The organism is Candidatus Accumulibacter cognatus (assembly GCF_000584975.1).
GTDB lineage: Bacteria > Pseudomonadota > Gammaproteobacteria > Burkholderiales > Rhodocyclaceae > Accumulibacter > Accumulibacter cognatus.
On sequence record NZ_JDST02000074.1, the window covers coordinates 1 to 49,558 of the forward strand.

Annotated in this window: 46 protein-coding genes, 1 tRNA gene and 5 pseudogenes; 30 read left to right on the plus strand and 22 right to left on the minus strand. The window is 61.8% G+C overall.

Features of this window, described 5'->3' with window-relative positions; translation table 11 throughout:
* Positions 1 to 8: 8 nt before the first annotated feature.
* Together AW06_RS20720 and AW06_RS20725 are read right to left on the minus strand one after the other, a co-directional pair.
* A complete protein-coding gene (locus AW06_RS20720; RefSeq protein WP_273704721.1) occupies positions 9 to 377 on the minus strand; it encodes a recombinase family protein in 369 nt (122 codons plus the stop codon).
* Positions 356 to 917 (minus strand): annotated as a pseudogene (locus AW06_RS20725) (recombinase family protein); the annotation flags it as partial. The gene AW06_RS20720 and the pseudogene AW06_RS20725, both read right to left, overlap by 22 nt.
* A 426-nt stretch (positions 918 to 1,343) precedes the next feature.
* Between AW06_RS20725 and AW06_RS20730 the strand changes: the two are divergent.
* The 5 genes from AW06_RS20730 to AW06_RS13980 all read left to right on the plus strand — a co-directional run bounded on the left by AW06_RS20730 (position 1,344) and on the right by AW06_RS13980 (position 4,535).
* Complete coding sequence (locus AW06_RS20730) at positions 1,344 to 2,639, plus strand: M23 family metallopeptidase (RefSeq protein WP_273704706.1); 1,296 nt, start codon at positions 1,344 to 1,346, stop codon at positions 2,637 to 2,639.
* Positions 2,640 to 2,840: 201 nt separating this feature from the next.
* Entirely contained in the window at positions 2,841 to 3,002 is a 162-nt protein-coding gene (locus tag AW06_RS20735; protein ID WP_273704707.1) for a hypothetical protein, read from the plus strand.
* Positions 3,003 to 3,100: 98 nt separating this feature from the next.
* The gene (locus tag AW06_RS13970; protein WP_273704708.1) at positions 3,101 to 3,502 is read left to right on the plus strand and encodes a hypothetical protein; all 402 of its coding nucleotides are present in this window, start codon (positions 3,101 to 3,103) and stop codon (positions 3,500 to 3,502) included.
* Between the two features lie 84 nt (positions 3,503 to 3,586).
* Positions 3,587 to 4,036, plus strand: a complete 450-nt coding sequence (locus AW06_RS13975; RefSeq protein ID WP_273704709.1) for a PilZ domain-containing protein — start codon at positions 3,587 to 3,589, stop codon at positions 4,034 to 4,036.
* A 16-nt stretch (positions 4,037 to 4,052) separates the two neighbouring features.
* A complete protein-coding gene (locus AW06_RS13980) occupies positions 4,053 to 4,535 on the plus strand; it encodes an aminoacyl-tRNA deacylase (RefSeq protein ID WP_034951258.1) in 483 nt (160 codons plus the stop codon).
* Positions 4,536 to 4,577: 42 nt separating this feature from the next.
* On the opposite strand, the gene AW06_RS20740 is transcribed toward AW06_RS13980, so the two are convergent.
* Positions 4,578 to 6,830: a mechanosensitive ion channel domain-containing protein gene (locus tag AW06_RS20740; protein ID WP_273704710.1), complete on the minus strand. Its 2,253-nt coding sequence runs from the start codon at positions 6,828 to 6,830 to the stop codon at positions 4,578 to 4,580.
* Positions 6,831 to 7,105: 275 nt separating this feature from the next.
* Here AW06_RS20740 and AW06_RS13990 point away from each other — a divergent pair, with 275 nt between their 5' ends.
* The 4 genes and pseudogenes from AW06_RS13990 to AW06_RS20755 all read left to right on the plus strand — a co-directional run bounded on the left by AW06_RS13990 (position 7,106) and on the right by AW06_RS20755 (position 9,988).
* Entirely contained in the window at positions 7,106 to 7,366 is a 261-nt protein-coding gene (locus AW06_RS13990; protein WP_034951261.1) for a transposase, read from the plus strand.
* Between the two features lie 965 nt (positions 7,367 to 8,331).
* Positions 8,332 to 8,403, plus strand: a pseudogene (locus tag AW06_RS20745) (hypothetical protein); the annotation flags it as partial.
* Between the two features lie 22 nt (positions 8,404 to 8,425).
* A complete protein-coding gene (locus tag AW06_RS20750) occupies positions 8,426 to 8,581 on the plus strand; it encodes an SEC-C metal-binding domain-containing protein (protein ID WP_273704722.1) in 156 nt (51 codons plus the stop codon).
* A gap of 339 nt (positions 8,582 to 8,920) precedes the next feature.
* Positions 8,921 to 9,988, plus strand: coding sequence for a GGDEF domain-containing protein (locus AW06_RS20755; RefSeq protein WP_138678280.1), 1,068 nt, complete (start codon positions 8,921 to 8,923; stop codon positions 9,986 to 9,988).
* 66 nt (positions 9,989 to 10,054) lie between these two features.
* Here AW06_RS20755 and AW06_RS14005 read toward each other — a convergent pair whose 3' ends face one another.
* A complete protein-coding gene (locus AW06_RS14005; RefSeq protein ID WP_273704711.1) occupies positions 10,055 to 12,343 on the minus strand; it encodes a heavy metal translocating P-type ATPase in 2,289 nt (762 codons plus the stop codon).
* 78 nt (positions 12,344 to 12,421) lie between these two features.
* On the opposite strand from AW06_RS14005, the gene cadR reads away from it, so the two are divergent.
* Positions 12,422 to 12,853, plus strand: a complete 432-nt coding sequence (cadR, locus tag AW06_RS14010; protein ID WP_034951266.1) for a Cd(II)/Pb(II)-responsive transcriptional regulator — start codon at positions 12,422 to 12,424, stop codon at positions 12,851 to 12,853.
* Between the two features lie 74 nt (positions 12,854 to 12,927).
* On the opposite strand, the gene AW06_RS14015 is transcribed toward cadR, so the two are convergent.
* Entirely contained in the window at positions 12,928 to 13,791 is an 864-nt protein-coding gene (locus AW06_RS14015; protein ID WP_273704712.1) for a Mut7-C RNAse domain-containing protein, read from the minus strand.
* Between the two features lie 224 nt (positions 13,792 to 14,015).
* Between AW06_RS14015 and AW06_RS20760 the strand changes: the two are divergent.
* The 9 genes and pseudogenes from AW06_RS20760 to AW06_RS14055 form a co-directional block, all read left to right on the plus strand.
* Positions 14,016 to 14,276, plus strand: a pseudogene (locus AW06_RS20760) (hypothetical protein); the annotation flags it as partial.
* 12 nt (positions 14,277 to 14,288) lie between these two features.
* Positions 14,289 to 14,684, plus strand: a complete 396-nt coding sequence (locus AW06_RS14020; protein WP_046536444.1) for a cupin domain-containing protein — start codon at positions 14,289 to 14,291, stop codon at positions 14,682 to 14,684.
* A gap of 324 nt (positions 14,685 to 15,008) precedes the next feature.
* A complete protein-coding gene (locus tag AW06_RS14025; protein ID WP_034951269.1) occupies positions 15,009 to 15,632 on the plus strand; it encodes a hypothetical protein in 624 nt (207 codons plus the stop codon).
* Positions 15,633 to 15,783: 151 nt separating this feature from the next.
* Positions 15,784 to 16,359, plus strand: coding sequence for a DNA-3-methyladenine glycosylase I (locus AW06_RS14030; RefSeq protein WP_034951272.1), 576 nt, complete (start codon positions 15,784 to 15,786; stop codon positions 16,357 to 16,359).
* A 40-nt stretch (positions 16,360 to 16,399) separates the two neighbouring features.
* Positions 16,400 to 16,585: a hypothetical protein gene (locus AW06_RS14035; RefSeq protein ID WP_034951274.1), complete on the plus strand. Its 186-nt coding sequence runs from the start codon at positions 16,400 to 16,402 to the stop codon at positions 16,583 to 16,585.
* 132 nt (positions 16,586 to 16,717) lie between these two features.
* On the plus strand, positions 16,718 to 17,176 hold the full coding sequence (gene umuD / locus AW06_RS14040; RefSeq protein WP_034951275.1) for a translesion error-prone DNA polymerase V autoproteolytic subunit: 459 nt from the start codon (positions 16,718 to 16,720) through the stop codon (positions 17,174 to 17,176).
* Between the two features lie 2 nt (positions 17,177 to 17,178).
* Positions 17,179 to 18,468 (plus strand): Y-family DNA polymerase, encoded by a 1,290-nt coding sequence (locus AW06_RS14045; protein WP_034951277.1) that lies wholly within the window; start codon positions 17,179 to 17,181, stop codon positions 18,466 to 18,468.
* Between the two features lie 201 nt (positions 18,469 to 18,669).
* On the plus strand, positions 18,670 to 18,972 hold the full coding sequence (locus tag AW06_RS14050; protein WP_034951279.1) for an FAD-binding protein: 303 nt from the start codon (positions 18,670 to 18,672) through the stop codon (positions 18,970 to 18,972).
* A 19-nt stretch (positions 18,973 to 18,991) separates the two neighbouring features.
* Positions 18,992 to 19,180 (plus strand): annotated as a pseudogene (locus tag AW06_RS14055) (IS3 family transposase); the annotation flags it as partial.
* Positions 19,181 to 19,244: 64 nt separating this feature from the next.
* Here AW06_RS14055 and AW06_RS14060 read toward each other — a convergent pair.
* On the minus strand, positions 19,245 to 20,387 hold the full coding sequence (locus AW06_RS14060) for a Fic family protein (protein WP_034951280.1): 1,143 nt from the start codon (positions 20,385 to 20,387) through the stop codon (positions 19,245 to 19,247).
* Between the two features lie 57 nt (positions 20,388 to 20,444).
* Here AW06_RS14060 and AW06_RS20765 point away from each other — a divergent pair, with 57 nt between their 5' ends.
* A complete protein-coding gene (locus AW06_RS20765) occupies positions 20,445 to 20,768 on the plus strand; it encodes a hypothetical protein (RefSeq protein ID WP_273704713.1) in 324 nt (107 codons plus the stop codon).
* A gap of 217 nt (positions 20,769 to 20,985) precedes the next feature.
* Here the strand turns inward: AW06_RS20765 and AW06_RS14070 are convergent, their stop codons facing one another.
* From AW06_RS14070 to AW06_RS14080, 3 genes are read right to left on the minus strand one after another with little or no spacing between them, the layout of a single operon-like run.
* Positions 20,986 to 22,401, minus strand: coding sequence for an efflux transporter outer membrane subunit (locus tag AW06_RS14070; protein ID WP_273704714.1), 1,416 nt, complete (start codon positions 22,399 to 22,401; stop codon positions 20,986 to 20,988).
* Positions 22,394 to 25,618, minus strand: a complete 3,225-nt coding sequence (locus tag AW06_RS14075) for a multidrug efflux RND transporter permease subunit (protein WP_138678272.1) — start codon at positions 25,616 to 25,618, stop codon at positions 22,394 to 22,396. The genes AW06_RS14070 and AW06_RS14075 overlap by 8 nt, the downstream gene beginning before the upstream one ends.
* Before the next feature lie 17 nt (positions 25,619 to 25,635).
* The gene (locus AW06_RS14080) at positions 25,636 to 26,871 is read right to left on the minus strand and encodes an efflux RND transporter periplasmic adaptor subunit (protein WP_046535623.1); all 1,236 of its coding nucleotides are present in this window, start codon (positions 26,869 to 26,871) and stop codon (positions 25,636 to 25,638) included.
* 313 nt (positions 26,872 to 27,184) lie between these two features.
* Here AW06_RS14080 and AW06_RS14085 point away from each other — a divergent pair, with 313 nt between their 5' ends.
* Positions 27,185 to 27,859, plus strand: a complete 675-nt coding sequence (locus AW06_RS14085; RefSeq protein WP_034951285.1) for a TetR family transcriptional regulator — start codon at positions 27,185 to 27,187, stop codon at positions 27,857 to 27,859.
* A 106-nt stretch (positions 27,860 to 27,965) separates the two neighbouring features.
* Here AW06_RS14085 and AW06_RS14090 read toward each other — a convergent pair whose 3' ends face one another.
* From AW06_RS14090 to AW06_RS14105, 4 genes are all read right to left on the minus strand, one after another.
* Entirely contained in the window at positions 27,966 to 28,370 is a 405-nt protein-coding gene (locus AW06_RS14090; protein ID WP_046535621.1) for a DUF2784 domain-containing protein, read from the minus strand.
* Positions 28,367 to 28,741: an RNA-binding S4 domain-containing protein gene (locus tag AW06_RS14095; RefSeq protein WP_246148707.1), complete on the minus strand. Its 375-nt coding sequence runs from the start codon at positions 28,739 to 28,741 to the stop codon at positions 28,367 to 28,369. The genes AW06_RS14090 and AW06_RS14095 overlap by 4 nt, the downstream gene beginning before the upstream one ends.
* Before the next feature lie 87 nt (positions 28,742 to 28,828).
* Positions 28,829 to 29,398: a response regulator transcription factor gene (locus tag AW06_RS14100; protein ID WP_034951290.1), complete on the minus strand. Its 570-nt coding sequence runs from the start codon at positions 29,396 to 29,398 to the stop codon at positions 28,829 to 28,831.
* 4 nt (positions 29,399 to 29,402) lie between these two features.
* Positions 29,403 to 30,776 (minus strand): ATP-binding protein, encoded by a 1,374-nt coding sequence (locus AW06_RS14105; protein WP_273704715.1) that lies wholly within the window; start codon positions 30,774 to 30,776, stop codon positions 29,403 to 29,405.
* 151 nt (positions 30,777 to 30,927) lie between these two features.
* On the opposite strand from AW06_RS14105, the gene AW06_RS14110 reads away from it, so the two are divergent.
* Positions 30,928 to 31,017, plus strand: a tRNA-Ser gene (locus AW06_RS14110).
* A gap of 137 nt (positions 31,018 to 31,154) precedes the next feature.
* A complete protein-coding gene (locus AW06_RS20770; protein WP_273704716.1) occupies positions 31,155 to 31,295 on the plus strand; it encodes a hypothetical protein in 141 nt (46 codons plus the stop codon).
* 73 nt (positions 31,296 to 31,368) lie between these two features.
* Here AW06_RS20770 and AW06_RS14115 read toward each other — a convergent pair whose 3' ends face one another.
* The 6 genes from AW06_RS14115 to AW06_RS14140 all read right to left on the minus strand — a co-directional run bounded on the left by AW06_RS14115 (position 31,369) and on the right by AW06_RS14140 (position 38,000).
* Complete coding sequence (locus AW06_RS14115) at positions 31,369 to 32,037, minus strand: hypothetical protein (protein ID WP_273704717.1); 669 nt, start codon at positions 32,035 to 32,037, stop codon at positions 31,369 to 31,371.
* An 87-nt stretch (positions 32,038 to 32,124) separates the two neighbouring features.
* Positions 32,125 to 32,922 carry a hypothetical protein gene (locus AW06_RS14120; RefSeq protein WP_273704718.1) on the minus strand — a complete coding sequence of 266 codons (798 nt, stop codon included), beginning with the start codon at positions 32,920 to 32,922 and terminating at the stop codon, positions 32,125 to 32,127.
* Between the two features lie 3 nt (positions 32,923 to 32,925).
* Positions 32,926 to 34,680 carry a hypothetical protein gene (locus AW06_RS14125; RefSeq protein WP_273704719.1) on the minus strand — a complete coding sequence of 585 codons (1,755 nt, stop codon included), beginning with the start codon at positions 34,678 to 34,680 and terminating at the stop codon, positions 32,926 to 32,928.
* Positions 34,681 to 35,510: 830 nt separating this feature from the next.
* On the minus strand, positions 35,511 to 35,753 hold the full coding sequence (locus AW06_RS14130; protein ID WP_034951296.1) for an AlpA family phage regulatory protein: 243 nt from the start codon (positions 35,751 to 35,753) through the stop codon (positions 35,511 to 35,513).
* Positions 35,754 to 35,994: 241 nt separating this feature from the next.
* Positions 35,995 to 36,783, minus strand: coding sequence for a hypothetical protein (locus AW06_RS14135; RefSeq protein ID WP_034951298.1), 789 nt, complete (start codon positions 36,781 to 36,783; stop codon positions 35,995 to 35,997).
* Positions 36,780 to 38,000 carry a hypothetical protein gene (locus AW06_RS14140; protein WP_034951301.1) on the minus strand — a complete coding sequence of 407 codons (1,221 nt, stop codon included), beginning with the start codon at positions 37,998 to 38,000 and terminating at the stop codon, positions 36,780 to 36,782. The genes AW06_RS14135 and AW06_RS14140 overlap by 4 nt, the downstream gene beginning before the upstream one ends.
* 201 nt (positions 38,001 to 38,201) lie before the next feature.
* Between AW06_RS14140 and AW06_RS14145 the strand changes: the two genes are divergently transcribed.
* The 6 genes from AW06_RS14145 to AW06_RS14170 all read left to right on the plus strand — a co-directional run bounded on the left by AW06_RS14145 (position 38,202) and on the right by AW06_RS14170 (position 46,678).
* Positions 38,202 to 40,895: an N-6 DNA methylase gene (locus AW06_RS14145; RefSeq protein WP_034951304.1), complete on the plus strand. Its 2,694-nt coding sequence runs from the start codon at positions 38,202 to 38,204 to the stop codon at positions 40,893 to 40,895.
* A gap of 5 nt (positions 40,896 to 40,900) precedes the next feature.
* Positions 40,901 to 42,175 carry a restriction endonuclease subunit S gene (locus AW06_RS14150; protein ID WP_273704723.1) on the plus strand — a complete coding sequence of 425 codons (1,275 nt, stop codon included), beginning with the start codon at positions 40,901 to 40,903 and terminating at the stop codon, positions 42,173 to 42,175.
* A 111-nt stretch (positions 42,176 to 42,286) separates the two neighbouring features.
* Positions 42,287 to 42,598: a DUF4258 domain-containing protein gene (locus AW06_RS14155; protein ID WP_034951355.1), complete on the plus strand. Its 312-nt coding sequence runs from the start codon at positions 42,287 to 42,289 to the stop codon at positions 42,596 to 42,598.
* Positions 42,595 to 42,858 (plus strand): YgiT-type zinc finger protein, encoded by a 264-nt coding sequence (locus tag AW06_RS14160; RefSeq protein ID WP_034951306.1) that lies wholly within the window; start codon positions 42,595 to 42,597, stop codon positions 42,856 to 42,858. The genes AW06_RS14155 and AW06_RS14160 overlap by 4 nt, the downstream gene beginning before the upstream one ends.
* Before the next feature lie 21 nt (positions 42,859 to 42,879).
* Positions 42,880 to 46,002, plus strand: a complete 3,123-nt coding sequence (locus AW06_RS14165; protein WP_034951357.1) for an HsdR family type I site-specific deoxyribonuclease — start codon at positions 42,880 to 42,882, stop codon at positions 46,000 to 46,002.
* A 1-nt stretch (position 46,003) separates the two neighbouring features.
* Positions 46,004 to 46,678: a SprT family zinc-dependent metalloprotease gene (locus tag AW06_RS14170; RefSeq protein ID WP_034951308.1), complete on the plus strand. Its 675-nt coding sequence runs from the start codon at positions 46,004 to 46,006 to the stop codon at positions 46,676 to 46,678.
* A 150-nt stretch (positions 46,679 to 46,828) separates the two neighbouring features.
* Here AW06_RS14170 and AW06_RS14175 read toward each other — a convergent pair.
* Together AW06_RS14175 and AW06_RS14180 are read right to left on the minus strand one after the other, a co-directional pair.
* Positions 46,829 to 47,002 (minus strand): annotated as a pseudogene (locus AW06_RS14175) (integrase); the annotation flags it as partial.
* An 89-nt stretch (positions 47,003 to 47,091) separates the two neighbouring features.
* Positions 47,092 to 48,348 carry a site-specific integrase gene (locus AW06_RS14180; protein WP_034951313.1) on the minus strand — a complete coding sequence of 419 codons (1,257 nt, stop codon included), beginning with the start codon at positions 48,346 to 48,348 and terminating at the stop codon, positions 47,092 to 47,094.
* Between the two features lie 331 nt (positions 48,349 to 48,679).
* On the opposite strand from AW06_RS14180, the gene AW06_RS14185 reads away from it, so the two are divergent.
* Positions 48,680 to 48,922 (plus strand): hypothetical protein, encoded by a 243-nt coding sequence (locus tag AW06_RS14185; RefSeq protein ID WP_034951316.1) that lies wholly within the window; start codon positions 48,680 to 48,682, stop codon positions 48,920 to 48,922.
* 336 nt (positions 48,923 to 49,258) lie between these two features.
* On the opposite strand, the gene AW06_RS20775 is transcribed toward AW06_RS14185, so the two are convergent.
* Positions 49,259 to 49,558: hypothetical protein (locus AW06_RS20775; protein ID WP_273704720.1), on the minus strand; the 300-nt coding region annotated here is incomplete at its 5' end.

Below are 49,558 nucleotides of genomic sequence, written 5' to 3' on the forward strand. Positions count from 1 at the left end.
GGTGGGGGCTAAACGCATACGTAGCGATACACCTTGTCGCCCTTGTGCGTCGCGCCCGGCGTCATCGCCCAGCCATCGTCAGCGAAGATCAAGCCTTTCAGCAGGGCAGGGGCACGCGATGGCCGATTCTGCCGAGCCCGTTCTTCCGGCTCCCAACGCTCCAGTATCGCCTGCACCTCGTCCCACACCGCCCGGTCCAGAATCGCCTCGTGCTCGCCGGCGAAATGCTGACCCTTGTACGCAGCAACGCCGATGAAGACCGGATTCTTGAAGAGCCTGTACAGATGCCCTTGTCGATCGGTGTTCCAGCAAGGGTCTTGTCCTTGAGCGTCGTCCAGGACTTCGTCGTCACGCCCTCGGCGCGCAGTTCCCGGCACAGTGCGGTCATCGAGCCGAGCGCGATGTAGTACCCAACAACCGCCTGACCAGCGCCGCCTCGTTCGGATTGGGCACCAGTTTTCGATCGACGACATCGTAGCCCAACGGCGGCATGCCACCCATCCAGATCCCCTTCGCCCGACTGGCGGCGATCTTGTCTCGCACGCGTTCCCCGCCAAGCTCCCGCTCGAACTGCGCTAACGACAAGAGGATGTTCAAGGTCAGCCGTCCCATCGACGTGGTGGTGTTGAATTGCTGCGTGACCGAGAAACGAAGGTCACTTTCTGGGCGTCGAAGAGTTCGACGAGTTTCGCGAAATCCGCCAGCGATCGCGACAGGCGGTCGATCTTGTAGACCACGATCACATCGACCAGCCCCTCGCGCACATCGTCCAGCAGGCGCTGCTCGCCCGGCCGGTTGAGCGTGCCCCCGGAGAATCCGCCATCGTTGTAAGCATCCGGCAGCGCCACCCAGCCTTCCGATTTTTGCGAAGCGATGTACGCTTCGCAGGCATCACGCTGCGCATCGAGCGAATTGTAGTTCTGCTCCGCCAGGAAACCGGCTGCAAACGCTCTGCCGCCAATACGAACACCCCGCTTAACACCTTGTTTTACGTGTATTTCGTTTATGGCTCCTGACTTCACTCACCTCACAAATGTCATATCCGCGCTCTTAAAGGCCAAATCTCTCGCAACCTCCTGACTTCGGGATTCTGGTACGGATTTTTCAAGTGATTGTTTTCGCTTTGGAATTATTGGTGATAGGTGGATTTCGCGTTGGCGTGTGCTTTGGTTTCGTGGGGTACGCCAACATAATCAATGTGGTTATTGGCAAGAGGCAGATAGCCAATCTGGACGCCGACAACCAGAGAAGGTCTGCTGAGGCTGACGGGGCAGAAAGAGCAACAGAGCACCGTTACTGGCAGTGAGGTATCATCGCCGCATACAGGAACTTCAGGGTATGCCGTGTTGAGGTGTCTCCTCCTTGCCCTTGCCGTCTTGGTTGGCAACCAGAATTCCCTGGCCGATCCGAGCCAGAATTATCCGTTTTCGATCGAAACCGAGAAAGAAGGCGATGGCCACCGTATCGTGGCTCGCAACAATGGGCCTGCCCCAATCTCCGTGAAGGTCTCGATTGCTGACTCCCAGTACATCACAACAGATCGACCATTCCCCGTCTTTGCCGTAGTCCCTCCAGGAGGAGGAACCCTGTATCTGGCGCACATACGGCCAGCGATGACAGGTGTTGGCTATTCCTTCCGTACCCATAGTTCCTGGGTGCTCGGGGACTTCAACGCTCAGCAAAGCCCTGACGCGCTGTACCGCTTGCCCTACCGAGATGGTGCGGCATACCGCATTGGACAGGCTCCAGGCGGCCCAGTGACCACCCACACCACGCCTGACAGCCTGTACGCAGTAGACATCGGCTTGCCGGAGGGAGCTCCGATTGTCGCTGCCCGCGATGGCGTGGTGATCTACACCGAGGCAAACCAGGTCTATGGTGGGCAGAGTCCAGATATGGTGAGCAAAGCCAACGAAGTGCGGATACTGCATGTTGATGGCACGATCGCCTTGTATGCACACCTGGCTCATGGCGGCGTGTACGTCTATCCGGGCCAAAGGGTGACAGCAGGGACACAAATCGGACTGGCTGGCTCTACCGGGTATTCTTCGGGGCCACATCTGCATTTCGCAGTAGAGACTGTGGTGCGATCAGGAGATGGCTTGGCAATGGTCTCCGTGCCGATCCAGTTTTATGTGGGCAACCCGCCCATAGCGTTCGCACCACGGTTTGGAATGCTGGTCGCCGCTGATTATTCGTCTCCTGGTCGGATGCCTGATGTCGAAGCGCCACAGATGGCAGGCAAGGCATCAGTCACCACTCAAACTGCCACAGGCAACCGTGAGATGGTCATATCTTTTGAAGTGCCTGCTCCACTTCGAGCGTGGCTCCTTCTTGTTCCTGCCTGGCAATGGGCAATCGGTACGGTTTCCTTGATTTTCCTGCTGACTTTCCTGGACAGTAAAAGGAAGGACTGGCGGCGAGCAACCAAGATGCAGGAACCGACCCTACGCTCCAGGCCAGCAGAAGAACCACTCAGGCATGGACTTTCGGCACGCGACAAACTGGTAATTGCCTGTGGCGGTGATAGGCAACGGGCTGATCGACTGCAAGAGTACGAGTATCACCGATCACCCGGCATCAGCAACGAGGAAGCTGCCCAGAGGGCGTGCGAGAGGCTCCAGCGAGATCGGCATTGATGGCATAGTTGAAGGCCCCATGCCACGCAACGGGTACGCCAACGCGAAATGTGCGCTTGGTGGCAAGGTGGATAACGTCAGTTCGGGATAACGAAGCCAAAAAATTAGCGTTAACACATTGATGTGAAACGGATAAGAGCCAATGTTGTCTTGGCCGTTCGAGTGCATGACCTGATCAACCACGTACACGGAGGCTTCATCATGGACGATCTGACCGAGACTGACTGCCGGATGGACGACTTCTACAAAGCGGTCGAACCCCAACTCAAGGCCCGGTTGGTGACTGATGGCCAATGGCATCGGTCGAGGAAAGGCAGCCTGTCCGTGCCGGAGTTGATGACGCTGGTCGTACTGTTTCATTAGATTCGCTACCGACAGTTCACATCCTTCTATCTGAACCCTGTTGGCCGATACCTGTGCAGCGAGTTTCCCCGGCTACCGATCTATAAGCGGTGTGTCGAGTGGCTGCCACGCTGCACGATAGCCTTGGCCGCCCTGTTCGAGGAACTCACGGACAAGTGCTCCGGGGGGTCGATTGCCGATTCCACCCCCATCGCCGTCTGAAAGAATTTGCGGATTCCGCGCCGCCGGGTGTAGCGCCCACCGAAGTAGAGCGTCGTGATTTTGCACGGCGTCCCGGCTCGGGTCTTGGCTCCGCAAGGCAGGTCCCACAGGTTGGCAGGCATCGGCGGCGGCCGGACTGGCCCTACAACCTTATCGCGATGGTGCATGGTGGCTCGCGCGACGAGGTGTTGCAGAAGGTCTCGGAAATCGTCCGGCTGCTCGGCCAAGCCTGTCGCGCGCACGACGTCCTGTTCTCGACCGAGATCCTGAAGAAGGCCGAAGGGCGCCTCGGCGATTGACCGCGGCGCACCTCGGCGTTAGAGTTCGCCGCAGGCAACAGGGCAGGCGTCGTCGCCGGCCGCGCGCGGCAGGAGGAGTGAAACATGGCTTCGATACAGATGCAGCGGCGCAACTTCATGCGCCATCCGGCGGACATTCCGCTCGACATCGCCATCCGTGGCACGCATCGCGACGTCGTGCAGCGGTTGAAGGACGTCAGCGAAGGCGGCCTGGCGTACCTGAGCCGACGGCCACTGGGCACCGGTTCGACGGTCGTGCTCTCGATTCCGCTCGTACAGCCGCCGTTCAGCGCCGCCGGGGTGGTGGTCTGGTGTCACCGCCAGGGAAGCGTTTACGAGGTTGGCGTCCGTTTTGCCGACGCCGACGACCTCTTCGCCGCCCGCATGGTCGAGCAGGTATGCCAGATCGAGCACTATCGGCAGCAGGTGCAGCGCGCCGAGGGGAGAGTGCTCGACGCCGAGACGGCGGCGCGCGAATGGATCAAGCGCTACGCGGCAAGCTTCCCGGCGCTCGGCAAGGGCAGCACCCACTGACGGGCGGACGCGGCAAATGGCGAACGAGCGGCTGCCGGTGACGCCGGCGATCCGCGTCCTGCGCGCCGCCGGCGTCGCTTTCTCGGATCATCCCTACACTTGGCAGGAACGCGGCGGGACGGCGGCCAGCAGCCGCGAACTCGGCGTCGACGAACACGCGGTGATCAAGACGCTGATCATGGAGGACGAGCGCCGGCAGCCGCTGATCGTCCTCATGCATGGCGACAGTGAAGTGTCGACCCGGAAGCTCGCGCGCCGGCTGGCGGTCAAGTCGATCGTCCCTTGCCGGCCCGAGGTCGCCAACCGCCACTCCGGCTACCTGGTCGGCGGCACCAGCCCGTTCGGCACGCGCAAGCCGATGCCGGTGTACCTCGAGCGCAGCATTCTCGACCTCGAGCGGATCTTCATCAACGCCGGCCGGCGGGGTTACCTCGTCGCCATCGCACCGTCGGTGCTCGTCGACCTGCTGCACCCCGAATTGGTCGACGTCGCGGCCTGAAGGCGTCCGGTTGCGGCCGGCGCACAGGCGGCGCGACGTCGTTCAGGCCGCACCGCGGTCGCCGGCCTCCTGCTTCTGCTGCGCGATACTGACGGCCAGCGGTCGCGAGGTATCGAGGTGCAGGTCCCGCTGCGGAAACGGAATGGCGATGCCGGCCGCCGCCAACCCCTTCTCGATCGCGAAACGCAGGTCACTATCCACGCGGCGCCCCGACAGCCGCAGCGGTCCGAGTTCGACCCAGAAGACCAGCACCAGCAGCAGCGCGCTGTCGGCGAAGTCTTCGAAGAAGACATCCGGTGGCGGGTCCTTGAGCACCTCGCCATGATCCGCGGCGCAGCCAAGAATGATCTCGGCTGCGCGCTGGGTCGGTGAGCCATAGGCGATGCCGACGCGGATCTCGCGCCGGATGCGCGGGTTGGAGTAGGTCCAGTTCACCACCTGGTTCTCGAGGAAGCTCGAGTTCGGAACCAGCGCCTCGACACCGTCGAAGCCGCGCACGGTGGATGCGCGCAGGTCGACCGCGACGACGTGGCCCGTCGTCCCACCGAGCTGAATGATGTCGCCGACGCGGATCTTGCGCTCGAAGAGGACGATGATGCCGCTGATGACGTTCTTGATGATCGTCTGCGTGCCGAAACCCACGCCGATCGCCAGCGCACCGCCGAGAAACGCGAACGCGGTCAGCGGGATGCGCGCCAGATTGAGAATGAAGATCACCAGCAGCACGCCGAGAGCGATCATTGCCCAGCGACGGACGACGCTGGCAAGCTGCTGGTCGACGCCGAAGCGTTGCACCATCACCCGCTGCAGCCGGCGCGCCAGCGCTGCGAACAGCCAGTAGCCGACGACGAACAGGAACAGCGCGCCGATGCTCTTGCCGACGGTGACGCCATAGCTGACGGTGACGCTCTTGCCGTCGACGATCGTCGATTCGTCGACGGCGAACATCTCGAAATTCCAGATCCGCTTGAAGGCCTCGCCGATCTCCAGGGCAGCGACCCGCCAGTCCTTCGCCCGGGCGCCGCTGCCAGCTCCACCGAGATCGCCGAGCCAGCGGTCGATCTGCCGCAGCAGTTCCGTTACGATCCGCTCGACCCGCTCGAAGGCCTGGCTCTGCTCGCGCTGGGCCGCCAGCAGCTCGGTCGATTGCGCCGACGATGCGGCACCGGCCGCACTCACCTGCGTTCGCGCCTCCTGCTCGCGCACTGCGGCCCGTGCCTCGTGTGCCATCTGCTGCACGAGCTGGCGGCGGCCCTCCAACTCTTCCCGTGTGCGCGTCAGCCAGGCGATGACGGTCTGCCTCGTCGCGGCATCCTGCGCACGATAGCCGACATAGCGCTGTCCCCATGCGTCGATACTCGCCTGCAGCAGCGTCTGTGCCCAGCTCAGCGCCAGCAGACGGATGCGGTCGCTCTCGAGCTGGGCATCCAGCACATGCAAACGCTGCGCCGCCTGCGCACCGTCGCGTCCGGCATCGGCGACAAGCCGCTCGCGTTCGGCCGCGCGCCGGCCGTTCTCGGCAAGCAGTCTTTCAGCTTCCGCGTTGAGTTGCTTCAGCTCCTTGCGCAACAGCGCCTGCTGCTGCTCGAGTTCGTCCTTGCTGAGTTCCTGCTCAGGCAGAACCCGCGTCAGAAGCCGCTCCATCTCCGTGTCGCGCGCCTGCAGCGTTTTCGATTCGGTGGCGATCTTGTCCTTCGCGAGGCCGATATTGACCAGTTCGGTCTCGGCGAGCTGCCGCCGCAGCAGGCTCGTGTCGCGGTTGTCCCGCTCGCGGTCGGTCTCCTGCTGGCCGCGGGCGCGGCTCAGCCGGTCCTCGGCCAGGCGAACCGCCTCAGCGGCCTTGCGTTGTTCCTCGATCTGCCCGACTTTAAGGGTGTCGAGCGCGCGATCGGCCGCCGCCAGTCGCTGCATGAGGATGCGCACGGCGCGCTGCGCGTCGCGCAGGGCATCGACGCGCAAGGCCGGGTACGGTCCCGGACCGCCGAAGCCGGCGAGCAGTTCCTGCTGCTGCGGGTCCGGCGGTTTCGGCCGCTTGAGATTCTCGATGTCGTCGAGCAGCTTGATCTTCTCGCCATACGCGACGACGAGGCGGTCGAGCAAGCGACGTCGCTCGCTGACCGACGGGTTCTCGGTTGGCCACGGTACTCCCTGCTCGACCCGGAACGCCTCCTGTTGCCGGCTCGCCTCGGCCAGGTTGCGGGCGGCCTTGTCGCGCGGCTTCTCCTCCGGTTCGCTGCTAGTCGCCGGCAGTGCGCCCGTCGTCTTCGACCAGGGGATCTGCGCCTGTGCCGGCACTGCCGGCAGCAGCAGGAGCAGGATCAGCAGCGGCCAGCAGTCGGGCCACCGGAACCGTCTGCCGACGGCGGCGGCTGGCAGAAGGTGGCATCGACTGCGCCACCAGGCGCGCGAACGGTCCTGCCGACAGACGGTGGCAGGCGACGTGTCACGGCTGGCGCGACCGATGGTGACGGCAACGGTCGGCTGGGCAGGGCAGCTTCGGGCGGGTGTCTTCATCATGAGGTTGCCGATGGTAGCGCAAAGCGGTCGGTCGATGCTGGCCAGGCGAGACCTTGACGGGAGATCCGGTTGCAGGTGGCGGCAAGAACCAGAAAAAGAGACTGGAGCGGCCGCTACGTGACTGCGCGCGTCCTCCCTTCGCCCTTGAGCACTTGCAGCAACGCGACGCCGGGCATCGGGCCTATCACTATCCCAAGCCACGGCCCGACGGCCCACGCGATCTGGTGCTGACGCCGCGGGAACTGATCGACCGGATCGCCGCCCCGGTGCCACGACCGCGGCGCATCACCTTCGGTAGGTCCGGGCAGGTGTGAAATCAAGACAAGCTGATATTCGTCGTGGGATGACTCGCACCTGTCACCCGGAAAGTCGCCGCCAGCGGCTCCTGTCCGGGCGGCAGGCGGTGCTGAGCGTGCGCTGTGGGAAGTCTTCTGGCAGATTCCGACGCTCCCCGTACGAAATCGGTGATTGACAGGAACGGCCAGAGTCCAAGATGCCCCCCACTCATCGCATTGAATTTTCTATCCTTTATCCTTTCTGGTTCGCGAATGGTGCTGCTGGAAACCGAGTGAGTATTGCGCAGTCGATATCAGAAAATCCGCGCCGAACTGAACGCGTTTTTCACCGCGCTGTTGGAAACCGACGACACCCTGATAGAGGATGTCGAAGCCGTCAGCTTTGCCCTGACTGGTCCTCCGAGTCCGGGAAGGAGCATTACATCGGTCTGGAGCTGATGTCATCGACCATGGACTCATAACCTGGCCTGTATGCGAACGAAAAGCAAACATCCTTGATCCCGCCACTTACAATTCTCCAGAATCACCTTCCTGCTGCCCCTGTCCGTCGATGTCGATCCCCACACAAGACGCCAGGGATGGCCTTAGAGTTCTCTGGGCGGCAGATAATCTTCATTCCTTCAGGGCATTACATGACGAAAATGCACCAGACTCCAAACCTGTCCTCACTAGCGCAAACAATCACAAGGGATGGAAAGACTGTTCGAGTCGATATTTACGGAGATGGCGAAGGTGGCTGGCTCCTGGAAGTGGTCGATGAACATGGGAACTCCACCGTTTGGGATGACCCGTTTGCAAGCGACCGTGAGGCTCTTGCCGAAGCGCTGAGCACGATCGATGAGGATGGAATTGACTCGTTGATTGGCTTGCCAGCTGGCGCGCAGAAAGCGAAGGATCTGAATCAGCCCCTGTCCAGAGCCGAACTCAACGAACTCAACGAGCTTAACGAGTTTCTGGCCGACGAGTCCATTGAGGAGATGTCAATGGATGTCTCGACGCTGGAAGGCTTCCTGACCGCGATTGTCATCGGTCCACGCGCCGTACACCTGCCAGCGTGTCAGCCAGCCTGGTGGAGTCGTGCAGCACGAATTTCGTCTGGGCGGGCAGAAAGCGGTTGCGTCGGTAGTCCGTGGCGGGCCAAAAGTCGGCCGCAACGATCCCTGTCCTTGTGGCAGTGGCAAGAAGTTCAAGAAATGCTGCGGAGCGGGCGACGCTGCGGCCCCTTTGCACTGAGGTGTGAAGTGAAGACGCCACGCCGGTTGTCTGTTTCTTCCCTCCGATCACCTGCTCGGACTTCTACCTCATTGCCGCCGACGAACCAGAGGTGATCGCGCAAACTGTCGTTGATCTGGTGCAGATAAGTCTGCCCTGAAAGTTTAACGTCGATCCGGTTCGGGGCAGCCAGAAGAAGGAGCTGGCCATGGCGGTCAAGGGAAAAGCAGGTCGAGCAGCGCTGGTCGAAACTGAAGGAGCATCTGTCAGTGGCCGGCAGGGAATCCACTGTACGCCCTATACTCTGCGCAACCGGCGCCGCCGTGGCAGCCGGAGCCTGCGACTACACGCGAGGGGTGAATGATGAGCAAGGGCAAGGGACGGACAACGGCGACCGATTTGGCCGGGCCGGGCAGCAAGATTCTTGCGGGCGGGTTTTCGCCTCGGCTATGCCACCGGCTGGCGGCGTGTATCGCCGCCATGGCAACCCTGGAGACGATTTCCTCGCCGATCATCCCCTATATCGCCGCCTGGCGCGAACATGAGAAAGTCATCTGGTATGAATATGTCGGGGCGAAGTTTCTCGCCCTTCTCGGCTGCGATCGGGAGGAAGTGGACGAGGTTTTCCGTCAGAGTATCGTTGACCGGCGCCTCTACCGATATGCCGATCGAGAGAGCAAGGTGGAGGAGGAAATCGTAACCCGGGCCGAGTTGCGTGGCGATCAGGCCGGCCTGCGCGAGGAAGTGAAGAAAGCGGGGGCGGTGGAGTTCGTCTATCAACTGGCCTTGCCGGAGGGGAAGAGGATCTGGCTGAAGGACCAGGCCAATATCGAGGTCTTTGTCGAGGACCGGATCTGTCTCTCCATTGGCTGCCTGACCGAGGTCACCAAGGAGATGGAGCAGAAGGATCTGCTGGAAAAAATCGGCTATTTCGACGAACTGACCAAATTGCCGAAACGGACCATCCTCCAACGGATTCTCGAGATGAATATCGGTAATCTCCGCCGCGGCCACGTGACCGATTTTGTCTTTCTGTTGTTGGACATCGATCATTTCAAGGCAGTGAACGACATGCATGGCCATCAGGCCGGGGACCAGATCCTGGTCGGCTTCGCCGAGGTAATGCGAGCCACCAAGCGGCATGAGGATGAGATCGGTCGATATGGTGGCGAAGAGTTTTACGGATTCTCCATCGGCAGCTTGAACAACGGCATCCAATTTGCCGAGCGACTGAGGCAGGCAGTAGCCGGCAGCGAGTTTGTCTTTGATCGGGAGCGGGTTCCGGTCACCGTCTCCGTCGGCTTGGTAGCGGCGAGCCAACTCGCGGGGGATGGAGAAATCAGTGCCGAGGAGTTGGTACGGGTAGCAGATCGGCGGTTGTACTTGGCCAAGGAAGAAGGGCGAAATCGTGTAGTCTTTCGAGGCTGATACATCAGGAATCATGAGGGGGGTGCGTCAGATGCCCTACCGCAGCCTTGATGCGCGAACATCATGCTACTGACGCACCAGCCTCAGACCGTTAGCCACAACCAGAAGACTCGCGCCCATATCAGCGAAGACCGCCATCCACATGCTGCCCATACCCAGCAGCGTGAGTACCAGGAAAACGGACTTGATACCCAATGCGAGCGTGATGTTTTGTACCAGGACCGTCCGGGTGATGCGCGACAGGCGGACAAAGCGCGCAATCTTGTTCAAGTCGTCATCCATCAGAGCTACGTCAGCCGTCTCGATGGCCGTATCGGTACCCGCCGCGCCCATGGCAAAGCCGATGTCGGCTCGCGCCAGGGCAGGGGCATCGTTGATCCCGTCGCCCACCATGCCAACCTTGCCGCTCTGCGCGTAGCGTTCGATTGCGCACAGCTTGTCTTCTGGCAGTTGATCGCCCAAGGCTTCGTCGATTTCAACCTGGGCCGCGATGGCGCGCGCGGTGTGTGCGTTGTCGCCGGTCAGCATGACTGTTTTGATGCCCAACTCATGTAGTGCCCGGATCGCGGCGCGGCTACTGTTCTTGACCGTATCGGCCACGGCAAACAGGACGAGCACGCGCTCGCCATCGGTGAGCAGAATGACTGTCTTACCTTGTTCTTCCAACTCACCAAGCTGGACCTCGAGGGGGGGAGTACATACGCCAAGTTCATGGATCAGCCGATGGTTGCCAAGCTGATAATGCACGCCGTCCACTGTGCCGCGCACACCTCGCCCAGGAAGAGCGGCGAAGTCGGCCACATCAGGCAGGATGCTGCCATTCTGCTGTCCGGCTGTGGCTATGGCGTGAGAAACCGGGTGATCGGAGCGCCCAGCAAGACTGGTGGCAACACGGACTGCATCCAGTCCGACCGGCTGATCCAGCAAGACGGTATCCGTCAACACCGGTTTGCCGTGCGTGATGGTGCCGGTCTTGTCGAATGCCAGCCACGCCAGCTTGTGGCCTTCTTCGAGATAAACACCGCCCTTAATCAAAATGCCGTGGCGAGCCGCTGCGGCCAGACCGCTGACGATGGTCACGGGAGTCGAAATGACCAAGGCGCACGGACAGGCTATGACCAGCAGAACCAGCGCCCGGTATACCCAATCGTGCCAGCCTTCGCCGAGCAGCAACGGCGGCACGAGAGCCAGCGCCAAGGCAAAGGCGAACACCACCGGCGTGTAAACCCTGGCAAATTGATCGACAAAACGCTGGGTAGGGGCACGTGCGCCTTGCGCATCTTCGACCGCATGAATGATGCGCGCCAGGGTCGAATGTGTGGCTTCAGCAGTGACCCGGTACTCAAATGAACCAGATTCGTTGATTGTTCCTGCGAACACACTGTCACCAACTGATTTCTCGACGGGCAAGCTCTCGCCAGTAATCGGCGCTTGGTTGATATTTGAGCGTCCAGCCAGCACCACACCATCGAGGGCAATTCGTTCCCCTGGCTTGACCCGCACGATTTGGCCAATGGCCACGTCCTTGGCCGACATGTCGGCCCAATCGCCGTTTGCCTGCCGTACTGTCGCCAGTTCAGGCGCGAGTTGCACCAAGCCGCGGATGGCATGGCGTGCCCGATCCAGCGACTTGGCCTCGATCAACTCGGCAAGAGTGAACAGAACCATGACCATTGCCGCTTCCGGCCATTGCCGCAGCAGTACCGCGCCAGTAACCGCAATGCTCATCAAGGCATTGATATTCAAATTGCCGTGGCGCAATGCAAGCCAGCCCTTTTGGTAAGTGCCTAGGCCGCAGAGGGTGATGGCAACGAGTGCCAGCAGCGCCGATAACCATTCCTGCATGCCAATCCAATGCGCGATTTCCGCACCCAGTGCAGACACGCCGGCCACGACAAGGAGCCACCAGATTCTTCCGGCCGGCTCGGTGAGCGCTGTTTTGGGGGGGGACTCCATCGCTTCGGAATTCATGCCCAAGTCGCGGATGGCTGCTTCAACGGCGGCTAGGGCGCCGCTGTCATGGACGACCGACAGCACTCGCTGCATCAGGTTGAATTGCAGTCCTTGCACGGAGGCCATGCCGCCAAGTTTCTTGCGAATCAACGCTTCCTCGGTGGCGCAATCCATCTGGGCAATGCGTAGACGGGTCAGCGTGGAGCCAGCCGGAATATGGGCCGTGACCCAGTTAGCGTCATCTGAGCTTGGCACCCTTAACGAAACGTCTGCGGAGCACGCATGACCATGCTCATTCGAATGTACGTGATCGTGATGAGCGCGCAAACTGTGGTCACCAGCTGAATGGTCATGGCTGCAAGCGTGGTGAGCATGCGTGGATTTCTTGGGGCGATAGGACATGGCGCGATCCAATTGTCTGAATATTGCGCATTTCACACCCTGAAGCTACTATAGGGTCAAGTGTTTTGGAGTCTACCCATGAAGATCGGGGAACTCGCCCAAGTGGCGCAATGCACGGTGGAGACCGTGCGCTACTACGAAAAGGCAGGATTGTTGGCGCCTCCGGCACGCACGGCGGCCAACTACCGCAGCTATGGCAATGCTCACGTCGACCGGCTGCGCTTCATCCGTAACTGTCGGGCGTTGGATATGACGCATGCAGAGATCCATGGTTTGCTGGGCTTGATGGATCAACCTGCCGGCGATTGCGGTGGTATCAATCAGCTTCTTGACGAGCACATTGCACACGTCGATGTACGTATTGCTGAGCTGTCCCAACTCAAGCAGCAACTCCGTGAATTGAGGCAATGCTGCCAAAGCGAACAGGCCGTGGACGCATGCGGCATTTTGCAGGGTCTGGCGTCAATGGAAACTGCGCAAAGACACGAACGGCACACGCACCTCGGCTAAGCTTGCAGCACCACGAATCCCGACCTGATCGCGCAATCCCAATCGTCCAAGGAAGTGACGGACAAGGCGCTGTCCTACCCCGGAAAAGACGACTGTACAGCCCGCTTCGATGCCTGTTGGTCGCCAGCCATCTTTAGCGCCTGCGCCAACCGGTCGAGCATTTGGCGCCAGTGGCTGCCTTCCCAAAAGACACGCCGGCATACTGAGCAGGTGCTGAAGTCCTGCTGGTGTTCTCGCACACGGGGTAGCAGGGCGTCGAGGATTTGCGCCTTTTCCACGGCCAGGAGCGGGGCGTTGCACTTGAGGCAGCGGGAGAGTGGTCGCAGGCTGCCGGCAAGATCGAGGCGGGCGAGGATTTCGGAGAGCTGCGCATCCGGCTTCTGCGCATATACGTAACAACCGCGGCTGATGCTCCGTCGTTTGAGCAACTCACGGTCGCGAGTCAATACGATGCGTTCGTCGCTGCCGGCGATGCGCTCAATCTCGGCATCGTCGAAAGCATTGTCGTAGACGGTATCGAATCCAGCCATCCGCAAAAGACGGGCCAGGCCACCCAGATGGGCGTCGGCAACAAAGCGCGTGATATGCAAAGGGTGGGGGCGCAGGCGCAGCAGGGGGCTAATGTCGAAAGCCTCGAACTTCGGATAGACGGAGATGCGGTCGCCTGGTCGCAGGCGCTGGGCGAAGTCAACCGAGACCCCATTGACGAGAATCAGATCAACCTCGGTGTGCGGCACACCGATGGCTTCGATCACATGCTTGATGGTCGCCTCCGTAGCGCAGTCGAAGTCGAATTCCCGCCGGCGCCGCTCAGGGGCGATGAAGTCGTTCAATTCCGCGTAAAAACGGAAACTTGCCACCACGGTGGCGGCCGGTCGTTTCTTGCGCGCGCCGAGATCCTTCAGGGATGGCGCAACAGGTGAAATTCGGTTTGTCATGGAGATCCTTTCACCGCTACACAAGGCGGTGCACGACCAGGTAGCCGCCGCCGCCAAGTGTAATGAAATGCCCTGATGGATATTCTGATTTTCGGCGGCCTCTGTGTTTGGTAACATCAGATCAGCATCGCGGATGTCCTTTCCCTACCCAGGAGAGCAAGCCCATGACGGCCCTTGATCCCATTGCCCGAGCACGCTCGATGCGGCGGGAACGCGATCTGAAAATGGTCGCCGCCTGGACGGCAGGGCATTCCCATACCGAGATTGCCCGGGCCTTTCAACTCTCCAGGGAAAACGTCAAGGACCGGCTCGAGCGGCATTTCCGGGCCAAACAGCGGGAGGCAAGCAGCGATCCCTTCGACAAGATCAGTCCTCGCCTGCGAACGCTGCTCATCAAGGAAGGCCTGACGACGGTCAATGAGGTGGTTGGACGGTACAGGAGAAAAGCGCTTTCCAAGATGCGAAACTTCGGCCGCAAGAGCCTCCAGGAAATCGAAATGTGCTTCCCCGTCAATCGTCTGTACCAGCACTACGCAGCGGTCCCGCCCTATATCACCAAGGATGGCTCTGAAATCCGCGAGCTGATGCACCCTGCGGTTCAGGGTAACCGCAACCAGAGCCTGGCCGAAGCCACGCTTTCTGCCGGCACCAGAACGATGCTGCACAGGCATCTCGTGACGGAAGAGATCTACCACATCACCGCCGGCGAAGGACAGATGACTCTGGGAGCGGATCTGTTCAAGGTCGGGGTTGGCGACACCATCTGCATCGCGCCGGGAACGGCACACTGCATTGCAGCATCGACGACCGGTGCACTGGTGTTGCTCTGCTGTTGCTCGCCAGCCTACTCGCATACAGATACGGAAATTCTTGAAACTGGCCAGGAGGATTGAGGATGGAGCGATCATCGGCTCGACGATCCGTTTCGATGTCTGACAGGACGGCAAGAATCCGCTGGCGAGTAGCTCATTTGTGGTATCCGATTCTTCTCGGTCTACACCTGCGAGGGCAAGAACATTTCCCTGCCGCTGGCCTGGAGTGGCGTGCCGGTGGAGGCGAAGAGCCTGGACAAGAAGGCCCTGGAGCAAGCGATGAAAGGGCACATCGTGGCAGAAGCGCGGTTAGTAGGCACCTATCGAAAGGGGCGTTGATCTCGTGGCGCACGTACCCTGAGGCAACTTGCCTGAATTTTTGCCGGGACGGACGAGTGGCGTAGGATGTCAGACAAGTTCCCCGAGACCCTCGCCATGCGCTTCTCGTCGCAATCCTTCGCCCTTCTTGCTTTCCTGGCAATCCCGCTGGTCATCGTCCTCGGCGTTCTGGCGCATCAGTTGATCGATCCTGAACTCGCCCGCGGCACGGCTGACTACGTCGGCAACTACGCGCTGCTCGAACGCCTACGCCAGGCCTGCCTGATTCTTTCTTTCGCCCTCGCCGGCGGGCTCTGGTTTCTCGCCTTTGGACTTCTTCTGGTGGCCCGGCAGCGATCGCTCCTCTGGCTCGTCCTCGCCTTTCTCGGGCCACTCGGGCTGGTTGCGGTGGCTGTCGTCGGCCGTGCCCCGGCGGCTGGCGGCGAGCGCGCCGCGTGGCCGTGGCGACTGGCGCGCGAGGCCGCGATCTTTGTCGCCATCGTTGTTCTGGCGCACTTCTTGGTCTACGCCAAGAACGAGGTCTTGATTGCCTGGACCGCAGCATCGCGTGGCGTCGAGAGTGCCGTCATCATTGCTGAACAGACAGCGTCGAGCGGCATGTGGGCGTTTGGCGAGTTCCTGCAAATCCTTTTCCTGACCGGCCTGTTCTACCTCGTGCGTCCGCTTGTTGGGCGCCGGAAGCCGACCTGAGCAGTCGCCTCAGGCTGATTGTCTGCATCTTCTGTCGCGGATCCTTTCATCGGCAGAAGGACCGGAGCGCGTCCCGGCTTGCCAAGGGAAGAAATGGCAAGTCCTGGACTCTTGGCAGTAGACTGACGCTTTCTCCGCTGAGTTGATGTCGATGGAACGTTGCCCTTGGTGCGAAGGTTTTGACCTTTACCGTGCATACCATGATTCCGAATGGGGCGTACCGCTCTACGATGATCGGTCACTTTTTGAGCTGCTGATCCTGGAGGGAGCACAGGCCGGTTTGTCCTGGGCGACGATCCTGAAGAAAAGAGAAAACTATCGGCGTGCTTTCGATGGTTTCGATCCTGTCAAGATTGCCGCGTACGACGACGGAAAAGTTGCGGCACTGTTGGCAGATTCGGGGATCGTCCGAAATCGCGCCAAGGTTGCCGCAGCCATCCAGAACGCCAAAGCGTACCTGGCGCTCACAGACGATGGACCGTCGTTCAGTGATTTTCTTTGGCGCTTCGTCGATGACGTCCCGATTCAGAATCAATGGACTTCTATGGCCGAGGTACCGGCCAGGACGACACGGTCGGATGCAATGAGCAAGGCTTTGGGTCGAGCCGGGTTCAAGTTCGTTGGTTCGACGATCTGCTATGCGTTCATGCAGTCGTCTGGCATGGTCAACGACCATCTGACGACGTGCCCGCGTCATGGCGAAGTCAAAGATCGCTTCCACAGGTGATGCTTCCTGTCACTCGTTCGAACAGCTTGGCTGACTTTTCATGGGCCAAGGCCGATGTCATGGTTTGCTGCCTGCATGGCAGGCGGTCGTGTTCTGCAACAACAGCGACGCCTTTACCACGACATTCAAGACGGCCGTTGGAAGCGGGGTGGTGGTGGCGAAAGGCAAACCGGCGTTACTGCTATCCGACGGCACCAACGTCGTTTGCGTGACGCCGGACAGCTGATGGGAGCGACGAAGGTCCGCGAAGGTGACCGGCGTACCTGTTCAAGCATACAGAGTCATCCCCAGGTTGAGTCCACAACAGGGCACCGCTCATTTATACTGTTCATTTGATCAGCCATGATTCGGTTGTTTGATGAACCACCTTGTACGAACATTGCTCCAGGTTCCGGAAATCGTCGAGCAGAATCCTTGTGCCGCGGAAATCATCCTGTTTGCTCACCGGATCTCCGCTGGATTTCCATCTCCGGCGGCAGACCATGCTGAAGAGGGGCTGGATCTCAACGACTATCTGATCCGCAACAAGCCCGCCACCTTCATGTTTACCGTGCGCGGCGACTCCATGATCGGCGCCAGTATCGAGGATGGAGACAAGGTGCTCGTCGACCGCGCTTTGACTCCGAAGAGTCACGACATCATCGTGGCGGTCGTGGACGGTGAATACACCATCAAACGCCTGTACCGATACCGAGGACGCGTCGAACTGCGCCCAGAAAACCCCCACTATCCACCAATCATCCTCGCAGAGGGCGAAGCACTGCAAACTTGGGGCGTCGTGGTGGGGGTCGTGCGCCGCTATCCCGTGCGGGGATAGCCGTGTCGGCCCCGCCGCAGTTCGCCCTGGTGGACGTGAACAACTTCTACGTTTCCTGCGAACGCGTCTTTCAACCGAAGCTGGAAAACGTCCCGCTGGTGGTGCTCTCCAACAACGATGGCTGTGCGGTCGCCCGCAGTCCCGAGGTCAAGGCGCTGGGCGTGACCATGGGAACGCCCTGGTTCAAGATGAAGGATTGGGCAGGTCAGCACGGCATTCGGGCCTTCTCCTCGAACTACGCCTTGTACGGTGACATGAGCAACCGGGTGGTCACCATCCTGCGGGACTTCACCCCGGATATCGAGGTCTACAGCGTCGACGAAAGCTTTCTGCGTATCGAAGCGGTCGCACACCTTTACGGTGGCGCCTCAGCCATGGGCCGGCAGATGCGTGAGCGGATCAAACAGTGGACAGGATTGCCCGTGTGTGTCGGATGTGGGCCGACCAAGACGCTGGCCAAACTGGCCAACCACCTCGCCAAGAAGCACGGCGTTTTCAGCGGCGTGTGCGATCTTCATTCGCTTTCTCGTCCTGAACGGCTGCAGTGGATGCATAAAATCGAGGTCGGTGAAGTTTGGGGGATAGGCCGGCGCCTCGTGACCCGCTTGCAAGCCATGGACATCCACACCGTGCTTGACCTGCGGAATGCCTCGCCAAAGCACCTCCGGACCCAGTTCGGGGTGGTGATGGAGCGTACGTGCAGCGAGCTGAGAGGCATTTCCTGCCTTGAACTGGAGGACATCGCGCCACCCAAGCAACAGATCATGTCGTCGCGCAGCTTCGGCATCCCGGTGGAATCCATTGCCGAGCTGGGCGAGGCCGTGTCGACCTACGTTGCCAGAGCGGCCGAGAAACTGCGCCGGCAAGCCTCGGTAGCCGCCGCCGTCCACGTCTTTGTGCAGACCAATCGCTTCAGGGACGACGAGCCCCAATACCACGCGGGTCGCCTGGTGCCGCTCCCCGAACCCAGCGACGATACGCTGGTGCTGACCCGGTACGCGCTGACGGGGTTGAAGGCGATCTTCAAGCCGGGGTACCGATACAAGAAAGCGGGGATCATGCTCACCCTGCTGTCGGACAAAGCCACGCGGCAGGGGTCCCTTTTAGATGATCCGGAAGCACGCGTTCGTTCGGCAAGACGGATGGCCGCGCTGGACGCGATCAACCGCCAATTCGGACGCGATACCTTGCGCTCGGGAGCCAGTGGTACGGCACGGCGGTGGGGGATGCGGTCGGAGAACCGGTCCCCGCGCTATACGACCCGGTGGGACGAATTGCCGGAAGTGTCTTGAGACGGTTCACCGACGGCAGCGCGGCTCCACGACGTCCAGGATGTCAGCGGAAACTGGCGCCATGCTGGTCGATGGCATGCATGTCGTTCGCGTGACGCCGGATAGCCCGGACAGTAGCGCCCCACCAATACCCCCCCGTTTCATCACCCGACCGCCCGAGGCACCCGCCTTCGGCGGTCTTTCTTGCATTGGAGATTCACCATGCCAGAACCCACCAGTAGTGGTGTCGCCGGAGCTGCCGCCCTCGAGGCGGCCGCTGGCGCAGCAACGGACGGCACACTGCTCTCGACCATCGTGGTGATGCCGATGACGTCACCACGAACTCATCGGGAGTGGGCGGTTGGCTGGGTTTTCAACTTCATCGAGAAAAACCGGAATACCGGAATCGATGATGTCGCCCAGGTGAGCCTGCACTGGTGCGAACTACTCGACGTCACCGCAGATCAAGCGCATGCGGATGCCGCAAACGCCTTCTGCCGTATTCACCCTGATGACTTGCCGTGAACCGGTGTCCTTCGAACAAACGCGCAGGATGGTGAGATTTCTGGCTACGGTGGGTCACACGGTCAATCGCAAGCGGGTACAACGCCTGATGCGGCAGATGGGGCTGGTGGGTATGGCGCCGGGACCCAACACCAGCCAAGCACACCCGGAGCACAAGGTCTATCCGTACTTGCTGCGCGGGGTGGCTGTGGTCGGGCCCAACCAGGTACCGCAGGAGGCGGTGAGGAACGCAGCGCACCCTTCGTGCTGGTAGCCTTGACGGCGCGTTGCGCTCAACAAGGCGCCTCGCGGCCGGACTCCGGCGGCATCAACGCGTAATGCGTGCTGCGTCCACCGGCATTTGATCTGACCAGGACGCCTCGTTGCAGCAGCTCGTGGATATCCCGCAGCGCCGTATCGGACGAGCACTTGGCGATCGCCGCCCACTTGCTGCTGGTCAGCTTGCCTTCAAAGCCATCGAGCAGCCGGTTGAGCAGTTTGATTTGCCGCTCATTCATCGGCGTACCCGCCCAGCGCTGCCAGAAGCTGGCCTTGGTGAGCACAGCGGCCAGCGTCTCTTCGGCAGCGTCGACGGCCCGCAGCAGGCAGCCGACGAACCATTCCAGCCAGTCGGTGACCTCCAGCGTCCCCTTCTGAGTGCGTTCGAGCCAATCGTAGTAGTCCCGACGCTCGCGTTGCATCTGGGCCGACACGCTGTAGAAGCGCTGCGTCGACCGCTCGCCCCGTGCCAGCGCCATGTCGCCGACGGCTCGGGCGATGCGCCCGTTGCCATCTTCAAAAGGATGGACGGTCACCAGCCACAGGTGAGCCAGTCCCGCCTTGATCACCGGGTCGGCGGACTGATCGCCGTTGAACCAGCACAGGAAGTTCGACATTTCGCCAGCCAGCGAATGGGCTGGTGGTGCCTCGTAGTGCACCTTCTGTCGGCCCAGGGGGCCGGAAACAACCTGCATCGGTCCCAGTGTGTCGTCACGCCAGGCACCGACCCTGATCCTCGATAGCCCGCTGTAGCCGGTAGGAAACAGTGCGGCATGCCAGCCGAACAGGCGCTCCGGGGTCAGCGCGCTGGCGTGCTGCCGAGTGGCATCCAGGACCATGTCGACGACACCTTCGACGTTCCGGTCGACCGGAGCCAAACCGCCGATGTCCACACCCAGCCGGCGCGCGAGCGACGAGCGAACCGAATCGGCGTTGAGTTTTTCGCCCTCGATCTCGCTGGTTTTGAGCACGTCTTCGGTCAGTACCTGGAGCGTGGCCTGCTCGCGCAGCCCGACGCCGAGCTCATGCAGGCGCCCGAGCAAGCGTCCCTGCGATTGGTGCACCTCAGCAAGCGGCTGCGCCAGCCTCTGGTGGTCGAAACGCCAGTTTGGCCAATCGTCCTGCTGCCAGATGAAGCGCTTGTTTCCGTCATTCATGCGGTAATTGTGTGGGCCAGTCTCGGCAAGGTCAAGATAATCGCCGCATAGAATGCGGTGATTGGCAGCCGGATTCGCCGCATTCCGTTGACTAACGGCCGCATGGCAAGAGAAGGTCTGCCGACTTCACCGCCACCGGCGGCACTAACGCAGCTACCTTCCCTCCAATTGCCTGATGAAATTCAATTGATTATTCCGTCCAAGGCAATTCCCAAAGGTGGCGGCAATACCGACGAGCCTATTCGCACTCGCGGCTGGATCCACTGGCACCATCTCCTAACGCCGCGGCCGTTGTTGATCATCAAGGTCTTAGCCGAGCAATCCGGAGCCTTGTCGAATAGCAGGGAGAAGACCGCGGCCAATCTGCTCGGCGCTATCTAACTGGAGTTCCTGACTTTGTCTTTGGCATACGGGTCTCGCTCACGATAAAGGCAAAGATGTGTTCAGCCACCAAGCTGAACACACTCTTCAATTACTGGTGGAGCCGCAATCTCGCCCGCCACATGTCGGACAACGGTTTGCAGATGCTCATGTTCCCTCATCAAAATAACGGCGGAGGAAGTCGGCGAGGAACTGCGCGATGCGGATTGATGTTGCCTCATCTTACGTAATCCCATCCACCCCCCATCGCCTTCGCCAGATCGATCAGTGCAAAGCGCACGTCGCGCGCGGCCAGGATCTGCAGGGTCTGCGCCTGGAGGAGCTGGCGCTGCGCGTCGAGCACCTCGATGTAGCCCGAGTAGCCGGAACGGTAGCGCAGTTCGGCGAGTTCGAGCGAGGTTTTCAGCCTCTGTGCGCGCTCGCTCTGCGCGGCGAGTGCGTCGCGGGTGCTGCGGTTGGCGATCAGCGCGTCGCGCGTTTCACGAAAGGCGCTCTGCACGGTCTGCGTGTAGCTGACCACGGCGGCTTCGCGGCGGGCGGTCTCGGCTTCGATGTTGGCCTCGATCGCTTTCAATCCGATCAGGGGCTGCAGCAGCGAGGCGCCGATCCCCCAGGCGAGTGCCGGCGTGGAAAACAGCTTGGCAAGCGCCGCCGACTCGGAACCGTAAGAGGCGGTCAGTGACAGCGACGGAAAATACTGCGCGCGCGCGGCATCGATGCGCAGGCTCGCGGCGGCGAGCTGGGCTTCGACCTGTCTGATGTCCGGCCGGCGTTCGAGCAGATCCGAGGGTAGCCCCGACGGTACCTCCGGGACATCAAGCAGGCGGACCTGCGTCAGGTCGCGGGTGATCTTCGCCGCGAAGACCTCGCGCGGCGAACGGCCGACGATCGCCGCCAGCGCCGACTCGTAGGTGCCGACCGCGCGCTCGGCGACGGCGACGTTGGCGGCCACGGCCGCACGTTCGGCATGCGCGCGCTGCAGATCGTAGTCACCGATGAGGCCGGCCTGGTGGAGATCGACCTGCAGGGCGACCGTCTCGTCGCGCGACTGCAGCGTGTCACGCAGCATCGCCAGTTCGGCATCGGCCGCGAGCAGGCCGAAGTACGCGCGCGCGGTCTCGGCCGCGACCGCGGTGCGTACCGTCTGGCGTGCGTACTCGGTCGCCAGCAGCTCGCTGCGCGCGGCGCTCGCCCCGTTGCGATAACGTCCCCAGAGGTCGACTTCGTAGGCAGCGCGCAAACCGACGAGATAATCATTGTTGGTCGGATTGAAGTTCTCCGGCAGCGGCTGCGAACCGACCAGCGTCATGCGGTTGCGGCGGGTATCGATGCCGAGGTTCATGCTCGGGTAGAGGTAGGACTGCGCGAGCAGCACGTTCGCGCGCGCCAGATCGACGCGCACCATCGCCGCCCGCAGGTCGAGGTTGTGGGCTAGCGCCTCGTCCATCAGCGCCGTCAGGGTAGGATCGTTGAAGGTCGTCCACCAGCGTTCGAGATCTGGCGCGGCGGTCGCGCTTGCCGGTGGCAGGTCGAGCAGCGGCGGTGTGCTCGGGGTCGACTGGCAGGCGGCGAGCGCGAATGTCGTCGCGGTGACGAGAGCAAGGGCGCGTAGCGTCCGGCGGGGGTCAGTCATGTTCGCCTCCTTTCGCGAGCGGTTCCGGCGCCGGGGGGACGACCGGGATGACGTGGTGCAGGTGCCGCACCTCGTCGAGCAACTCGTCGTGCGAGCGCGTTTCGCGAATGCGCCGGTCGTAGAGCACCTTGAAGAACAGCGGCACGTGGAAGACGGCGAGCAGGGTGGCGGCGATCATGCCGCCCATTACGCCGGTACCCACCGAGTGGCGCGCGCCGGCACCGGCGCCGGTCGAGATGGCGAGCGGCAGGACGCCGAGGATGAATGCCAGCGAGGTCATCAGGATCGGCCGGAAACGCAGGCGGGCCGCCTCGATCGCCGAGGCCGAAGCCGACAGACCCTCGGCGTGTTTCAACACCGCGAACTCGACGATCAGGATGGCGTTCTTGGCGGCGAGGCCGAGCAGCGTCACCAGACCGATCTGGAAATACACATCGTTGGTCAGCGGTGTCGCATGAAAAAATGGCCCGATGAGATTTTTCGCCCAGATCGCGACGAGTGCGCCGAAAGTGCCGAAGGGCAGCGCCAGCAGCACCGACAGCGGCAGCGACCACTTCTCGTACTGTGCGGCAAGGATCAGAAAGACCATCACCACCGCAAGGCCGAGTGCGAAGGTCGAGGCGCCGCTCGATTTCTTCTCCTGATACGACGAACCGCCCCAGTCGAAGCTGAAGTCCGGCGGCAGCACTTCTTTCGCGATCTGCTCGACGCGCGCGATGCCCTGACCGGAACTGATGCCGGGCGCCGTCTGGCCGATGACCTTGACCGCCGGCAGATTGTTGAAACGGTCGAGCGAATCCGGTCCGGATGCGTGCTTGACGTTGACCAGCGCGGACAGCGGCACCATCTCGCCCTTCTGCGAGCGCACATAGAGTCCCTCGATGTCGTCCGGGCGCTTGCGGTATTCGGGTTCGGCCGACATCAGTACCTGCCAGGTGCGTCCGTACTTGTTGAAATCGTTGACGTAGTAGGTGCCGAGCGTCGACGACAGCGCGGCAAACACCTCGTCGATCGCGACGCCAGCCTTCTTGGCCTTCTCGCGGTCGACGTCCACGAAGAGTTGCGGAACGCTCGCGCGCCACAAGGTCTGCGCGCCGCCGAGCTGCGGGTCGCTGTTGGCGCGCGCGAGGAATTGCTGCAGTACTTCCTGCAGGCGTCTGGGCCCGCCGTCACCGCGATTCTGGATGAAGAACTCGTAGCCGCCGGCGGTGCCGAGACCGAAGATCGCCGGCGGATTGAAGGCCAGTACCAGCGCTTCCCTGATGCCCGCGGTTTTCATGAACAGTTCGCCAACCAACTGCTGCGAAGTCGTCTGGCGCTCGTGCCAGGGCTTCTGGGTCACGAACAGGGTCGCCGCATTGTTGCGAAAACCGCCGCCAATGAAGTCGAAGCCGGCGAAGGCCACGACGTCCTGGTTGTCGGGATTGCTGCGTACCGCCGCCTCGACCTGTTCGACGACCCGGGTGGTGCGTTCGAGCGTCGCACCGTCGGGGAGAATCACCGCGCTGATGAAGAAACCCTGGTCCTCCTCGGGGACCAGGCTGCCCGGCGTCGTGCGCCACAGGAAGGCGGTGATCGCCACCATGCCGGCGAACAGCAGCAGCACCCGCGCGGCACGCCGGATCATCCAGACGACGCCGTCGAGGTAGTGCCCGGTGACACGGGCAAACCAGGCATTGAACCAGCGGAAGAAGCGGTTCGGCGGACGGTGGCCGTGCTGGAGCATGATCACGCAGAGCGATGGCGACAGCGTCAGCGCGACGATTCCGGAGAGCACCACCGAGATCGAGATGGTCACCGCGAACTGCCGATACAGCTCGCCGGTCAGCCCGCCGAGGAAGGCGATCGGCACGAACACTGCGGTCAGCGTCAGGACGATGGCGATGATCGGGCCGGTCACTTCGTGCATCGCCTGCACCGCCGCGTCACGCGGCGGCAGGCCTTGCTCGCGCATGATCCGCTCGACGTTTTCCAGTACGACGATGGCGTCGTCGACGACGATGCCGATCGCCAGCACCATGCCGAACAGGGTCAGCGTGTTGATCGAATAGCCGAGCAGGTAGATGCCGGCGAAGGTGCCGATCAAGGACACCGGGACGGCGGCGAAGGGGATGATCGCCGCTCGCCAGCTCTGCAGGAACAGGTACACCACCAGGAAGACGAGCAACATCGCTTCGCCCAAGGTCTTCAGCACCTCCTCGATCGAGACCTTGACGAAGCGTGTCGTGTCGTAGGGTACCGCATAGCTCAGGCCTTCGGGAAAGCGCTGCTGGAGCTCGTCTACGGTGCCCAGCACACTTTTCGCGACGTCGAGCGCGTTCGCGCCGGGCGACAGGAAGATGCCGACGAGGGTAGCCGGCTGGCCGTTGTAGCGACCGTTGAACTCGTAGTCGCGCGAACCGAGTTCGACGCGCGCGACATCGTCGAGACGCACCGTCGAACCGTCGGGGTTGGCGCGGACGATGATCTCCCGGAACTGCGCCGGGTCGGCGAGGCGACCCTTGGAAGTGACCGTGTACACCAGGTCCTGGCCCTTGCTGATCGGCGACTGGCCGACCTTGCCGGCGGCGAACTGCGCGTTCTGTTCGTTGATCGCACTGGCGACGTCGCCGGGGGTGAGCTTCAACTGCGCCAGGCGATCAGGCTTGAGCCAGATGCGCATGGCGTAGTCCTTGGCGCCGAAGATCTGCACATTGGTCGTTCCCGGCAGCCGCTTCAGACGGTCGAGAACATTCAGCGTCACGTAATTCGAGGTGAACAGGTCATCATAGCGGCCGTCGGGCGAATAGAAGGCGAGCACCTGTAGGAACGCCGAAGAGCCTGGCTCGACGGTCACGCCCTGGCGGCGTACCTCCAGCGGCAGCCGCGATTCGACCTGCTTGACGCGGTTGCTGACATTGACCGCGGCGATGTCGATCTGGGTGCCGATCTCGAAGGTCACCTGGATCTGCGTGAGGCCGTTCGACGATGAATTCGACGACATGTAGATCATGCCGGGCAGACCGTTGATCGCGTTTTCGAGCGGCGCTGCGACGGTCGATTCGAGCACTTCGGCCGAGGCACCGGGATAGGTGGCCTGCACCGTGACCACCGGCGGTGCGATTTCCGGGTACTGGGCGATCGGGAGTGAGCGCATCGCCGCCAGGCCGGCAACGATGAGCAACACCGAGATGACCACCGCGAAGATCGGGCGGTCGATGAAGAAGCGAGAGAACATCGGGACGTATACTCCGCTTATCGGGTTGCTGGGTCGGCGGCCGGCGCTGCGGCAACCGGCGGCTGGCCGGGGAGGGACGTGGTGGCGGGCTCGCTGATGCGTACCGGCGAGTTCGGCATCATGATCCGCGCCAGCCCGTCGACGATCACGCGGTCACCGGCGGCGAGCCCCGATTCGATCAGCCAGACGTTCGTACCGTCGCTCCGGGACCAGTCGCCGACGATCACCGGTCTCGGGACGGCAATGTCCTTGCCGTCCTGGTCCTTGCCGGCGACGTAGACAAACTTGCCCTGCGGTCCTTCGAGTACCGCCACCTGTGGCACTGCCAGCGCACCCTGACGCTGTGCACCCTTGAGCGCAACGCGAACGAACTGGCCCGGCTTCAGCGCGAGGTCGGCATTGGTGATCTCGGCGCGCATTTCGTAGGTGCCGGTCTGCGGGTTGACACGCGTGTCGGCGAAGTTGATGCGGCCGCTGCGCGGGAAGGTCGAGCCGTCGGAGAGCTTCACCGAAACCTCGAAGGCATTGTCGCGCGGCAGCGTCAGGCGACCGTCGGCCATCGCCTTGTTCAACCGTAACTGCTCGTTGTCGGAGACGCTGAACAGCACCCAGATCGGGTCGACCTGCGAGACCGTCGTCAGCAAGGTCGTATTGGCGTTGGCCAGGCTGCCTTCCGATTGCTGGGCGCGGCTCGACAGACCGTTGATCGGCGCCACGACGCGTGTGTAGGCGAGGTTGAGCCTGGCTTCGGTCAGCTTCGCCTGTGCCGCCTTGATCGATGCGGCGGCGAACTCGGCGGCGGAAGCTGCGTCGTCGGCTTCCTTCTGGCCGATCGCCTTGCGCTCGGCGAGTGGCTTGAGCCGAGCGGCTTCGCGGTCGGCCTGGGTCTTCTGGGCCTGGGCACGCAGCAACTCGGCCTCGGCGGACGCCAGTTGCGCCGCGAAGGGTTTGGCGTCGAGCAGGAACAGCGGCTGCCCGGCGCGCACCGCTGCCCCTTCCTGGTAGAGTCGTTTCTCGACGATGCCGGTGACCCGTGCCCGTACCTCGGCATCCTTCGATCCGGCGGTCTGCCCGACGTATTCGAAGGTCACCGGGAATGATGCCGGCTGGACGTTGATCGTCGTCACCTCGGGGGGCGGAAAACCACCCATGCCGCCGGGCGCCTGCTGCTGCCCGCAACCGGCAGCGGCCGCCGCGGCGAGGATCAACAGGAGCAGTGAAGGAGAGAAAAGACGGGCAGGGGAGGCTGACATGAAGAGTCCTTTATTACTATGAAAGTCGCGAGCGACTCACGAATCTCCACTTCCCCTTGCGGGTGAAGGGTCGGGTGAGATGGGGAATTCGCAGAGCATGCTCTGCGCCCATCGAACGATTCCGGCGCGCAAGCTGGCATGCGCCCTGCAAGGGAGTGAAACGGTCATGACTTTCATCATCGAGGGGTGTCTTGCAAAGTCATGACCGTTTGGCTCGCATCGCGTTTCGGGATAACACGACTTGCAGAAGGTACGAATTTTACGTACATTCAAGAATGTTTGTAAATAGTCTTGATGCAGGGGGACAGAAGAAATGGTGAGAAGGACGAAAGACGAGGCGTTGGCGACTCGCGAAGCGTTGCTCGATGCCGCCGAGCGGGTGTTCTGTGCCAGCGGCGTGACCAGCGCAACGCTGGGCGACGTGGCAAGCGCCGCTGGTGTCACCCGTGGCGCCGTCTACTGGCACTTCCGCGACAAGGGCGAACTGTTCGGCGCGATGTGCAGCCGCGCCACGCTGCCCTTGCAAAGTCGCCTTGAGCAGGCGGCGGATGGCGACGGTGACGACGCCATCGCCACCCTGCATGCGGTGTCGGTGCAGGCCATGCGCGAGATCGCCCTGAACCCGCGCACGCGCGCGGTGCTGGATATCCTGCTCTGCAAGTCCGAACGGCTGCCCCAACCGGCTGACGGGGCGCCGCAAATCGACGAAATGGATCGCCAATGTGCCAACGCCCTCGAGCGCATCATCGTCCGTGCCATCGTGCAGGGCCACCTGTCCGCCGACACCGACAGCCATCTCGCGGCACACTTGCTGCAGACGTTCTTCCACGGGGTGATCCAGCACTGGCTGATGCATCCGGAAGCCTTCGACCTGAACACCGCGGCACCGGCGATGGTGGACACGATGATCGCCGGTCTGGTCGCGGCGCCGCCGCGGCGGGGTACTGGCGAGGGGCCGGGATCGCCTTGCGTTCGCGACGAAACCTGACGGTCGTGTGTGTGCTCCGCCTGTCAACGTTCCATCCATCCGGCTCTGATCTCTTCGTCACCGGCAATGCTCAACTTGTTTCGGTGATTTTGGATAAATGGCTTGCCTATGTTCGACGCTCCGGACGAAGTCCCGAAGTCTGTTTCGAGCGGGTGTGCCCGCGATAGACCAGCCAGCCGTACAGGGAACAGTTAACGACGATCACCACGGCGCCCAGAGTGAACTGCATGCTGCGTGTGAGTTCGGCAGGATAGATGATCGGCAGCAGGTAATGCTCGATGAAACTGCCGCGATAGCCAGCTTCGCCGGCAGCCTGTCGCCAGCGATTTTCCAGTGGCGTCAGCGGACACTCCCTGCCGGTCAACTCGACCAGGGCGCCCCAGCAGACGGCCGGGAGGTGGGCCAGCGCCAGCCGTGGCCAGCGCAGTACCAGCACGCCTCCGAGAACGACGAAGACGATGAACAGCAAATGGACCAGAACGAGGGCGTCTGCCAGGAGTCGATCGCTCACGCGGCATTCTCGTTGAAGCCCCTGATCTGCCGCCGCGCCTTCTTGGTTGGCCGACCACGCAGCTCGCTGCCGGGAACCGGCGCCAGTTGCCGGGCTTCCCGGGCCGCCGCGCGCCGCGCGCGGCTCTCTGCACTTTCCTCGTAGAGTTGCTGCGCTTCGCTTGCCGGGCGGCGCTGTTCGTTGAGGCCGCATACGACGATGCTCCAGACGACGTCGCCGATGGCGATTTCGAGGCGGTCGGTACAGCGCAGCTCGCGTGCCGCCTTGACGGTGTGACCGTCCATCTTGACGTGGCCGGCGGCGATCGCCTGCGCTGCCAGCGAGCGCGTCTTGTAGAAGCGTGCCGCCCACAGCCATTTGTCGATGCGCATGCGCTCCAGTACAGCTTGCGTAGGTTCGGTCAAGGCCATTCCTCCAATCCCCTGTTTCCTGTTTCCTGATGTTCCTGTTCCGGCGTCTTATTCCCGGCTCGGACGTTTGCCGAGCTTGCGCTGCAGCGTGCGGCGGTGCATTTTCAGGGCGCGTGCGGTGGCCGAGATATTGCCCTGATGCTCGGCCAGCACGCGCTGGATGTGCTCCCACTCGAGCCGATCGATCGACAGCGGTGAGCCGGCAACCGGAATCGCCGAATCACCGCTGTTGCCCTTGTTGAGCGCTGCAACGACGGCATCGGCATCGCAGGGTTTGGCCAGGTAGTGGACAGCGCCGAGCTTGATGGCCTCGATCGCGGTGGCGATGCTGGCGTAGCCGGTGAGCATGACGATGCGCGTGTTCGGGTCGAGTTCGATCAGTTTCTCGATCAGCACCAGTCCCGATGCGCCCGGCATCTTGAGATCGATGACCGCGTACTCGGGTGCCTGGGTCTGGGCCTTGGCGATCGCCGTGGCGACATTGGCGGCAACGGTCACGGCATAACCACGACGGTCCAGGGCACGTCCAAGAACGCGTCGGAATGCGTCGTCGTCATCGACCAGCAGCAGCGTCGACCGTTCGTCGTCTGCCTGATTTGCTTCGGGAGTGGCAATCATGGCATCAGCCTTTCAGGCGGTGCAGGGGCAGGGTGACACGGGTGCGGGCGCCACCATGCGCATCATCGCGGTTGCAGAGTTCAACCCTGCCACCGAAACGTTCGATGGCGGCGTTGCTGAGGAACAGGCCGATGCCGATACCGCGTGGTCGGTCCTGAGCATCGACCTTGGTGCTGAAAAAGGCTTCGCCAAGGTGTTGTGCCGTTGCTGCATCGAGGCCGGTGCCACGGTCGAGTATCTCGACGAGCAGTTGCCCGGCATCCCAGCTTGCGGAAAATCGGAGTGCTTCCGGGCTGCTGCCGTTGGCATCGGCAGCATTGTCGAGCAGGTTGAGGATCGCCTGTGCGAGTGTACGGTCGGCGGCGATCAGCGGTGCCGGCTGCGCACCCTGCAGCGTCACGCTGAGCCGTGCGTGCGGACGGATGATCTGCCATTCGTCGAGTAGACGGTGCAGGTAGGCGTCGAGCGGCAGCGAACGCAGGCTTTCGTCACGCTCCTGGCCAGTCGCAGCGAGGATTTGCGAGATCGTCTGTTTGCAGCGATCGACCTGCTCACGCAACAGTTGCAGGTCTTCCTGCCATTCGGCCGGGTCTGTGTGCTTGAGTTCGAGTTCGCGGATCACCACGGCCATCGTCCCGAGCGGCGTCCCCAATTGGTGCGCTGCGCCGGCGGCGAGGGTGCCGAGCGAGAGAATCTGCTCGTTCCGCAGCGCCTCTTCGCGGGCAGCGGCGAGTTCGCGTTCACGCTCCTTGAGGGCGTTGGCCATGCGCGTCAGGAAAAAGGCGACGACGCCGACACTGATCACGAAATTCAACCACATGCCCAGTACATGGAGGGCAAAGCCGCTGCCGTGCGCGGCATGTTCGCCGGCACTGCCGGTGGCGCGTGCAAGCAAGGCTTCGAACTGCGCGAGATCGCCTTGCGGGGGAGGCAGCGGCAACTTCCAGAACATCAGAAAAGTGTAGGCAACCAGGGTCATCCCCGCCATCGCCCAGGCCTGCCGTGCCGGCAGCATCGCCGCAGCCAGGGTGGGTGGCAGCAGGAACAGCGAAACGAAGGGATTGGTCGAGCCTCCGGCAAAGTAGAGCAGCAGCGCGAGGATGCCGACGTCGATGGCCAGTTGGGCGAAGATTTCGCTTTCGGAACAGCGGCCACCCTTGTGGATGCGCCATTGAGTCAGCAGATTGACAGCGGCGAGGAGGGCGATGGCGGCGCTCATCGGTACGACATCGAGCGGGATTTTCAGCCAGGTCACGGCCAGGACCAGGACCACGGCCTGGGTCAGCACTTCAACCCGGCGCAGGGCCAACAGGCGTTGCAGCGGGTTCGCCGGGCGCAGGGGCACAGCTCCTGGCAGCGCGTGATTGGTGTGAGGCATGAGTTGATGCGACCTCTGGCAGCCGTCAAAGGACGATATTTTACGCCGGGTGCACTTTCCTGGGCGCAGACGGGTCGCCCAGGGGGAGAACTGCAGAATTGCTGTCTGGTTTGGTGTTTGCCCCGCCTTCTGTTACAATCCGCCTCCTCCCGGAGAGATGGATGAGCGGTTTAAGTCGCACGCCTGGAAAGCGTGTTTAGGATTATTCCTAACGCGGGTTCGAATCCCGCTCTCTCCGCCAGATAAATTAATTAAGCCCATGTTTTCATGGGCTTTTTTTATTTTCGATAATAATCGACTATCAATTCGACTATCAATCAATTGTCCGGTTGGCAGGTTGTCGCCGTCCCGCCAGCGCTGACTGTTCAGAGATTACCAATGAAGTATCGGCAGGCAACCGGGCACCCGCTGGACAACCCCGAAGTCGTCATCAACCTCTGGGCCTATTCGGATGAAAATGGCACCATCCTGCGCCTGGCCGGAAAGTCCTACGTCATGCTCCCCATGGTGTCTGGCTAGGTTTCAACGAAAAGCTTGTTGCCTCCCTCCAAAGCAATAGCATCGACCTTCTGTTTTTTGCGAAACAGATTCATCACCAGCCGTCGCCGCCATCGCACACGCCGCTCTGCCGCCTCTTCATCGACTCCAGCCACTTCACCATCCCTGCCAGAGACGTCTCCGCACACGCGTCGTGGGCTGCAGTCAGGCGCTCGAACGTGCGCCAGTGCATCCCCTTGGGCTTCCCGCCGTCGGGGTTGCCAATGCCCGCCGGCCAGCCCAAACGCCGCCTGATCTTCTCCGCCTGCCGCCGCGCACGCTCGTCCTCGGCTTCCCGCTGGCTCGCATAGACCAGACGGTAGCAGTGCCGACAGGCGAAAATCGTACCGCCGTAGAGAATCGCCACGCGCCGCCCGCATCCGCTTGCCGGGCAGCGGAACCACGCGCGCCGACCGCCAAGGTGGCAGGGTGTCCATTCCAGATAGACGGGGTACTCCATCGATTGCCATTCGCCACCGTTGTTCCGGCTGCGATAGCTGAGCATCACCCGGTCGACTTCCGTGCGGATCTGGATCGACGCCACCTCCTCGCCGTTGCCTGTCCATTGCCAGCCGAAGGCCCGGCCCGGTTGTAGCAGGCCATCACGTTGCAGCCGCCGGACATCCAGCGTCCGCATGTCGCTTGTCGTGGCCTTGCCGCCTTGGTATCCCCGCCCGCTTCCGCTGCCGCCCATTCTGTTGCACTCCGATTTTGCCGAAATCATTTGGCAACTTTGCATCGCGTCTTTCGGTGAATCAGCGCGAATCCCTTGCCACATCGAGCATTGCGGCGTTCTCGATGGTGTTCGGTCTCATGCGCCGCGCAGCTCTTTCAGCTTCAAGAGCATGGCCAATGTCCGCTCGAATTTGCGGTCAAGGTGCGTTTCGTAGCGGTTCAGCTTCTCCAGCAGGTGCGCCCGCAGCCCTTCCCCCAAAGTTTGCGCCTTGATTGCCGGCGTGTACTGCGCTTCCTTCACCATCTGATGGCAGATCGGGTCCAGCGAATCGCGGATGAACTGCGCCAAACCTTCGGCAGTTGCCGGGTGTTCCTCCTCCTCGACCTGCTGATCCCACCAGTCGCGGGAATCCTGAATCAGCGCCCGCCTGGCCTTCGCGTAAGCATTCGGCCCACCCTTGCGCAGGATCGCCGCCGCCTTCTGGGTTGCCGCCAGATCGAGTGCAGCGATCCGCTGGCGCTCGACGATCTCGTCCGGGGTCGCATCCAGCAGGTCGCGCAGGTCGGCATTGTCGCCCGTCAGGCCCCGCTGAAAGGGCGCTGCGGATGGCATGACCAACTTCGGACTATTCACCGCGCTCCTCAGTCCCTCGTTGATCCTCGCGCCTTCGGCCATCAGCACCCGACGTTTGCGCCACAGGACGCCAGCCAACTCCTCGACCAAGTGCAACTCGGTCGCGCCGGAGGGCTGGTGCTCGAACACCAGCGCATCCCGCAGATCGTCGAACTCGGCGCGATCCTCGTGTGGTAGAACCACGTGGCGCGACAGGACCCCGTGCTTCAGGGCATTGAACCGCACGGCGGCATAGCCCGCGTCGATTCCTTCGTCATCCTTCCCGGTAGTCACCAAGACACCGTTCTCCATCGTGGCCATCAACTACTCCTTCAAAAAGCGACCGCTCGCGTTGTGATACTCAGTGGCGAGCTGCGTGACAGTTCTTCCAACTCGGTCGTCGGAAACCTCGGAAACCGGCGAAACCGAGTCCACCACCTCGACGCGCCAACGCTCGGCCGAGCCCTTGCCATCTTGACTGCCACGGGCGCGCACGATGCGCCGGCCATCGACGATGCGTCCCGCGTGGCGGCGAATCCACCAGCCGAGCTTGCGACGGTTGATCTCGCCGCGATCATCGGCGATGTCGCGCAACACCTCGCGCAGTTCTGCATGCTCGTCGTCGAACGTGTGCGCGGTTCTCACGATATCGCGCACCATCGCCTCGGTCTTGCCGAACACGGCGAACCAGGCGTCGAGCAGGCGCGACAGGGTTTCGCGGTCGGGGTCTTCGGTCATCGCCTCGAACACCGAAGCGGTCGGGTCAACGCACCCGAGCCACAACAAAGGTTGTCGGCACAACTCCGACCACTCGCCATAACTCGCCAGTGACCTGCACTCCGTCTTCGGTCGGCCGGCGACGATCCAGGCGCGAATGATGGTCAGCGCGGCGGAGACGTAGCGCCCGCGTTCGCGCAGCACATCGCGCACCAGGTCGGGCCGCCGGAAACTGCGAGCGGCGGGCACTTCCACCTGTGGCGAAAGGCGGATCGTGATGCAGCGACGAGTCATGTCCTGCACCGGGCCGACGTTGTTGCCGCTCGACAGGAACAGGGCTCGCGTTCCGACCGTGGCGGTTTTCGAGATGCCGAGAATCCGCCCACTGATGAACTCGGAAGTCAGCGCTGTGCACAGGCTCTTGTGCGCGACCAGATCGCCCGTGAGGTTGTCGAACTCGACGACGGCGGGCGCGCGCAGCAGTTCGGCCAGCAGCAGCTTGCGGCATTCCTCGTCGTCGGCCGGGAAGGTGGTCGGCGTACCGCGTTGCGGGGTGGCGAAAGCCGTCATCAGTTCGCACAGATACGACTTGCCGGAGCCGACCATGTGGGCGCGCACATGAAACATGGGCGCCACCGGCAGGCTGGATCGTACCGCCGCCGTCAATATCGCCGCGAGTGCCGCCGCTCGATCGACTTCGGCGGCGAAGCTGAACTCGACGAGCAGATCGTTGAGCAAGGCCAGCGCCGCCTCGGCTTGCGCACGGCCGGGGGTCTCGGGTACCGCGAACTCGCGGGCGTTGAAGACGCCGAACATGCCCGTCGTCGGATCGTATCCCGCCGCCGTCATCAGGCTGCCATCGGGGCGCAGATAGGGCTGGCGCGTCAGGCCGGACAGCACCGGCAAATGCGGGTAGCTGGTCGAGTCGAACAGCACGGCGGCATGCCGGGCGGGTGGATCGGTGCGCACCCAACTCTGCGCGCGGACGTCGTAGCGCTCCCAAGACGCTGCGCCGGACAGCGAGCGTACCAGCGCCTGCTGACTCACATCCTGAATACGCGTTTCGCGCGTGCCGGGGTCAGTGACTACCGTCACGATCAACCCACCTCGCTGGTAATGGCGACGCGACTGCGCCAGCTCACGCTCGGCAGCATCGACCACCCGGTGAATCTCGCCGGCCACGATGCGGATCGTCGGTTTCATCCGGGCGGCGTTGATCTCGATGCCGAGGTAACCGAGGAGGGCGCGGATGTGCCGCTCGTTGCAATGGCCGTGCAGGCACTTGAAGCCACCGAGAGGCCAGTTGTCGTCGGGCTCGAAGTAGGCAGCACCGCCATCGACCGCCCCAGTATGCTCTTGCACCCACGGGCAGGTGATGTCGTGCTTGGCATCGCCCAGCGGCGCCTTGTAAAGGCCTCGTTCGCGCAGCGAGGCGAGCACGGCGTTTTCTTCGGGGCGGGGAATCCAGAGACCGGGTCGCCGTCGTCCGGACGCGTTGAGTGACCGCTCATGGCAGCGCGCTTCGCCCTTTCTGCTGGCCTCGTCTCCAGTTGCAGGCCGGCGACCAGGTCGGCCACCGAGTAGCGCAGATCGGGCTCCCAGGTCACCATACGGCAGACGAAAGGCGGTGTGTGCTTGCCGTTCACCCCTACCGGCAGCCGCGCCAACCGGGCGCGCGGGCCGTTGGCGCCAGGGTCACAAAGGCCCGCGGCGACGATGGCATTCATCAGTCGGTCGGCCGCAAGCCCGTCGGTCACCGGCTCCGCCAGCAGATAGCCCGCCTGATGGTTGCCCGGCGAAGTCTCCAGCAGCCACGTCGGCCGCAGCGTCAATCGGTCAATCGGCACCTTGCCGCCGATGTCGTCGAGCATCACACCATGCAGCGCCGCGAACTGTGCCTTGCGCCGCCGATAAACGCCCGCTTCGTCAGGGCGGAAGCTTGCCAGCGAGAAGTAGTTGTTGCCGTCCGCTGGCAGCGCATTTTCGCCGTCCCGCCAGCGTCGACTTTGCCAGGCCCCGGCCGAGACCTTGGTCGGATTGCCGGCAAAGCTCGTCACCACCGGCGCCGCGTCACCGGAGAGATGCGAGAACACGGCGCGCAGGAACTCGTCGTTGGCTACGGCGACGGTTTCGCCGGTTTCATCGGTTTGTACCGCGCCCGGCGGCAAATCTGTCACGTTCATCGCCTGCACCTACGCGGCAGACTTGCGGGCAGCTTCGAGCCGGACAACCAGTTCCCGGACCTCGGCATCCGACTTGCCGGCGATGCGCGCCGCATTGAGCGCAGCGACCTCGCCAGCCGGCCAGCCCACGGCGCGCAGGCCGATATGCACCGGGCTCGTGAACAGGCCCTGTTGAATGTCGAGATAGTGTGCGCTGCGCGACCGGCCGCGCGCACGGAGCACGGCGGGAAGGCGGAGGATGGTGTGCGTCATACTGGAGCCTCTCAGGAAGTTTCGGGAACTGCTGAGAGGGAGCGTAGCTGGGCGATCTGGGCGAAAGAGCCCCTGAGGAACGCCAAATCACTACATCAAAAACATCTACAAAACAATTGCTTGCAAGCTCCGTGCATCGACAGCGCGAGAGCAGCCTGGCCACATTGTCCGGTCGAGAAACGCGAAAAACCAAGGGCTTGCCGTTGCTTCCAAGTGGGCGAAAACTTTCCGCCCAACTTTGTCACAGCTTCATTTTCTTCCTGATCGTGTCGGCGTCACGGCCCTTGGCGATCGCCGTCCTGGCGATCTGCTGCGCGTACCAGGTGTCGGCCATGGCTGGGCGTTTCCTGGCCAGATCCCGGTAGGCCTTCTGCCAGTCCTTGTACATTGCCTGCGTATCGAGCTTGCGTGCCTCGCGTCTGGCGTTGCTGGGCGTGTAGCGAGGATCCGCGGGCGTCGCGGCGTCTACCAACAGGCGCACTCGCTTTTCGTCCAGCAAATACGCGCCGTCGCGATACTCGATCAGGTCCGCCAAAGGCACCTCATTGCCTCCGGCAACCAACGCCAATTCGCCAGCCAGCCTCAGACACAGCACCTGGACGCGCTTGTTGCCACTGGCCATCCCGATTACCCGCAACGCAGCCGCATCGGCAGGCGAGGTACTGCGGCGCAAGCCCAGCGCGGCAGCGACAAAGGCAACGACAGCGTCGACACTGCACTGCCACTGCGCCAGCCGGTCGGCCGATACCGCCACCCGGTTGATGTCGCTGCGCTTGTCGCAGACGATGAAAGCGCTCGTCGCGTTCGTCGTGGCTGGCAGCGTATCCACCGGCATCACGCAATCACGCTCGCAGCCCGGACATACCGCACTCGCTGCCGGGCGAGATTTGGTCAGCAGGCAATGCCTCTTCATCGTCGTAACCGCAGCGTCTGGCCACTGGCTCAACTCATGGTCGCTAACGAAGGCTACGGCACCATCGTTTTCGCCAAGGCGCTCAAAGAGTTCGACGAGCGCATCGGTCGGCGTCATGAGGCGATAAGCTCAACCGCTGCGTCCGATTCAATCTCGTCGGTCGGTTCCTTGGGTTCGACGCCGGAGGCTTCGAGCATCGCGCGCAGCTTCAAATCCACTCCGTCGTATTTCAGCGAGCACGAGCAAGGGTAAGTGATGCTGAACGCAATTTTCTTCGCCGGCTTGTCCGCCGCCACCACCACCGACGCACTCAGACCGACCTGCGTCACGTAGTACCGGTGCAAGGGCGTCGCCTTGACGATCTGCTCAAGCAGGTCATAAACCGCCTTCGGGTTCTCGCTGGTATCCGCTTCCAGCGTGATGCGGTCGCCCTTCTTGTGGCGCGAAGACAGCCGCAGCTTGGTCACCACGACCCGCTCGATGCCGCTGCCGGGGTCGTAAGTCAGTTCGAAGTCGCGCCGCCGGAATGGTGTGAGGTCATAGACCCGATCGTCCCTCGGGTCCGGTGGCAGCTCCGGGAGCTTGAGAATCGTTGTCGCAAACCTCGCCTGCAAGGGTTCGATTGCCTTATAGGTGCCGCGAAAATTGAGGTCGAGCGAACCTTCTTTCTGGGAATAGACGAACACCACTTCGAAAGCCGGATTGTGCGGCCGCCGGCCCATCTTGCCATCGACCCATTCGGGCTCCTGTTGCGAATAGTCTTCCGGGTAGGCAAAGAAGTAATCCCGCTCACCCCGGCGGTAAGCCTCGACCACGCAATGTCGGGCGCGTGCCTCGGCGGGGAAGAAGTAGCCGATGATCGCCTGAGCGAGGCCGTCAATGCTGGCCTGATCGACGGCTGCCGGCACATGCGGAAAGTTCTTTCGCTTGCGCCAGTAGGGCAGCATGTCGGCGTGATAAAAACGGGTCGCCCCCAGCCAAAACTCGCGGTAGTCGAGAAAGCTGACCATCGCCCGTTCGCTGTGATTGGCCAGCGCGGACAGCTTTTCCACGAATGCCACCCGCGCGTTCGGCGCGTTCGCAAGCTGGAAAGACGCCTCGTCGAGGATCGCCCGAAAGCCCTTCTCGCAGCCCATCTCGAAGATCTCGCGCAGCTCGGCATCCATCTCGTTGCGCTGTTGATCCGGCAGACACAGCCAGGCAGCAAACAACTCGTCGGTCTTTGCGTCGCAAAAGTCGACGTCGGCGAGCACGCCGCGCGCACCAAAATAACGGGCCAGCAGAGCATTTGGCACCTGCCGGAAGAAATTCTTTGTCGAATAATGGCGCGCCATGGTCTTCTCCAGAAGACGACACAGGTTATTTCGTTTGGATTCTACCGGACGCTCCAGTACATTACCGAACGCCGGTAGCACGGATGACTAGAACGACGCGCCGGGTGCCCGGATCGCGGCGTCGCACTTCGGCGCCGAGACCGAACTTGACAACAACGCTCCACCTCACCGCCGAGCCGGACCAACGACTTCAGAGCACGCATGCAACAGGAAAAAATCACCCTCTCCCAGCTCGAAGGCTTCCTATTCAAGTCCGCCGACATCCTGCGCGGCAAGATGGACGCCAGCGAATTCAAGGAATTCATCTTCGGCATGCTCTTCATCAAGCGCCTGTCGGACGAGTTCGACCGCAAGCGCGCCGTTCTGCGCGACACCACCTTCGCCCACCTGAAAGCCCGCCCCGAACTGCTGGAGGAACTGCTCAACGACAAGACCTCCTACGGCGATACCTTCTATGTACCGCCCCGCGCCCGCTGGCACGAAGGCTGGACCGACGACGAAGGCCGCGAGGTGCCGCCGCTCAAGCACTTGAAGCACGACATCGGCAACATGCTCAACAAGGCCATCGCCGCCATTGAAGACGAGAACGACGCCCTGGCCGGGGTGCTGAAGAACAACATCGACTTCAACGCCGTCAAGGGCAAGACCAAGATCGCCGACCAGAAGTGGAAAGACCTGCTCGACCACTTCAACCAGCCCAGCTTCGTGCTGGTCAACGACCACTTCGAGTTTCCCGACCTCCTGGGCGCGGCCTACGAATACCTGATCAAGTTCTTTGCCGACAGCGCCGGCAAGAAGGGCGGCGAGTTCTACACCCCCGCCGAGGTGGTGCGCCTGCTGGTGCAACTGACCAAGCCGCAGGCCGGCAACACCGTCTACGACCCCACTGCCGGCTCGGGCGGATTCCTGATCCAGGCGCACCAGTACGTCGAGGAGCAAGGGCAGGACGCCAACGACCTCGCCCTCTACGGCCAGGACTCCAACGGCACGGTCTGGTCGATCTGCAACATGAACATGATCCTGCACAACATCACCCGCTTCACCATCGAGAACGGGGATACGCTGGAAGACCCGCTGATCCTGGAGAACGGCCAGCCGCGCAAGTTCGACCGCGTGCTCGCCAACCCGCCCTTTTCCCAGAACTACAGCCGCGCCGCCATGAGCTTCAGCAGCCGCTTCCGCGAGTTCTGCCCGGAAACCGGCAAGAAGGCCGACCTCATGTTCGTGCAGCACATGATCGCGAGCTTGAAGCCCGACGGCCACATGGCCACCATCATGCCCCACGGCGTGCTGTTTCGCGGCGGCAAGGAAAAGCTCATCCGCGAACTGCTGATCGAGGACGACCACATCGAGGCCATCATCAGCCTGCCGCCCGGCCTGTTCTACGGCACCGGCATTCCCGCCTGCGTGCTGGTGGTGAACAAAAGCAAGCCGGACGCGCTCCGGAACAAGCTGCTGTTCATCAACGCCGACCGGGAATACGCCGAGGGCAAGGCCCAGAACAAGCTGCGCCCGGAAGACATCGAAAAAATCGGCCACGTCTTCAGCCACAAGCTGAGCATCGGAAGGTACAGCCGCCTGGTGGACAAGGACGAGATCGTCAAGCAGCACGATTACAACCTCAACATCCGCCGCTATGTGGACAACACCCCCGCACCCGAGCCGGAAGACGTGCAGGCCCACCTGATCGGCGGCATTCCTGAGATCGAGGTCAGCGCCAAACAAGGCGAGTTCGACAAATTCGGCGTCGCGCCGGAACACTTCTTCGAGCCGCTGCGCGCCGACTACCTCGCCTTCCGCGCCACGCTCGACGCCAAACCCGCCATCAAGGCCGCGCTGGAGGCCGATGCCGAATTGCAGGCCAGGCTCGCGGCGCACACCACTGGGCTGGAACAATGGTGGCAGACGGCGCAGCACGACTTCGCCCAACTGCGCGCAGGGCGGAAGCTCCCCGACGTGCGCGCCGAGTTGCTCACCACCCTCAAGCAGAAACTCCAGGCCCTGGGCGTGCTGGATGAATTCAAGAGCGCCGGCGTATTCGTCAACTGGTGGCAGGCCATCCGCTACGACCTGAAAACCGTCATCTCCACCGGCTGGCACCACACCCTGATTCCCGACGCCTACCTGATCGCCGAATACTTCCAGGCCGAGGCCGACGAGATCGAGGCGCTGGAGAGCAAGATCAACGAAACCCAGGGCGAACTGGCCGACGCGGTGGAAAACGCTGCCGAAGCTGCGAGCTATGAGGCGGAAGCAGTCGAAGGCGAAGAAGGGGAGGCCAAACTCACCGCCGCCGTCATCAAGAAATACCTGAAAGACCTGATCGACGATCTGGCCGCCGCCACCTCCGCCTCGGCGCAGAAGGAACGCAAGAATTATGTGGACCTGCGCGACGGCCTCAGCGCCATCGAAACGCGCATCAAGACCCACAAGGCCGCGCTCAAGCAGCAGCAGGATGAACTGGAACTCAAACTCCGCCTCAAGCGTATCGGCGGCGATGAGGACAAGGCGGAAACCCAGGAATTGATCGCGCAAGCCAGCGCCGCCATGGCCGGACTCGATCCGGCGCTGAAGGAGGACAAGAAGAAACTCACCGCGCTGCACAAGGACCAGGCCGCGCTGGCGCAACGCCTTGCCCGCATAGACACCGTGCTCGCCGCCATCGGCGGACAACTGACCGAGGCCGACGCCCGGCGCCTGATCCTGAAAAAACTGCATGACCTCGCCAACAAGGAACTGCTGCGCTACCTGAACGCCGAAAAGCGCGCGCTGCTGGGGATTGTCGGGAACCTTTGGGATAAGTATGCGGTGTCGAGTCAGGGGCTGGAGGAGGCGCGGGCGAATACGCTGGGCGCGCTCAACGGTTTCCTCACGAGCTTGGGTTACCTGGGGTGATCGCGATGGATGGATGGACAAAAGGCACTCTCGGCGGACTCTGTTCCATTGAAATAGGTGGAACGCCCTCGCGGAGCAATCCCGATTACTGGGACTCCACCAAAGACACAAGCAACCGTTGGGTTTCAATTAAGGATCTGAATCGGCGAATGGTCTGTGAAACAGCCGAACAAATCACAGACCTTGGAGTACGCAATTCGAACGTGAAGCAACAACCCAAAGGCACCGTTCTTCTGAGTTTCAAACTCTCAATCGGGAGAGTCGCCTTCGCGGGGTGTGATCTATACACCAATGAAGCCATCGCAGGCTTGCGTTCAGAAGAACTTACACCGGAGTTTCTTTTCTACGGCCTCCAGCAATGGAATTTGCTCCAGAACGTCGATCAAGCGATCAAGGGTGCAACGCTTAATAAAGACAAGCTAAAGAAGATCGAATTTAAATATCCTGAGTCGCTTGTTGAACAAACCAAAATCGCCGAGGTGCTTTCAACGCTCGACCGCGCCATTGAGCAAACCGAGGCGCTCATTGCCAAGCAGCAGCGCATCAAGACCGGCCTGATGCAGGACTTGCTCACCAAGGGCATAGACGAACACGGCAACATCCGCTCCGAAGCCACCCACGCCTTCAAGGATTCCCCCCTGGGGCGGATTCCGTTGGAGTGGGATGCAAAATTGCTCGACGATTGTATTAGTTCGGACGCCCCAATCTGCTATGGGATTCTTATGCCCGGAACAGGTGTGGACGATGGTGTTCCAGTGATTAAGGTGAAGGATATCTTTGATGGTGAAATCTGCCTCAATGACCTTCTTCTTACCGATCCAAAGATAGATGCGGCGTACAAACGGTCACGGCTTCGCACAAATGACTTACTTATCACCATTCGGGGAACAACAGGAAGAGTCGCTTTGGTGCCAATAGCTCTTGATGGCGCAAACATTACGCAAGATGCGGCCCGCATAAGGCTGAAAGCTGGCCATCTCTCTGTTTATTTTTTTTATCTCCTTCAGTCGGCGGACGTTCAAGCACAGGTTGATCTTCAAACGCTGGGGCAGGCAGTAAAAGGCATCAATATCGCAGAAGTGCGAAGGCTGAGAGTGCCAGTTCCTCCCGAGGATGAACAGAAACGAATCTGCCAATTGCTTGAACAAATTCATTCTGCTTGGCAGGCAAGTGCTAAGTACCGTGACAAGTTGCTTCTTCAGAAGGCCGGAATGATGCACGACCTCCTCACCGCCAAGCGTCGCGTCACCCCGCTTCTTGAACCCGCCGCAGCCCAATAACCGGGACACCCGCATGGCCTACCAGGACAAGACCCCCGCCCACATCCGCCTCGATGAGCGCAACTCCCGCGTGCTCTTCCCGTGTGCCATGCCCTGCGCGCGAGTGACGCCATGTTGAGCCTGGACTGGATCAAACAATGCGTTGATCTGCAACGCTATCGCTATTCCCGGCACGGCGACCGGGAGCGGCAAAACGACGGTTTGAGCCTGGCCGAGGTGGAGCAGGCGCTGGGCTCCGGCCGTATCATCGAACAGTATGGGGATACCGGGCGCGGCGAGAGTTGCCTGCTGGCCGGCTTCACCGACGGCGGCAAGCCGGTGCATGTGGTGTGCGGCCGGATGAACGATGGGCTGGTGGTCATCACGGTGTATATTCCCATGCCACCCAAATTCAAGAACCCCTATGAGCGAGGTGCAGCATGACTGACCACTGCGTTTTCTGCGGCAACAAGCATCTATCGGCCAAGACCACGCGCTATCTGCACCAGCAGGACGGCGAGATGTTGATCGTCGAGGAGGTGCCCTGCCTGGAGTGTGATTTTTGCGGCGAACAGTATTTCGATATTGGGGTGTTGAAACGCATCGAGAGCGATCATCTGGAGATTGCCGAACACCGTCGCCAGCCGCAGCGCTATGTGCGTGTCGCGGTTGAATCCTTTGGCGGAGCGGACCGCGCCCCTTGATTCCATTGAGGTTGTCCCATGATTGACAAGACGCCCACCCCGATCCTCCTCGACGAGCGCAACCACGTCGAGAAGCCGCTGCTGGACCAGTTGGCGGAACTCCAGTGGGAAGTCATCGACCTGGAGGTGAAGCAGCAGCCCAAGCAGACTTTCCGCGAGAGCTTCACCGAGGTGGTGCTGGGGCCGGTGTTGCGCGAGCAGATCAAGGTCATCAACCCCTGGCTGGAGGACGACCAGGTGGAAGAAGTGGCGAAGCGCCTCACCGCCAGTTTCCCGAGCACCAACCTGCTGGACAACAACCGCTATGTGCTGAACCTGCTGCTGGAAAACACCAGCGTGACCGAGAACCGCAAAACGGGCGAGAAAAGCCCGACGGTGCGCTACATCGACTTCGCGCATCTGGCTAACAACCGCTTCATCGCCGTGTGCCAGTTCAAGCTGCGCATCCTGGGCACGGAGCACCACATCATCCCGGACATCGTTCTTTTCCTGAATGGCCTGCCGGTGGTGGTGATCGAGTGCAAGTCGCCCAAGCTGAAGGAACCCATCCCCGAGGCGATCGACCAGATGCTGCGCTACAGCGAACAGCGCGGCGCCAAGGGTGAGGGCAGCGCGCCGCTGTTCCATTTCAACCAGTTTATCGTCGCCACCTGCCGCAACGAGGCCAAGTTCGGCACCATCACCACCCACATCGAAAAGCATTTCTATCGCTGGTCCGACCCCTACCCGCGCACGGTGGAGGACCTGGCCCACGGCGACAGCGGCCCCAACGACCAGCAGCGGCTGGTGGCGGGCATGCTGGACCGGCAAAACCTGCTGGACATCCTCCGCAGCTTCACGATCTTCTCGGAGTCGGACAAGGGCGAGCGGATCAAGATCGTCGGCCGCTATCAGCAGTTCCGCGCCGTGAAACTGGCGGTGCAACGCCTGCTCTCCGGCACCACGCCCCGCGCCCGCAGCGGCATCGTCTGGCACACCCAGGGCTCGGGCAAGTCGCTGACCATGATGTTCATGGTGCGCGAGATGTACCGCCACGCCACGCTTTCGAAGTGGAAGGTGGTGTTCGTCACCGACCGCACCCAACTGGAACAGCAACTCGGTGAAACCGGCGGCAGCATCGGCTTTACCGTAAAGGCGGCGGACAGCATCGCCAAACTCAAGGAATTGCTGAAGAGCGACTCCTCGGGCCTGGTGATGGCGATGATCCACAAGTTCCGCGAGACCGATCTGGCGGAAACCTTCTCGGAACTGAACAATAGCCCGAACATCCTGGTGATGACCGACGAGGCGCACCGCTCGCAGTATTCGCTGCTGGGGGCGAACCTGGACCGCGCCATCCCCAATTCGGCGCGCATCGGCTACACCGGCACGCCCATCGACAAGACCGAAAAGGTCTTCGGCGATTACATCGACAAATACAGCATGCGCCAGGCCATCGAGGATGGCGTGACGCTGGAGATCATTTACGAAGGCCGCACCCACAACGCCGAGGTGTCGGACCAGTCCGGCATGGATACCGCCTTCGCCGACGTGTTCAGCGACTACAACCTGGAGCAGCGCCTGGAAATCCTGGGCTATGGCTCGCGCGATGCCTATCTCGAAGCCGAGCCCACCATCCAGGCCAAGGCCGGGGACATGGTGGCGCACTATCTGGCGCATGTATTCCCCAACGGCTTCAAGGCACAGGTGGTCGCGACCTCGCGCGAGGCGGCGGTGCGCTACAAGGCGGCGCTGGATGGAGCGCTGAGTGCAGCCATTCAGAAGCTGGAACAGGTCAACCCGCTGAACCTGGACCTCGCCCGCCTCAAGGCGCTGAAGACCGACGTGGTGATTTCCGGCAGCCACAACGATCTGCCGCACCTCAAGGCTTTCACCGACAGCGGCCGCCATGCGCGCAGCATCAAGAGCTTCAAGCTGCCCTTCGACAAGGAAGACGAAGGCGTGAGCGGCGAGATCGGTATCGTGATCGTGAACAACATGCTCTTGACCGGGTTCGACGCGCCCATCGAGCAGGTGATGTATCTGGACAAGGTGATCGTTGCCCACAACCTCTTGCAGGCCATTGCCCGCGTCAACCGGGTGGGCGGCGCGGCGAAGGAAAAGGGCTTCATCGTCGACTACGTCGGTATCGGCCACCACCTCAAGAAGGCCATCGACAATTACGACGAGCGCGAGCAGAAGGAAGTACTCGACACCTTGAGCTTTCCCGAGGACGAGTTGCGGGAATTGCGGGCCGACTACAAGGCCATCATGGCGCTGCTGGAACGTTATGGCCTGACCGATTTGACCGACACCGACGCCTTTTTCGATCTGTTCTCCGACGAGGACATCCGCTTCGAATTCATGCTGGCATTCAAGAAACTAACGCGCAGCCTGGATTTGGTGTTGCCCGCCAAGCAAGCGCTGGATTACCTGAAGACCTACAACGCGCTTACTGCGATTAACGTGCAGGCGGGGCGGCATCTGAACGACCAGCGCCTGAGCATGAAGGGCATTCCGCCCAAGCTGCGGGCGCTGACGGACCAGTATCTGGCCTCGAACGGCATCGACCAGAAGGTCAAGCCGATCTCGATTTTCGACGAGGATTTCGAGAGCAAGGTCGCCAAGCGCAAGCGCACCAAGACCAAGGCCGCCGAAGTGGAGCACGCCATCCGCCACCATCTGGACATCGAGCTGGACGACGATCCGGAACTGCAAGCTTCCTTCTCGGCGGCGCTGGCGGCCATCCTGCAAGCCTTCAAGGACAACTGGCAGCAGATTTACGAAGAACTGGAGAAGCTGCGCCAACGCATCATCGAGGCGGCCAACGAGCCGACCTATGGCCTGCACAAGAAGAAGCAGATGCCGTTCTTCCGCATGTTCAAGACCGAGGTGTTCGCTGCGGCGGAGCTTGGCGACGACCAGGTGGGCCAGTTGGTGGATTTGACCCAGCAAGTCTTTCTGGTGGTGGAACGGGAGTTGAAGCTGACCAGCTTCTGGGAGAGCGTGCCGGCGCGGAATCGTCTCAAGGCGGAAATTCAGCAGATTCTGCTGTCGGCGACGTTCAATGCCTTGCCCAATGTGGTGGCCAACCGTAACCAGATCATTTCGCGGGTGATGGAAATCGCCGAGAAGAACCACGACCGGATCCTGTACGCGGCCTGATATGGAACTGAATTACAAAACGATTTTCGCCAAACGCAAGACGCTGACGATTACGGTTGAGCGCGACCGTTCCATCGTCGTCACGGCGCCAGAGGGGACCGCGCCGGAAAAAATCCGCCAGCTCGTCGAGTCGCGCAAGTTGTGGCTTTACGAGAAAACCCGCCACGTCCAGAAGTACGATCCGCTGCCTCACCCCCCTGGCAAAGAGCTGGTAACCGGCGAGTCCTTGCCTTACCTTGGTCGGCTGTACCGCATCGAGCTGGTGGAGGGAGACGGCGAGATTCGATTCGAACAGAAATTCATTGTGCCACGCGCGCACGCCGGCCAGTCGCCAGCCTTCCGGGCTTGGTTCATCGCTCAGGCGGAGGAGAAGATTCTTCCGCGGGTGGCATCGCATGCCAGGAACCTGGGCGTCGCCTACAAGGAAGCCAAGATCGGCCAGGGCAAATATCGTTGGGGTTCATGCACGCCACAGGATAACGTGATTCTCAATTGGCGGCTGATCAAGGCGCCCATGTTCGTGATCGACTACGTCGTGGTGCACGAACTGGCGCATCTCATCGAGCAGAACCACACGCCGCGCTTCTGGAACATCGTGCGTTCGCAAGCACCGGGCATGGACAAGGCAAAGGCGTGGTTACAGAAGAACGGTGCGCTGCTGGAGCAGGAGTTATAGGCGACACCGACCAAGCGCCGACACGCCTCGCTCGCCGGTGCGTGCCTTCGATTCGTTCGCGTCCAGCGCGGCGTCGCGCAGCGCGTGATCCGCTGCGGCGCATGGGAAACGCCGTTTCCAGCGCGACCACCGCCCGGTTTCTGAAAGCAATCAGGCGCGTCGCGGCAGCGGTGTGACCGCGGCGCCCGACTTCAAACCGTCAAGATAATCCGCCCGTTGGCGCATCATGACCCGACGGTCCTTGAGAAACGTGGTCCGGTTGTAGGCTGTTTCGAGTGCGTCGGGAACCTGGTGGGCGAGCTGATGCTGGATGACTTCCGGTTTGACACTGCGCAGTTCACCGAGGTGAAGGAACAACGGCACTGCGCAACTTGCAGTCCGCCGGCCGTCGTATCACGGGCGAAAACGATCGTTCACGCGGCGGCACGAATCGGCTTGACGACCGCATCAGGCAGCACCGTCATACAGAACGCGGCCCAATCCGCCATCAGCGCAGCACGCTTGGTGAACTGCGAACCTCTCTGATACGCACGCTCGACGGCATCCGGCAATTGGTGCGCCAGCGCGTGCTCGGCGACCTCGCGCGGGTAGTTCGTCGTCTCCGCCGCCCACATCCGAAAGGTGCTACGGAAACCGTGCACGGTCACACCATCGCCGTTGGCATCCACCCACACCGGCTTGTCATCGCCGTTCATGCGACGGATTACGGCAGTCAGCGACATGTCCGACAGCGGTTGTCCCTTGATGCCGGCAAAAACGATCTCGCCATCCTTCGGCATCGACTCCAGCAACGCCAACGCCGCATCGCTCAAAGGGACCTGATGCTCGCGCCGCGCCTTCATGCGCTCGGCGGGTATCGTCCACACCTTGCCCGCGAGATCGAACTCGGCCCATCGGGCACCGCGCACCTCTCCCGACCGGCACGCCGTCAGAATGCAGAACTCCACCGCTCGCGCCGATATCCCCTCTCGTGCGCCCAGAGCCGCCATGAAGGCAGCGATGCGCTGCCATGGCAGCGACGGATGGTTGCGCGTGCGACTGGACCTGCTGATGGTGGCCAGCAGGTTCTCCAGATGCCCTTTCCAGCGGGCAGGGTTTTCGCCGGTGCGGTAACCACTCGTGGTCGCCCAGTCCAGCACGGACTCGATACGGCCGCGCAGGCGACTGGCCGTTTCGGTCTTGCTTTCCCAGATGGGCGCAAGGCACTTCACGACCAGACCCGTGTCGACATCGGCTACCGGCAGATGGCCGAGCACCGGGCTGGCGTACGTCTTGAGGGTGTTGGTCCATTGGTCCGCGTGCTTCGCGTTCTTCCACCCTGCCTTGTGCGTCTGGATGTACGCCGCGGCACACTGATCGAAAGTCATCATCTTGGCGGCGGCCAACGCGGCCGCGATCTGGTTCTGCTTCTTGGCGACCAAAGGATTGATGCCGTCGACAAGCAACTTCCGTGCGTCCAGCGCCTTCTGCCGCGCCTCCGCCAGACTTACGGTATGCGTCGGCCCCAACCCCATTCCGTACGGTTTGCCGGCCACCATGTAGCGAAACAACCAGGACTTCGCGCCCGTGGCGGTGATCTGGAGCGTCAAGCCGCCACCGTCGCCATACAGCCCAGGCTTGGTGAGCTTGCTGACCTGCAGGGCAGAAAGTCGTTGCTGTTGGCGTGCCATGCTATCCGTCCAACTATCGAAATGACTATCAAACTGTACCAGGATTTGACAGGATTGTATAGGACTGTCTTGGCTGCTTGCATCGCATATATTGCTGTTTTATATGATAATAAATGAACATCTCTGGATTCCTCTGGATTAGCATTAAGCGGACGCTCTCTCCGCCAGTAACAGCCAGAAAAGACAGTCGTAGCAAGGGTTTCAGGTTTATGAAAATGGGAATACCATCATTGATCCCATCAAATCTGATGCGATTGCATGGCATGTCGTGAGACAACAAAGCCTCAGCTTGAGGATTCCGTGCCTGTCACAAAAATGTAGGCAGCGTTACTTGATCGGCGGTCTTTCTGACGATGTGCTGAATCAGATCGGTCTGGCCGCCGCCAGCAACATCGCGCTTCGTCTTGTCCCTGGCGCCAGATTGGTCCATGCGCCGGTGACGGAAACCTTGCCGGAAACCATGAACCTTGCCCTGAACCATCGCCGCACCAAGGAAAATCCCGGTGCACGTCCGGGTCTGGTCCGATATCAAGCAAGCGGCCTTCGATTCGGCGTAAAAATCCCAACTTCCTGAAATCTCTGCAACATGCTTTCGTGTTCGCTGCTGCAATAGCTTTCCAAGCCGTCAACGTGGCCTGATCTGCTGCCCTTCGGGCTTCAATGAGTGAATCGACAACCGTGTCGTCAAAGGCTTTCGCGATTTCTGCAAGGTGGCGAACGGCAAATATCGTGTTGGCCTCCAGATCTTCTGGGTTCCTGGCCACGCTGATAGCCGTATCCAGAAACATCGAAGCGCCATCCAGCTCATCATCGGTCGAAATGCCTTCGCTGATCACGAAGAACTATGCAAGGCTGCCAGCCGGCACGAAGTAGGGATTGGCTGCGGTCGGGGTCGCGTGCTGTGTCGTGCTCATGGTTGCAGCCCTCCAGCGGCTGCCTCGTCGCGCCAGGTGTTCGCCGGGCGCGCAAACCTGTCGGCAACATGGATCCCTGCGACGATCAGGGCGTCGGTTGTGAAGTGGTGATCGTCGTTCTGGATGGCGCCGATGATGGTCGAAAGACAGGCGAAGCGAAGGCATCGCCACAGCACTTCAGGGCAGCGCTGATGGCGCCATGGAACAGGTAGAACGCGATGTGCAACTAATGAGAAGTCGTGCTGACCTATACCGGGTTCGCAACCCTCAGAGTCAGCCATGCCCCTCGAAACCTT

What these genes read in the sequence shown, in the direction of transcription:
- umuD (WP_034951275.1), top strand. Translation starts at nt 16,718, where the DNA reads ATGAACCACCTTGTACGAACATTGCTCCAGGTTCCGGAAATCGTCGAG.
- AW06_RS14120 (WP_273704718.1), bottom strand. Translation starts at nt 32,922, where the DNA reads ATGGCCACGATGGAGAACGGTGTCTTGGTGACTACCGGGAAGGATGAC.
- AW06_RS14025 (WP_034951269.1), top strand. Translation starts at nt 15,009, where the DNA reads ATGTCAGACAAGTTCCCCGAGACCCTCGCCATGCGCTTCTCGTCGCAA.
- AW06_RS14115 (WP_273704717.1), bottom strand. Translation starts at nt 32,037, where the DNA reads ATGATTTCGGCAAAATCGGAGTGCAACAGAATGGGCGGCAGCGGAAGC.
- AW06_RS14155 (WP_034951355.1), top strand. Translation starts at nt 42,287, where the DNA reads ATGTTGAGCCTGGACTGGATCAAACAATGCGTTGATCTGCAACGCTAT.
- AW06_RS14030 (WP_034951272.1), top strand. Translation starts at nt 15,784, where the DNA reads ATGGAACGTTGCCCTTGGTGCGAAGGTTTTGACCTTTACCGTGCATAC.
- AW06_RS14150 (WP_273704723.1), top strand. Translation starts at nt 40,901, where the DNA reads ATGGATGGATGGACAAAAGGCACTCTCGGCGGACTCTGTTCCATTGAA.
- AW06_RS20770 (WP_273704716.1), top strand. Translation starts at nt 31,155, where the DNA reads ATGAAGTATCGGCAGGCAACCGGGCACCCGCTGGACAACCCCGAAGTC.
- AW06_RS14100 (WP_034951290.1), bottom strand. Translation starts at nt 29,398, where the DNA reads ATGATTGCCACTCCCGAAGCAAATCAGGCAGACGACGAACGGTCGACG.
- AW06_RS14170 (WP_034951308.1), top strand. Translation starts at nt 46,004, where the DNA reads ATGGAACTGAATTACAAAACGATTTTCGCCAAACGCAAGACGCTGACG.
- AW06_RS14060 (WP_034951280.1), bottom strand. Translation starts at nt 20,387, where the DNA reads ATGAATGACGGAAACAAGCGCTTCATCTGGCAGCAGGACGATTGGCCA.
- AW06_RS20735 (WP_273704707.1), top strand. Translation starts at nt 2,841, where the DNA reads ATGGACGATCTGACCGAGACTGACTGCCGGATGGACGACTTCTACAAA.
- AW06_RS14015 (WP_273704712.1), bottom strand. Translation starts at nt 13,791, where the DNA reads ATGACAAACCGAATTTCACCTGTTGCGCCATCCCTGAAGGATCTCGGC.
- AW06_RS20755 (WP_138678280.1), top strand. Translation starts at nt 8,921, where the DNA reads ATGATGAGCAAGGGCAAGGGACGGACAACGGCGACCGATTTGGCCGGG.
- AW06_RS14005 (WP_273704711.1), bottom strand. Translation starts at nt 12,343, where the DNA reads ATGTCCTATCGCCCCAAGAAATCCACGCATGCTCACCACGCTTGCAGC.
- AW06_RS14080 (WP_046535623.1), bottom strand. Translation starts at nt 26,871, where the DNA reads ATGTCAGCCTCCCCTGCCCGTCTTTTCTCTCCTTCACTGCTCCTGTTG.
- AW06_RS14160 (WP_034951306.1), top strand. Translation starts at nt 42,595, where the DNA reads ATGACTGACCACTGCGTTTTCTGCGGCAACAAGCATCTATCGGCCAAG.
- AW06_RS14145 (WP_034951304.1), top strand. Translation starts at nt 38,202, where the DNA reads ATGCAACAGGAAAAAATCACCCTCTCCCAGCTCGAAGGCTTCCTATTC.
- AW06_RS14035 (WP_034951274.1), top strand. Translation starts at nt 16,400, where the DNA reads ATGGGCCAAGGCCGATGTCATGGTTTGCTGCCTGCATGGCAGGCGGTC.
- AW06_RS14105 (WP_273704715.1), bottom strand. Translation starts at nt 30,776, where the DNA reads ATGCCTCACACCAATCACGCGCTGCCAGGAGCTGTGCCCCTGCGCCCG.
- AW06_RS14085 (WP_034951285.1), top strand. Translation starts at nt 27,185, where the DNA reads ATGGTGAGAAGGACGAAAGACGAGGCGTTGGCGACTCGCGAAGCGTTG.
- AW06_RS14095 (WP_246148707.1), bottom strand. Translation starts at nt 28,741, where the DNA reads ATGCGCATCGACAAATGGCTGTGGGCGGCACGCTTCTACAAGACGCGC.
- cadR (WP_034951266.1), top strand. Translation starts at nt 12,422, where the DNA reads ATGAAGATCGGGGAACTCGCCCAAGTGGCGCAATGCACGGTGGAGACC.
- AW06_RS14130 (WP_034951296.1), bottom strand. Translation starts at nt 35,753, where the DNA reads ATGACGCACACCATCCTCCGCCTTCCCGCCGTGCTCCGTGCGCGCGGC.
- AW06_RS14140 (WP_034951301.1), bottom strand. Translation starts at nt 38,000, where the DNA reads ATGGCGCGCCATTATTCGACAAAGAATTTCTTCCGGCAGGTGCCAAAT.
- AW06_RS13980 (WP_034951258.1), top strand. Translation starts at nt 4,053, where the DNA reads ATGGCGAACGAGCGGCTGCCGGTGACGCCGGCGATCCGCGTCCTGCGC.
- AW06_RS14070 (WP_273704714.1), bottom strand. Translation starts at nt 22,401, where the DNA reads ATGACTGACCCCCGCCGGACGCTACGCGCCCTTGCTCTCGTCACCGCG.
- AW06_RS14180 (WP_034951313.1), bottom strand. Translation starts at nt 48,348, where the DNA reads ATGGCACGCCAACAGCAACGACTTTCTGCCCTGCAGGTCAGCAAGCTC.
- AW06_RS14135 (WP_034951298.1), bottom strand. Translation starts at nt 36,783, where the DNA reads ATGACGCCGACCGATGCGCTCGTCGAACTCTTTGAGCGCCTTGGCGAA.
- AW06_RS14050 (WP_034951279.1), top strand. Translation starts at nt 18,670, where the DNA reads ATGCCAGAACCCACCAGTAGTGGTGTCGCCGGAGCTGCCGCCCTCGAG.
- AW06_RS14020 (WP_046536444.1), top strand. Translation starts at nt 14,289, where the DNA reads ATGTGCTTCCCCGTCAATCGTCTGTACCAGCACTACGCAGCGGTCCCG.
- AW06_RS13975 (WP_273704709.1), top strand. Translation starts at nt 3,587, where the DNA reads ATGGCTTCGATACAGATGCAGCGGCGCAACTTCATGCGCCATCCGGCG.
- AW06_RS14075 (WP_138678272.1), bottom strand. Translation starts at nt 25,618, where the DNA reads ATGTTCTCTCGCTTCTTCATCGACCGCCCGATCTTCGCGGTGGTCATC.